We start from the raw sequence: 57671 nt of genomic DNA, 5'->3' as shown, positions 1-57671 counted from the left end.
ACGCACGAAAGCGATGGCATTTTCCCGGCTCAGTGCCTGATCGTTTATTTTGTTGGCACCTGCCAGGCCTGCCTTATTTAGTAACTCTCTAACGAGTAATTGTTCAGATGACACCGGTAGGTCTTCATCCCAATTCATTCCTGAAAAGTCAAAGTGACCACCGAAATGATTTTGGGCCGGGTATTCAGCTAGCACAATCTTTTCTTCAAATTCATCAAAATTTGAATTTAATAAAGGAATAGAGTTTCCAGAGTTGCTAATTGTTTGGCTATTGAGTGAATGGGCCTCCTCTTCAATAATCAAACCAAACTTTTTGAGTTCCTTCAGTTTAGCCGTCAGGTGTGGGTCCTCTTCTTTTTTAGAAAGTTTGTTTTTTATTTTTGTTATCCAGGGATCGTACAAGGATCTAATTTTTAACAGAATCTTCAATTTTTTATTCAGATCACTCTTGGCGTTATATTCATCAATTAAGCTATTGATCTTATCCCGATTCCCCTTCAATAATCCACTACTTTTCCCTGGTAAACGAGCGATCTGTCTTGTGTTACCTGTGCTTGGTTGCCTGTTAGGTTGCTTATGTCCTCTGAGTGGCTGCATGTGATTACTGATTAATCTAGGCGCAAAATTTAATCAGTAATTCATTGTATATCAACTACTATAAGGCAACTAGCCGATAAAATAGCATCAAATGATACGGGTGTACATTCTGAGGGAACCAGTTCTGTGGAGCAGTGGCAAATAGGATTTCAAGAAAGAAGCAGCCTTGAGCGATACTATGTCTCAACCCTATGGTGTCATCTGGATTATGGATGCGGATGGTACGCAGAAACGTCCCTGACCGGCAGTAGCTGGAAGGATATTGTGCCCCGCTAAGTGCCCCAAGCCAGTCAACCCCAGCCCCGGTCGGTACGGCTTGCGAACAGCATCAGCTGGAATAAGAATTTCCGTCTATACAACCAGGCATACGTTCTGGTAAGCTGTTACCGAACACGTACCACCATTAATTAAACAGGGGCACGGTGAATTGACTATCGCCATCCGTTTCTTCTTCCTTAAAATAAGGCGAAAACGTTTTTATTTTAAGCTCATTCTTGCTGACGGAAAACCTGTACAGGCGCATTAAACCATGCCCTCCATTGGGGCGGCTCTGGTAATCGTTGAGAAATGTCTTGATGGTATGGCCATTATAAACGTCAGTCCGATAGCCTTCTCCATTGTCGCCCACGTGCCCGCAAAGCATCATAAATACGTTCGGATTGGCCTTTAGACTTTCGTAGACGGCTTTGCCTTCAGCGTTGAAGGGTGCCTGTGGCGTATTGGTCCCTTTTATCGGATTAAAGTGAATCAGTGAGTGGCTCACAACAATTGCTTTGCGCGATGCATGTTTTTTCAATACATCATTGGCCCAGGCATACAGGTTCGTTTGGTCTTCATTATGCGCGTCGAATTCCAGGTATAGCACGATAAACTCAAGACCACCCGCCGAGAACAGGTCGTAATGGCTGTCGTTATTCGTTCCATAATGTCCTCCGTAATAGGGTCTTCCCGCAAAATGGTCGATTCCGAAATAGCGGTTATAGAAATTGGTTGTCCCTGTAACGGCGTGTTGGGCGGGAAACTGATCATGGTTGCCGATGGCCAGACCGTAGGGAATGCTAACCGGATTTTCAAGCCCATACAGCGCCGTTTTGGCCAGATACCACTCGGAGCGGGCGGTTACCGGGTTATCGCCATGCTCTGTTATGTCGCCCATGTGCGCTACGTAAGCGATGTTTTCTTTCACCTGATTTTTCTGAATCCACTCAATCTGCGCTTTAAACATGTCGAAGGTGCCACCGAGTTGCGCCTGCGCCAGGTAGTACTGGGTGTCGGGAATAATGGCCAGGGAAAAGTCGCCGGATTTGACGGTTGCCGGAGGGCCAGGCGTGTTCAGAACAGGTCCCTCAGCGGTTGCAGTTTGACCGGCGCTCTGGGTAGCTGTTGCCAGCAGCGCCCCGCCCAGCAGGGAAGTAATCACATAGTGAGATAAAGAACAGCGCATAGCAAACGATTGAGTGAAACTGGCTGCAAAAGTAGTCGCCTAATATTAACTCATTGTTAAAAGTAAATTCTTACCAAGTCGTGCGTAGTTCGACGAAAGAGGCCTTGAGTCAAACGCTGCCGTCCGCCTGATAAACCATCCAACGGCATCTTCACAGTAAGGTAATAATAGCTTCATACTGACGAAATATTGATTTTCGAAGTTTGCGGATTCAAAGCAGTCCATCGTTGGGCTTGCCCTTGATTTACTCAACTCAGTTTATGCGAAAACTTTTCTCTTTTCTACTCATTAAACTCGGAATTCTCAGTTGTAGCTTAATTGGTCTATCTTATCCAGTATATGCCCAGTCAGCCACCGGTGTCATTCGGGGCATAGTGTCTGATAATACCGGACCATTACCCGGCGCTACGGTGCAAATTGTCGGCACGCAAATCGGATCGGTGGCGGATGCCAATGGACAGTACCGCCTGACGATCGCCCCCGGCACGTATACGGTAGCGGCTACTTTTGTGGGATACGCCCGGAAAGAAGTGAAATCCGTGAACGTAAATGCCGCTACGGAACGGGTGGTGGATATACAACTTGGGGCGGGCGAAGGCAATCAGCTGCAGGAGGTAACCGTGAGCTACGGTCGTCAGCGCCGTCGGGAAATCACCGGTTCGGTGGCTACGCTGGACGCGTCGTTGCTCCAGGACATGCCGGTGCAACAGTTTGCGCAGCAACTTCAGGGAAAAAGTGCGGGCGTATCCGTGCAGCAAAGCAGCGGCCAGCCCGGCCGGGGCGTCGACTTTCGGATTCGGGGGGCGGCTTCCTTTTACTCCGATAATCAGCCCCTGTTTGTCGTGGATGGGTTGCCTATCACTGGCAGCATCAATAACATTAATCCGAATGAGATCGAAAGTTATAGTGTGCTAAAGGATGCCTCGGCGACGGCCCTCTACGGTTCCCGGGCGGCTAATGGCGTGGTGCTCATTACGACCAGACACGCAAAGGCGGGCGACGCAAAAATTGTGTTTAATGCCAGCTACGGGGTACAAAAACTACCCGACAATCGGGCACCAAAGGTGATGAATGCCCGTCAGTATGCCACGTTTATGAACGAGCGCTACCAGGACATCCGGCGGTACGAGAATCCATCCACCGTAACCCCAGCCGAATATGAAGATCCGACACAATACGGGGAGGGAACGAACTGGTACAAACTATTGACCCGAACGGCCCCGATTCAAAACTATGACCTAACGATACAATCGGCTACCGAAAAGTCGTCATCTACCGCGCTCTTTGGCTATCAGGAACAGCAAGGGGTATTGGTCAATACGGGTACGCGTTTGTTCAGCGGTCGGTTGAACAAAGACCTGACCATTGCGGAAGGGCGGATCAAAATGGGGTTCAGTCTGGCACCCAGCTACCGCATCGACCACAATAACCGGCTGTCGACGGACGGGGTAGGCGGTTTATTTGAGCGCATCTTCGAAGCCAGTCCCCTAAAATCGCCCTACAATCCCGATGGCAGCTACAACCGCGACACATATTCGCCGGGCATGGTCGCTTATATCAATCCACTGGCTCAGTTCAACCTAACCAACGACGATTATAAAACGACCCGCATCTTAGGCAATGCGTTCCTGACCTACGATGTGTTGAAAGGCCTGCAAGTCAAAATCAACACGGGCATTGACAAGGGTAACGAAATACGGCATTACTACCAGTCGGGTATTGTGAGTTCGACGGTAAACAACCCCAACGGCACGAGCAGCGCTGTCGATAACGGTTCCTATACGGCCGAGGGGTATCTGGATTATACCCACGATTTTAAGGTCGATCATCATCTGAACTTGCTGGCAGGCTATTCTGCCCAGAAGTTCACCCAGGAAAGCAACTCACTCTCCGGGCTGGGTTTTCCCAATGACGACATCACGTACCTGACGGCGGCCACCAGCGTAACGGGTAGTAGCACCTACACGGCGTACTCCCTGTTATCAACGCTGTTACGGCTTAATTACAGCTACAAAGGGCGTTATCTGCTCCAGGGAGCGTTTCGGCGGGATGGTTCATCGCGGTTCGGTACCAGCCGTCAGTATGGCGACTTTCCCTCCGTATCGGCGGGCTGGATCGTGAGCGATGAGTCTTTTATGAAACGCTTTAAGCAGATAAACCTGCTGAAACTGAGAGCGAGCTACGGCATTACGGGTAACAACTTTTTTGGCAATTACGTAGCCCAGTCAACCACGTCTAACTATTACTACAACTTCAACAACGTCGTTACGCAGGGCACAACCATTGGTAATCTGGGCAATCCAAACCTACGTTGGGAGCGGAGTCGTCAGGTCGATCTGGGGTTCGACCTGACATTACTCAACAACCGGCTGAACCTAACGTATGATTACTATTTTAAGAACACGGATGGCCTTATTCAGAGTCGGCCGCTGCCTACCTCATCGGGCTTCACGTCTATTTTGGACAACGTGGGGGCACTCGCCTTCTGGGGACACGAAATAACCCTGAATACGGTCAATATCAATCGGCCGGATTTCCGCTGGAACAGCAGTTTTAACGTGTCATTTGACCGCAACCTGATCAAAGCGTTAGTAGATCCCGGCTATATTCGTCGGAACAATACGGTGTCTTCGGACTATTTTCGTAATCAGGTTGGTCATCACCTGGGCGAGTTCTACGGATTCGAATTTCTTGGGCTCTACAAGGATGCCGCCGACCTGGACCAGTCGGCTAAATACCAGGCAACGGCCACCGCTCCCAACGGCCTGTCGGATATTGGCACCATTAAAGTAAAGGATATCAATGGCGACGGGGTGATTGACGACGTCAATGATCGGACGTTCATTGGCAATCCGACGCCTACCTTCACGGGTGGATTCAGCAATAACCTGTCGTATAAAAAGTTTGACCTGAGCATCAGCACCGCCTTCTCGGTTGGGGGCCAACTGTTAAATGCAGCTAAATGGGCGTACCAGACTAACCTGGACGGGTCGCGGGTGCCTCTGGCTGCTGCTTCCGACCGCTGGCGCTCGATTGACAATCCCGGCTCGGGCATCTACCCCCGCACAAAAACCGGCACCACCGCTCTGGGCCGGAGTGTGAATTCGCAGTGGTTAGAGAACGCCACCTATTTTACCATCAAGAACATCTCACTGGGGTATACGGTTGGCCTCAGCGATCGTTCGGCGCTGAAAGGATTGCGCGTCTATGCGTCCGTCCAGCAAGTGCTGGTGTTAACCGGCTACACGGGCATGAATCCCGAAATCAACTTTGCGGGTCAGGATGCAACGCTGGGCCTGAAGGTCGACGAGAATGCGTATCCCATTCCCCGAACCTTCGCGATCGGTCTCTCCGCAACCTTTAATTAATGCCCTATTATCCTCTGCTCAACATGAAAAAAATTGCCATATATGCCCTTGTGGCGGGTTTTACGGTTTCTGCCTGTCAGCAAAACTATCTGGAGTTGTCTCCCAAAGCTGCTTATACCGATAATACATACTTCCAATCGGATGCGCAGTTCAAGCAGGCCGTAACAGCCGCCTATGCTCCGCTGCTCGATCTGATGAACAATGATTTTTACGTGTCCGAAATGCGCTCGGATAACACGTTCTATCAGTCGGTGCTGTCTAACCGGGGTACGGCCTTTGTGTTCCGGGAAAACATTTCGGATTTTAAAGACGGAGCCACCAATTCGTATACGGCGGCCGAATGGCAGTCTCTCTACCAAATCATTTCACGGGCCAATATTGTTATTTCCCGGCTGAAAACTGCCTCCGGACTGTCAGCCGCTTCTGTAAACAATTACGATGGGCAAAGCAAATTCCTGCGTGCCTTTGCCTATTTCAAACTTGTCCGGTTGTTTGGCGGAGTGCCGCTGTTTGTGAACGAAGTAAAGGATGCCAACAGTGCGTTTCTGCCCCGCGCGACAACCGAGCAGGTGTATCAACAGATTATTGCGGATGCCAATGATGCCATCAAAGAACTGAATCCACCGGCTAAGTTTCCCCAAACGGGCGAGGCTACCAAAGGGGCGGCAACGGTATTGCTGGCGGATGTATTCGTGACGTTACAACGCTGGTCCGAAGCCGAAACGTTGCTGGCTACCTTACCCGCCATGGGCTACGGCCTGAATCCAGACTACGCAAGTGCGTTTTTGCCGACCAATAAAAACAGCAAGGAGTCGCTCTTCGAGGTGCAGTATCTGGATGGTACCACAACGGGCACCACGCCGAATACGTTGTCGTTTAATTTTCTGCCCCGCAGTACCAATACCGCTCTGCTGACGGGCATCGCCATTAACAATAGCGGGGCGGGCGGAATTAATACTCCTACGCCTGATTTAATCAGTGCATACGAACCGTCGGACAAACGGTTGGATGCGTCTATCGGTATTACTGAAGGCACGTATAACGCCAGTAATTTATTTGCTTACTCCGCCCTCAAAAGCGTAGTGGGCTATACAACTCCGCCCACTGGCAAGGTGGCCGTGCCATACATTAAAAAATATTTACACGCTCCGTTGACGTCCCTCACCGGTTCGGCCGATAATTTTCCCATTTACCGGTATGCAGAGGCCCTGTTGCTGCTGGCCGAAGCGCAAAACGAGCAGGGTAGATCGCCATTAGCTGCGTTGAATGCCGTGCGGAACCGGGTGGGTTTGCCCAGTGCCCAGGCCGCTGATCAAGCGACCCTGCGCCAGGTTATTTTGCACGAACGACGGGTGGAACTAGCGTTTGAAAATAAGCGCTGGTACGATCTGGTGCGCAGCGGAACCGCCGTGGCGACTCTGAATGCGTTCGGAGAAAAAATCAAAGCGCAGGCGAATTATTTGCCGTCGGATGGCCGGATTGTTACCCCGTTCAGGCTGCTGTTCCCCATCCCGGCCGCCGAAGTGGGCCTTAACCCACTATTGACGCAAAATCCAGGCTATTAATCCCAAGCGCAGTGCCAATCGTGTTTCCTATACTATTGGTGGTGAGTAAAAATGCCGAAGGTGCAGACGTTGGCGAGTTGATAAAGTAGTGTTACACCGACTTCCCTATTTTTAATGATTGACCTCGGACTGTGAACCAAACCAGCGAGCGGCCGCTTTCTGGAGTTCGCTGTAATCTGGGACATCCGTAGAAGCCCAGGCCACAATCCCATCAGGGCGTATGAGTACAGCACTTGCTTCTATTTGGTCTTTTGCTGGGCCCGATACATACTTGAGTTGGCCGCCATATTCACTCGCTAACGCTTCAAGTGCCGCATTTCTATCAAAATCGAGCAGTATTCCCTGGCTATCGTGCATGAATTCGCCGATTTTCGAGCCGTCTTCGAACGCAACATTAGGCACGCTGTAGCCTACCAGCGGGTGGTCGCCACCCAGAGGGTAGTGCGTGAAAATACCCCACACTCTTCCGGCAAAATAGGTGGCCCCGTCGCGGGTGTTCATCAGGTCCTGAATAATTGCCCGCAACGCGCGGCCCTGCGAGTCTGGTTGCATGAGAGCAACCTGAGCACGTGACCAGTCTAGCACTTGTGCCCCAATTGGGTGCCGTTCGGTATGGTAACTGTCCAGTAAGCCTTCCGGCGCTTTCTTCTGAATGGTTGCCGCGAGTTTCCAGCCCAGGTTCATGGCATCGCCCAGGCCTAGGTTAAGTCCCTGGCCGCCCAATGGCGAATGAATGTGGGCGGCATCACCGGCTAACAGTATCCGTCCGTTGCGATAGGTTGTGGCCTGCCGGGCCCGGTCGGTCCATGTGGTTGCCATATGCAGAGCGCTGATCGTAACGTCGGTGTTCGAGATACGGCGCAGCACCTCCTGCACGTGTTCGAGCGTGACGGGCTTTCCTGATTCATGAAAGGCCCCACCATCAAAATCCTGTATAATCACGTAGCCTGGCTGAGACTGCAGGTACATGCCGGTTGGTGTCACGTTTCGGCCCAGACTGAGTTTCTCCGGGTCAAAAAGGTCAACCTGAGCAGAGTAGCCGGTAAATTCAGGCTCCGTACCGGCGAAGTCAAAACCGCCCGCCTTGCGCACGACACTACGACTTCCATCGCAACCCACGAGCCATTTACCGTCGAACGAATGGTCGCCTGACAGGACAGTTACCCCGCCCGAAGTTTGTTCAAAGCCCGTTATGGTCCGCCCGCGCCTGATGGTTACACCCAGGGCTTCTGCCCGGCGGGACAGTATGGTTTCAAGCTCTTCTAATTCAGAAAGTAAACTGGTGTCGGTAGAGCCTGGCAGGCGATACGGCCATTGAGACGTGTCGATATCACCGTCATGAAATGGAATACCAGCAAAGTGGCCAACCTGGCGACGTGGCCCTTGGGCGGCATGTTGGTGGGGATTTTTAAGGCGTTTATGTACTTCAAGTTCACTCAGTAACCCACGTCGGTAAAGCGCTTCAATAGTAGGCGTCGAGAGCCCCCGAATTCCAAAAGGAAGTCGTTTCAAAGGCGAATGTGGATTCTCCGCCTTTTCCAGCAGTAGAACTGAACAGTTGGCCAGGGCCAGCTCACAGGCTAGAAATAACCCTACCGGCCCTGCACCGGAAATGATGACATCGTGAATAGATGGATTTTGTATTGCTTTCATAGTAACCTGATTGACACACAAAAGTCTGAAATGCGCCTGCGTTAGGCTTGTATAAACGCGACAAAATCATTCGCGTCCAGCTTTTTATGTAGGTGAAGGCTACCATGGACTTCCCTGTGTGTTTCTTCTACGAATTGCTTCTTCGGTTCTTAGAATAAAGTTTTCTCTTACGTTTAATTCGGCTTCGGCTTGGACTTCGTCAATAAACGAACGGAAGTTTTTGTTGTAATCCTGAAACGCTAATTCGAAATTCCCGTTGTGTTTTTCTAGCGAATCGGCCAGCGTTGCAGCCCCTTCCATCGCCAGCGAGCCGCCCATTCCGGCAGCAGGCGAAGCACAATAGGCGGCATCACCTACCAACGCTACCCGGCCTTTTGTCCATGAGGGCATTTTTATTTGACAGAATTTGTCGAAGTAAAAATTTTTAGAATTTGCTATTTCTTCCAATAATTCAGCGGTTCGCCATCCTTGTTCAGCAAATTGTTCCAAAATGATTTTCCTTTGTTGCTCGGTATCCCGATAATCGTAGGGAATTTCTTTTTCTGAGGAAAAGCAAAAAACTATATCCGTTTTATTCTTATACGCATTAAGCATATAAGCCTTGCCCGGCACATTGTAGAACTGCATTATGTTCGGTTTTATCAATAATTTGTTTACGATGGATATAGAGAAATAGGCTTCCAGAAAATGGGTGTATTCCGCTTTATCGCCAAACCAGATTTTCCGTACAGCCGAATGCGTACCATCGCAGCCAATTACTAAGTCAAATGCACGTTGTGTACCCGTTTTAAACGTAACGTTTATCTCGTCTTCTGTTTCATTCAACGCTGTAATGCTGTTGTTGAAAATGAATTCAACATCATTTTTTGTCCGCTCAAATAATATACTAATTAACTTGTCGCGTTCAATTTCTATCTCGTCAGGAAGTTTTCCACCTTCGTCTTTCAGCGAAATTGATCCTTCTGTGCCATCGTCAGCATTTTTAAATTCGATCGACTCCAACGTCAATCTGTTTGCGTTTAATTGGTCAAAAATACCCATACGCTTTACGATGTCTATGGTATTTCCACGCAGATCAACCGCCGTACCACCACGTCGAAGTTCGCTTGCCTGTTCAACAACCGTTACTTTATACCCTACTTTGTTCATCCAGTAAGCGGTTGACAGTCCGGCTATGCTGGCGCCCGAAACGAGCACTTTTTTTAATGATTTCATGTATATACGAGTTTATTTGACGGTGCAAAGGAACATCGTATAGCAGGGGTATGAAATGGCAATGCAGGGTAGGTATTGGACTAATCGAGGTTTTTGCTTCGGAAAGCCAGAGCAGTCATTCCTGTAACTTTGGTAAACAGCCGCGAGAAATAAGGGTAATCATCATAGCCTAATTCTGTAGCAATTTCTTTCACCGATTTGTCAGAATGAAAAAGCAAACGTTTTGCTTCTAAGATTACACGTTGCTGGATATGATGCGAAACAGAATAGCCTGTTGTGTTTTTGACACACTCGTTCAGGTAAGGTGTCGATATGTTTAGCATTTGCGCGTACTCTGCCGGGCGTTTGGCGTTGGTGTAATCGCGTTCTAGTAGTTTCCTGAAAGCTTTAGTGATCGTTTCGAATCGTGAAAGTTTGTCTATGGATGTCGATTGTTCTAAATATTGTGAAGCAACCAAAGCGACCAGTGCGTTGCAGCTATCTCTACATAATGAATGATATAATTTATCGTTTTTTCGTTCAGAAAATTTTAGGCAAAGTGATACAGCTTCAGAAATAACGGAAAACGTTTCATTCGTTAACGCCAGTGGTTTTGCGGGCGTGAGGTCTTCTAATAGGTTTAGATAGTCAGGATTTAGGTTTTCATTATTGATCGACCAACTGCTAACCGTTACATTTTCAAATGCCAATATACGATGCACTTGATTCGGGTGCATGTAGATGACAGATGAGGAATGAATGGTATATCTTTTAAAATCAATCTCAATATCAACTGTTCCGTTCTCAAGCAGGAAGAACGAATGCCCGTCATCCCGATGTGATTGTTTTGCGTCGTCAATGGGTAAATCGGTAAACGAAATTTTTTCGATGGAAATACCTATACCGAACTCGTTCGCCATAGTATTTACAGGAATGGATCTGTTTTTTTTACGCTCGCTTGTATTCACCAGGCAAAGACAGGGTTTTGTTATCTAATAAACCTACTATTCAGGGCGCGGTTTTATTCCCTTCGGCTGAGTTATACTCCGCGCAAATGCGGCTGGCGTTGTACCACTGTAGCGCTTGAATTCCCGGCTTAGATGGGCTTGATCCGTATAGCCCAGTTCATGTGCCAGACCGGCAAGATTGGCATCTGGATAAAGCCACAAGTGGTTTCGTACCTGCTCAAAGCGCATCAGGCCGGACACGTCTTTAACTGTATACCCCGCCGATTTTCTGAACCTCCGTTCCAGCGTACGCACCGTTGCGTGAGCCGCTGCTGCCACCTGGCTCACTGGCATGGTGCCGTTTGCTGCCCGCATAGCAACGCCCGCTTTGGCTAGCATACTGTCAGTAGCCACCCCCAATCGGGCATCCAGGAAATACTGTTTTATCTGGGCCAGGGCTTCGTCTAGTTTACCCGCCTGAATCCACTCAGCCAACGTGGTTTGAAGCTGGGTGATCGGATGGTCAATTATATGCACGCTGTCTTTACCGGACGGTAGCCCGAGCAAATCGAACACGGTCCAGGGGAAGCACCGGATACCAATGATTTCAAACCGGTTTTTGGTGTAGAAAATAACAGGCTGATTGAGCAGCCCCATCATAAATGGTGATGGTAAGGGTTGCAAGACTCCATTGTGCAATAGGCTACAGGGGTTTCCAAAATGAAAAATAATTTCAGCATAGCCATCCGGTAGTACCGCAAAACTTGATTGTCGTTCCCCGAAGTCTCGTCTATCGTACCAAAAGCACTTTATGGTATCTCGTAGCGCTGAAGGTGGTTCAAATTCCTGATGCTGCATGTCGAAAGATAGCCCATTTGGGGAGTATTGGCTATATGTATTCTCGGATATGTTCAGGCCAAGAGAACTGGGCCGCTTTTGCCATTTTGGTTGTGGTCGCCTGGAAACAACCGGTTCGAGGGGTATTTACTACAAATTGGTATATTTGCCGGGTGAACCAGCGTATACGCCCTGCCGATCTTAACGATACTCCCTACAAAGAAGTAATTCACAAGTTGACCTTGCAGTGGGTTCATGCTGAGTTGCCCGCTGAGGGGTTGACTTATGAGGATGTCAAAGCCGATATTAAGATACTTCTCTTAACGACCCAAAGCGCAGATCGGACATCCGCTACCGTTGAGGCCGTTCTTACCCAGGCCACTGCGCTTGGCAAAACGTCAGGTTGGGTAAGGCAGGAACTCAAGTTTGAGGGAATGATTGAGGGAGCCGACCGAGCTGATTTTTTACTGTTTGATCTTCAGCAAGCGGACACCATTGATGATGCAATGCTCGATAGCTACAATGAACGCATGAACCGTTTTCCCGTCAGTGAAGGGTAATACGCATGGGAGAACTAAAATCGGCTACGCTAAGCACTAAGCCCCACTTTGCCATTCTGGATGGATTGCGCGGGGTGGCGGCCCTAGCCATCGTCATCTTTCATTTCATGGAATGGGTGTATCCCGATCCCAGCCGGAACTTCATCGCCCACGGTTTTTTAGCCGTCGATTTTTTCTTTTGCTTATCGGGCTTTGTCATGGGCTACGCCTATGACGACCGAATTCGTCGGCTCGGACTTGCCGCGTTTTTCAGACTACGACTGATCCGACTGCATCCCCTGGTCATTTTAGGGTCCGTACTTGGTTTGCTGGGCTTTCTGTTCGATCCCTTTGCTGCTCATCCCGATTTATCGGATCGGGCAAACCTGTTGCTGACCTTTGTTTGTTCGCTATGCCTCATTCCGCTGCCCATCATGAAAGAGCGGGCTTTCAACCTGTTTAGCTTTAATGCGCCCGCGTGGTCGTTATTCTGGGAATATGTGGCCAATATCATTTATGCCCTGGTACTCTACCGGATCAGCCGTCGCTATCTGTCCGTATTTATCGTACTGGCGGCAACAGTACTCTGCCTGGTTAGCTATCGGGCAGGTAATCTGTTGGGCGGTTGGTCCGGGCCTACCTTCTGGGATGGGGGTGCCCGAATCGCGTACTCATTTCTAGCCGGGTTGTTCATTTACCGGGCCAACTGGATTCTGAAGAATGGCCTTGGCTTCGTGGGGGTGGCGGGGTTACTTATACTGGCTTTCCTCATGCCCTTCACCCAGTGGAACGGATTGACCGAGCCGATCATTGTGCTACTCTATTTTCCGGCCCTGCTTGTGGCTGGAGCAGGAGCTACCCTGTCGCCGGGACTTGAAAAACTGTGTGTGTTCCTGGGTAAACTTTCTTATCCAATCTATATGACCCACTACGGAGCTATGTGGATCTTCGGCAGCTATCTCGCCACTTATAAACCGGATACCCTGCATCTGTCATTGATTGTGGTTACCGGGGTGGTTTTTCTTGCTGGGTTCGCCTATCTGGTACAGGTCTTTTATGATGAACCCATTCGACGTTATTTAGCTGGCCGTCGATAGCCGAAATTGGTGGCCATAATGCTATCTGGGAGTAGGCCGCCTACCATCCATAAAGCAGTTTACAAATAACGAGTACCAGCGTTTAATTGAACGATGTTGAGTAGGGCAGGAGGGGTATCGTTTATGGCTGCCATTAAGCGATCCTATATAAAGCTGGATGGTATTGCCTTGTACCAACTGCCGTTGTGTGAAAATAAACGTTCTTTGCAACAGGAGCCGGTATTGAAATATAGCCGGTATAGTTGACCCATGTTTGACGTTTTTACGCACTATCTTCTTCAACGAATTTCCTTGTCCGAATCCGAAATAGAATGGATACGGACGTTGAGTATTCTTAAAAAGCTGCGTAAAAAGCAGTATTTGCTTCAGGAAGGAGACGTCTGGCTCTACAATGCCTTTGTTACCAGGGGGTGTATGCGCTCGTATGCCGTCGATGAGAAAGGCCAGGAACACGTCATTGGCTTTGCCATTGAAAACTGGTGGATCGGCGACCGCGAAAGTTTGTTGTCGGGCAAGCCTTCCCGGCTGAACATCGACGCCATCGAAGACAGTGAAGTTGTGTTGATTACCCAGGAGAACTTCCAGCGGATTTCGCAGCAGATTCCGGCTTTCAATGAGATGGTCAATGCAATCCTACAGAAGAGCTTCGTAGTCTCTCAAAACCGGATACAGGCAGCTATCAGCTATACCGCGGAGGAAAAATACTTGTTTTTTATCCAGGCTTACCCAGCCTTAGCCCAGCGCATTCCGCAAAGTATGATTGCTTCGTTCCTGGGCATGACCCCTGAAACGCTGAGTCGGGTCAGAGGCCAGGTGGCCAAAAAATGATCACCAGACCAATGCCCGGACCAGGATCAAGTGCTTTCTTTCAGCCGTAGAACAGTCAGCATCAATGTATTCGGTTAAAGTCACATGCTGCAACTAGTAACGCTCTTTCCATAAAATTCACCGGCCGCTAATCGTAGGATTAGCGGCCTTTTTTGTGTGGATCCTGGTTCATGAATCCTTGCTTACGGTTGATCTAGATCAAGTTCTTTCTTACGAAATATCAATGGTCAGCTAAGGCAGGCGCTGCACTTTTGCATCGTTCAAACAGCACGAACAAGAACCAATACATACCATGTCAAAAGTCGTATTCATTACCGGTACCAGTACCGGATTTGGTAAATTAACCGCCCTCACCTTAGCGAATGCCGGACACTCGGTCATCGCCGGTATGCGTGGTACAACCGGCAAAAACCAGGCTGTAGCCAATGAACTGGCCGCCATTGCTAACATCGACGTTGTCGAAATCGACGTCACTGATAATGCTTCTGTACAAAACGCCTTCGCGCAAACGCTGGAAAAATACGGCCGTATCGATGTACTGGTTAACAATGCCGCCGTCGCAGGTTTTGGTTTATTGGAAGCCTATTCGCTTGATCAGATTCGGACGATGTTCGAAGTGAATTTTTATGGAGTTGTACGGACTTATCAGGCCGTTCTGCCCAGCATGCGGAAAGCCCAAAGCGGGCTCATCATTAACATTACCACCGGAGCCAGCGGGCATACCTTACCATTCATGGTTCCCTACATGGCGTCGAAATTTGGTGTAGAAACCATTACAGAAGGACTTCAGGATGAACTGAGCGAGTATGGCATTGAAAACGTTAGTATTCAGTCCGGTGTTTATCCGACGGAAATGAATACGGGCGTCAAGGTGGGCGTTAACGCTGATAAAGCCGACATCATTGCCGAATATGGCGAAGCGGCCCAGCAAAAATTCAATGCCATTGGCCAATCTTTATTCGGTAAAATGGTTGAGTTTAAGATGAATCCGCAGACGATTGCTGACGGCGTTCTGGAACTGATCACGATGGAAAAAGGAACCCGGCCGCTGCGCTTTCCTCTGGATGCCATTGCGCAGGGTACCGATAAAGAATTTATTGCCGCCCGCGCAGCAACTAAAGCTAAATGGCTGGCGGCTTATAACTAATACCGGATGTCAATCGCTACCAATAGCACCATGTGCTGCTGATAGCGATTGACACATGTTAAAAAGTAAGCGTTCATTTATTGAAGGGGTTTGTTGGGCGATTAATTATAGTTGCATTGTAAAGTCACCACTTTGGTTAAAACAAAAGGCAATCCAGTTAAATGGACCATCACGTTGTTGCAGACTTTTGCATGACAAAACAGCGTAACGATGAAAGCAATCCGAATTTATGAGTTTGGTGAACCAGAAGTGATGAGAATTGTCCAGGTGGAACGCCCCGTTCCCGCTCCAGATGAGATCTTGGTAAAAGTTTATGCTGCCAGTGTAAACCCGGCCGATTACATCATACGCCGGGGCGGAAATGAGGCCTTGAAACCACTGTTGAAATTACCGATGGGCTTAGGCATTGATGGGGCCGGGATTGTGGAAGAGGTGGGAAGCGAAGTAACGGAATTCAAAAAGGGGGACCGTGTATATGGTGTACCCAACTATTTGGATGGCAGCTATACGGAATACCTTGCCGCCAAAGCGACCCAGTTTGCGCTTATGCCGCGTAGTCTCAGCTTTAACGAAGCCGGTTCGTTACCAGCCTGTGCGCGTATGGCCTATAATGGTATGGTCGAGAAGGCAAAGGTGCAGCCAGGCCACCGCGTTTTGGTACACGGGGCGGCAGGAGGTATTGGCAGCCTGGCGGTACAATTTGCCAAGGCCTATGGTGCCTATGTTATTGGCACCGCATCGGCCCATAACGCTGATTTTTTAAAACAACTGGGCGCCGACGAAGTGATTGACTACAACACACAAAAATTTGAGCATGTTGTGAGCGATATAGACGTGGTGTTCAATGCCACCCCTACCACTACGGTAGATGAAGCACTGCGTCTGAGGTCTGTCCCCGTGTTAAACGAAGGCGGTATCTTCGTATGCACGCATGGGGTGTGGCCCAGCGAGCTATTTAAGGGCTTACTGGCTAAGAAAAAGGCGACCGTTTCCATGGCGGGTGTTGATGTAAATCATCATAAAATTTTTACTGAAGTAGCCAAACTTATTGACCTGGGCAAAGTGAAAGCGGTTGTCAATAAGGTTTATCCATGGGAGCGGGCAGCCCAGGCACACCACGATAGCGAAACGAAACACGTACGCGGGAAAATTGTGCTCCAGATTTATCAGGAAGATTAAGATATGGTGCATTACAAAACAATCAGCCAATGGTTCCAGGCCTGGCAGTTGCCCAAGCCAGCGCATCCGCTCATCAGTGCATTTCAGATAGATGCTACCAGAATGATACGCAGTGGCGAAACGGTAACCTCTTTTTGCGACTTCTATTGCGTAGCGTTAAAACGAGTTACGGGCACCGAAGAGCTTAAACTGAAATACGGGCAGCATCCCTACGACTTTAATGAAGGGATGCTGACGTTTGTATCGCCTGGTCAGGTAACAAGCCTTACCGTCGAAAAGGACGTTGAAGTAAAGCAATCGGGATGGTATCTAATTGTCCATCCCGATTTCCTGTGGAATACGCCGTTGGCAAGTACCATCAAACGATATGAGTTTTGGAGTTATGCTGTAAACGAGGCCTTATTTCTTTCTGAAAAGGAAGAGGAAACCATCATCAACATTGTTCAGAATATCCACCGCGAAACGCACGCTGGTATTGACAAATTCAGCAAGCAGATCATTATAGCACAGCTGGAAAGCTTGCTAGGTTATGCCGAGCGGTTCTATAACCGCCAGTTCATTACACGCGAAAAGGCGAACCACCAGCTACTGGATCGATTGGAAAAAGTAGTGAATGAGTATTTAAACAGTGGGCAGCCGACAACCAAAGGATTGCCGACTGTAAACGACATGGCCGCCCTGCTGCACATCTCACCAAAATATTTAAGCAGCCTGTTGCGGATGCATACAGGCCAAAACACCCAGCACTACATCCATGAAAAGCTAATCGAAAGAGCTAAAGAACGAATATCCACCACTGAGCTTTCCATGAGCGAGATCGCTTACGAATTGGGATTTGAACATTTACAATCGTTTAGCCGGTTGTTTAAAGCAAAGACCCGGCTTTCGCCCCTGGCGTTCAGGCAGTCGTTCAAACAGTAGCCATTGGACTCACTGCGAGTAACAAACCCGACGCAATCGCGTCGGTGGTTATTGTGTTTGCTGAAAGCGTTCACCTGTAAAACAATTGTTAGAGGTGAACACTTCTTTATGAAGTCATGACGATTTTTACGGTGCGCCGTTGCGACCGTCTGCGGCTGCGGTCCTTTTTTGTCGATAATCATGATGCGTAAAAACCTATTCATAATGGTTGGCATGCTTATAGCGCGGAGCGTATTTTAGTTAACTTTGAGTTATGAAAGCAATTTTGATACTACTCACATTCAGCCTTTTAGCCTGCGAGAGCAAGCCTAAAGAAAAGCCCACCGGTATACGGGTAAAAAGGGAAGCAGACGGTAGAATTATCTCCGTACCGGATAGCTCAAGACAGGATAGTTTTTAACATCATGAGTGACTGGCAGTACACCGACTGCCAGTTTTTTTACCGTGCTGGATAAAAGTAAGCACAAAAAATCAGTGATCGGTGTCATGCGTCAGTCTCTGCCCACCCTGGAAGGGGCTTTTAAGGAAACAGACATGCGTCCCTCCTACAACCCGACGCGTATGGGAGTGATTGGCGAACTGACAACGTTGCTGGCAAAGCGTCTTTCCTGTTTATGCCCCGCCTGTCATACACCGGGTTGGGGAAAAGTTAGTGCAAAAGGTTTGCGATGGCCTGTTCGTTATTCCACTCGTCAATGAGCGCCATAATAACCGCTTTCTCCTGGGTAGTAGGATTGCTAAGTTGCCTGGCCAATAGCGACGCATCGTCTAAGTTGGTAGCACCGAGAAATTGCTCAAGGGTGGTCATAGATTTTCCCAAGGGCCTGGATTCGTTCCTTAAAGATACTAAGCGGAGGCACCTTTCAAAATGGACGTCTGTTCACTCGTATCTTCTCACCCCCTTTGTAAACTTAGTTTGGTAAATAAACACTAAACGTCGCCCCCTGACCGGGTCGACTGGTAGCCGTGATAGCACCTCCATGATTGGCCGCCACCTTCTCACAAATGGCTAACCCAATGCCCGTGCCTGCATACTCGCTTCGCCCATGCAGGCGTTGGAACACATGAAAGATGCGGTCGACATACTTATCATCAAACCCGATTCCATTATCGGCCACATCAATGCAATGGTAGGTGTTCGCCACCCGCGTGGGGCGAACCGTCGGGGGCAGTTCAGACGCCAGTACCTGGTGGGCCCGAACTGTAATTTGGGGAACCACCCCGGTCCGACGAAACTTAACGGCATTACCCAGTAAATTCAGAAACAGCTGACCCAATTGAGACGCGTCACCCTGCACCGTTGGCAGAACATCAATCTGGATTGAAGCATCAGTTTCCCCAATGAGCAGGTCTAAATCCAGGACGGTCTGCCGGACAACCTGCGTGAGCGGCACAACGGATGTCACCTCCTGCTGGGTTGAAATCCGCGAATAGGCCAGCAGGTCCCGAATCAGCGTAGACATTCGGCTGGCCGCTGCCTGCATTCGCTCTAAATAAGCGATGCCCTCGCCCAAATCAGTTGCGTATTGAGCCTTTAGAATGTCGCCGAAGGATTGAATCTTGCGCAGGGGTTCCTGAAGATCATGACTGGCGACATAGGCAAACTGCTGCAGGTTCTCGTTCGACCGCTGTAAGTCGTGAATCGAGGCTTCCAACTGCTGGGTGCGCGCCTGAACCAACTGGTCTAACTGGGCCGATAAGTTGCGAAACCGGGCTTCGCTCTCCTCAATCTCTTGGCGGGCGAGCACCTGTTCATGCACATCGACCACCGTCCCGATCATACCTTCATACACGCCGGTTTCACTGAATCGGGGGCTGCCTAAGTCAATCGCCCAGCGGTAAGAACCATCCGTTTGGCGCATTCGGTAAAGGGCCTGGAAGGGTGCCTGGCTTTGATTGGCCTCCATAAAAAGGTGACTCACTTCAGGCTTGTCGTCGGGGTGCGTAGCCGAAAGCCAGCCAAGGCCTTCGGCCTCAGCCCTGGTTTGACTGGTAGCCGCATACCATTGCTGGTTAAGATAAGTACAGTTGCCATCGGGTGCCGTTTCCCAGATGATAGTGGGCACGGTATCGGTTAACCGACGAAAGTACGTTTCACTTTCTTCCAGTTTTTTCCGGTTCATAACCTCGGCTGTTACGTCGATGGCGGTTTCCAAAATGGCATAGACCTGACCAGCCTCATCGCGCAGGGGTTTTAGGCTTAAATCGAAGTAATAGGTGCCCTCTATACCATCAATGGTCAAATTGGCCGGGGTTGATGGGGCTGAAAAGGAGTTACCTGTCCTAAAGACCTGCTCCAGGAGAGCAATGGCTGATGCATCTGCGCTGGCGCCTGTCAGCACCGCTCGGATGGGCCGGCCCACAACGGATGGCCCGCGTCCAAAGAAGCGGATCATGGGTTGATTCGCCAGTTCAATGACCAGGTCGGGGCCTACAAACAGGCAGGTGGCTATAGGGGTTTCCTCAATGATCGAGCGGAGCTTGGCTTCACTGGCTTCCGCCATTTTTCGGGTAACCACTTGTTGCGTAACTTCATGCGCCACGACGATAAAGCCATCGATGCGGCCATCACTCAGGCGGAAAGGCTCCCAAATCGAATTAAAAAAACAGGTCTCGTGCCGGCCATGCCGGTTAATGACAATTTCAAACTCGCTGGCCGGAAACGGAATGCCTGTGCGAACCAGTTCCCGCGCCAGTGGTTCTAAGGTAGATCGGGTTTCGGGGAGTACCTCAAACAGCGGTTTGCCTTCTACGTCGGGTCTTGTTTTACCGATAAGCGGCAGGTAAGCCTCGTTAACGGTCTCAAACACAAACTGATCCCCACGGAATACCGCAATCGCTACCGGCGCCTGCATGATCAGGCTACGGAAGCGGGCTTCGCTGGTTTGTAAGGCTTGCTGAGCCAGCAGTTCGGGCCGCCTATCGCGCATGACAGCACCCACCGCTATGGGCTGTCCACTGAGAGGGTCGTCAATGCGAATCGTATTGTTAAAAACGGGGAATACCTCACCCGTCTTGAGGTGGCGAACCAACATCTCCCCCGACCAGCGGCCGGTACGCATCACAGACGGCAGCACGTCCTGTTCAACCAGGGCAAAATGTTCGGGTGCGTGAAGCTGCGATATGGGTGTTTCCTGAACCTGTTGTGCGTTGTCAAAGCCCAACATGGCGATGCCTGCCTTGTTGATATACGAATTTTTGCCATCCAGTTCTAAAATAGACATCGACTCGATGCTATTATCGACTAGCGTCAGCAGTCTTTGTTGTGTTTCCTGGGCCGCCAGCTCGGGCCGTAAATCCCGCAGGGTGAACCCTCTCCCGATCGGCTTTCCGGTATCTGGATCATCGATTCGAATACCGCTTGCCTGACAGGGAATACTTTCGCCGGTTTTGAAATGGATGAGGGTAACCCGGCCTGACCAATGCCCCTGGCGGAGGAGTGTTGGAACGGCTACGTCGCGAATCAGGGCGTACTGCTCAGGCGAATAGAAATCCGCAACGACAATTGCTTCCGGCCCGTCTGCCTTGGCCAGACCAACCAGTGCTCGGCCAGCATCATTGATGTAGGTTACCCGGCCTTCCAGGTCAGCAATGGCCATAAAACTAAGGCTATTGTCGACCAGCGCCAGTAATTTGTGCTGGTCGTCGCGCACAATCACCTCTTTGGTAACCTCTTCAATAATCGAAAACAGGCGATCAGTCTGGCCCGCATCGTCTACAAGTAAGGTTGTGTGGAGCTTGACCCAGACTAGCCGGCCTTCTTGATGAATACAGCGTAGCTGCGTTGTCAGCGAACCTACGCCACCCGTTGCTAAGCCCTTGATTTCATGCGCATAGTGATCCTGGTCGTCCGGATGAATGACCAGGGCATACGGTTTGTTGATCAGTTCGCTGAGCGGGTAACCCGTTAGTACCCCTAGTGCCTTATTGACGTAAAGAACTGTCCCGTTTGTCTGGATAATGGCAAAGCCCACCTGTGCGTTCGTGAAGGCAACGGCCAGGCATTCTTCCTGGGGCCGGAGCCGTTGATGGCTGCCTGTTGTCGGGATAGTTTCTTTATCAAAGCGGTTGTTATCGTCGATCACTCCTCCTTAATTTTGTCCGAAAGCGTTTATGCGGCTAATCTAATGGATTGTCTGTATTGGCACTAAATCCAATCCGCCTAATTTGCAGGCTTGTTTGTAATAGTCAAACTCACAAACAATAGCTCGTCGATACGGGCGGTCGTTTGTAAGTTGGCTGGCCGAACAGAAGTAAAAAAGTGGCCATTCTACGTTTGGATGATTCAGTCGTAATTGTGAGCCTATTGATGAAATGGGCTGACAATCGGGCAGAAAGGTAATTAGCGAAACCGAATTAATAACCCTTACGGATGAGTCATCCGCCTTAAGTGCTATCCGCGAGTTAGCTGACTTTTTTGAGCAACTACCCTATGAGAGCCGATGCACTGCTTTGTACCTGCTACTTTTCTCGTCTATACACCCGCCTGATCGCTGCCCTGATGAGTGACGGTCAACCGGACGTTGGTCAACGATGGTGTCTGTACGCGCCAAGTCCGATGACTGACCCCGTCTTCGCTTGGCGCTATGTGAGAAAAGTGTCGAGGTTCATGCTAGTATGATTACTGCAGAGAGTCAGGTAGGAGAGAGGATCACCTTTCTTGCCTATCTGCCAATGGATGAGACAGATAGCCAAAAGAATCTGGTTCATTGAGGTTAGTCAATAGAAAAGGAATGGGCTTAACTACCAGGCAAAATTAGCAATGAGTTGACAAAATTCATGTAACAAAGTACATTTGTGTAGCCTGTGTTAAACAAAACTTACAGCTACTTCTCTATCCATGTGAGGGCGGATAAGCAAGTAAGTAAGGGCGAATCAGATGGATACTTATCGGATAGTACTGAGTGACGATGATGAAGATGATTGTTATTTCCTGACGACCATCTTTAAGGATTTATATGGGGATCGAGTGGAGATCAGCTGTTCTAAAAATTTGCAGGAATGCCAACGCTTGCTCGCCGAGTCGGAGCAACCCCATTTGGTAGTGCTGGATTATTTTCTGCCACCAGCTAACGCGCTGGACCTATTGGGCTGGATGTCTACTCAGCCTCACCTGCAGTCGGTGCCAACCGTACTATGGTCGTCCCTAATCACTGCTGAAGAACTATCGGCCAGTTTTCAGGCTGGTATGGTCGATTTTATTCCAAAGCAATCTGATTATAAGGCCATGAAGGAAGTTATCCGATCGTTAATGGATAAGTGGGTAGTAGCCGTCTAAGCCCAAAAGCATCTTCCCGATCCAGTAGCAACAGGCCCGTCCTGACACGCATCTAAGCCGCCGGTAGATAGACCCGAAACGTAGCGCCCTGGCCCAGTTGGCTGTCAGCGGTAATCCAGCCGCCGTGGTTCTCCACGACCCGCTTGCAGATGGCCAGTCCGATGCCTGATCCGGAAAACTGCTGTTTGGTGTGCAACCGCTGGAACACCTCAAAGATTTGGTCGAGGTACTGCTCATCGAAGCCAATGCCGTTATCGGACACTCGAATCTCCCAATAGACGCTCTCGGTGCTCAATGGAACTAAAGCAGGTATATCGGCTCCCGCAACATGCCGACTGTTGATGGCTACCTGCGCCATTCCTGCTGGCTTCTGACTAAACTTGATAGCGTTGCTGACTAGGTTTTGCATTAACTGCCGCAACTGGGTCGCATCACCCGGCAGGATCGGTAACTCACCAACGGTGATCTGGGCTCCAGATCGGCTAATGGTTGTCTCCAGATCGTCCAGAATCTCTTCTACCAGCAAGGACATCGAGACAGGCGCAAACACCGTTGGAGCGCTGCTTAGCCGCGAGTAGTTGAGCAGGTCTCGAATCAAGTGGGACATTCGCCTGGCAGCCGCCTGCATGCGTCGCAGGTAGTCGGCCGCCTTCTCATCCAATTCATTAGCGTACTGCCCCACCAGCAAATTGCCAAAAGACTCAATTTTACGCAGCGGTTCCTGTAAATCATGACTGGCAATAAAGGCAAACGATTGCAGGCTGGCATTGGAGCGCTGTAGTTCCTCATTGGCGCTTTGGAGAGCCTGGGCCTGCTGCTGCTGGGTTAACTCGGCTTCTTTAAGCGCCGTTACATCCAGGAAGCTTACCAGCACCCCATCCCCCTGTTTGACATAACGGCTATCAAACCAACCCTGAACCCGATCCGATTGAAAGCGCCGGATGCGGGACAGGGGCTGACCGCTGTCTACTACTTGAACCAGATCGTCAAATACCCCATTGGTACGGGTGACTGGTGAATGGGTCAACAGCGAAACCTGTAGTAATTCTCCCGCCTGGCGGCCCGCCACCTGATCATTGACCGGGTTCGATAACGCATAGATGAAGTCGATAACCTCGCCGGCTGGGTCCCGGACGGCCTCATAAAGGACTAGGCCGGTCGGCACGTTATGGATGATAGTCTGGAGTAACTCGGCGCTCTGACGGGCTGCTACCTGAGCCTGTAACCGACCGGTAAGCTCCTTCCGAATGATGCCATAGGCTTGTCGGAAAGCGAGCAAAGCCAGTAGCAGAAGCAGGCCGATTAACACCATCGTGTATTGGTTGACGGCTTGAACCCGCTGCTGGCGAGTCTTGAGTAATGCCTGCTCAACAGCAATCATGGCTGTCACGTGACGGCGCACGGCATCCATGCGCTGTTTCCCCTGCTTCAATAGGGAGTTCGATTCGGGAGAGGGGGTATTTCGGATAAGCTGATCCACGATGGCAACTTTGGCCTTCGCCAGCTTATTTAATTGCCTGGCCCGCCGTTGCTGAGCCGGGTTGTCAGCCACTAGTTTGGGCAGGGCCTCTAAGTTACTATCGATACGGGGCCGCGCTTGTCGGTAGGGTTCAAGAAACACGCTATCCTGGGTAGCCGCGTAGCCCCGGGCGCCCGTCTCGGCATCGACCAGCAAAGCTTCAACGGCTTTTAAGCGGTCAATAACTTGATAGGTATGAACTACCCATTGGTTATCTTCTTCTTGTCGAACTTGTTGATAAACAAGAAGAAATAAGCCAATAAGGAGTAAAAAACCAGCGATAATCACGCTGATGTCAATCCGAATTCTAGCCTTCAATATTTCTGACGAATGTGGCATATATGACAATCGAAAGAAGGTTATAACTAGTAATAAACTAAATCGACATGGATAAGGTCTATCAAGTTACTAACTGGTGTCACGCAGCCTTATTTAATAAAATAGGTTGTATTTGGTTGTTGGGTGAATTCAACGAGTACACTTGCTGTAAGGTTTTTAATGAGTAAATGAGCTTTCAGCCGAGAAATAACCCAGTATGGACCATCTACAAGCAGCCGTGGCCCGACGATGTCAGTACGTTAAACCAAATTTCCCGAACCAGCACTCGTTCCGAACCTCACACCCGTTACCAGAAATAAGTCAGGCTCAGTCGGGCGAAGAAAGGCGTGCCGGGTGTAAAGTGAATTTCATCGACTGGAGCCGCTTCGCCTTTCAGGCGACTCTCGGTGGCAAACTGCGTTTCTTTCCAGCGGGTATTCAGTAGGTTCTGAACCGATAAGCCAATCGTGTAGGCTCGTTTGGCATAGTTGACCTGCATGTCGGTAACAAAATAGCCCTTGGCTACAATCGTATTGTCCTCATTTGCCGGGCGGTCAGCCATATACCGATAACGCAGTGAACCGCTCAGGCCATACCGCGTTTGCAGCGATAGCCCGCCCGTCGACGTAAAGGTTGGTGCCAGCGGCAGGTAATTCTGTCCCTCACTAGCGTCCAGCGACCGGGGATTTGCGGTGTTTAGATCAACATCGGCGTACAGGCTTTTTGTCAACTGGTACCGAACCGACAGGTCGAGCCCCTGCCGACGTGACCGACCGCTGGGTTCGACCACGCCCTCGTCGCCCACATAGACAAACTCCTGCTGCATCCATAAATACCAGGCTGCGGCATTGATCAGCAGTTTAGGAAAGGGTTTGAATATGATGCCCAGATCGGAGCCGTAAGCACCCGGCAAAATCTCGCCGGTACGCCGGAGCGTGCCATTCTGAGCCGTTACCACACGGGCGTCATTCGAGTGAAACCCTTTGCCGGTGTTCAGGTAAACCTGAACCCTCGGATTAAGCGTGTAATAGAGGTTTAGTTTAGGTGACACGATGGCCTGCGTGGCTCGTTTTGTGGTTGAGGTCGGTATAGCCAGCAAATCTTCGTACTGGCTTCGAAAATAATCAACCCGCAGCCCGGCATTCATTGTGAAACGGCTCGTTAGTTGAACCAGCTCATCGGCATAGAGCGCTGCGTTGATTTCATTGACATTGCCAAGCTGAATCCGATTCAGGGTTTCAACGCGGTTTTTCGTGTGAGATAACTCCGTTCCGTGAGTTATATCCTGGCGATACTGCGCACCCAGCGTTGTTGTCCAACTGGTTTTACCGATATTCGTCTGGGTTGAGTAACTTCCATTGTAGCCAAACAGATTTCGATGTTCTTTCTGGCGAATCTGGTCGCCATTTACCGTGTCTTTCAGAAAGAACGTGAAGTTGGAGTAAAGCTCAAAATTGTAGTTGCTATAAAAAAACTGATGCTTGATGACGTGGTTTTTCGGCGTTACCGTGACGAGTTGGGCGTTACCATTGGTCCGGCTTGTTTCACCACCTTCGGTTGGGTCGATGGAGCCAAACCAGTCCGTTACGCCTGAGGCAACCGCCCGATCCGGAATCTGCCCCGAATGGTTCCATTGGCTCCAGAACGTAGACGCCGTTAGCGTCAGGTTTGTATTGGCTCCCAGGTGGCCATGGTATTTACCCAGCACGTTGAGCCGCTTGAAGTGCTGCGGATTGTCGAAGTACGAATTGGTAGCCGAATATTCCGAGGCCATATAGGCCGATTGGTTTTTAGTTCTTCCCGCCTGTCCCAGTAAATTGATCCCGGCAACGGCTCGGTAGGAAGCATATTGACCAGCTTCCAGTTTGGCAAAACTTTTGTCCAGTGCCGTACGCGTTCGAAAATCGACCCAGCCCGCCGTCGCCAGGTTGCCTTTATCGGTTGTGTAGGGCCCTTTTTTGAAATCCACCCCTTCGACCAGTTCGGGAATGACGAAGTGTAGATCCGCGTAACCTTGTCCATGCGCATGAGAAACCATATTGACCGGCATACCATCGACTGTCAGACGAATATCAGTGCCATGATCCAGGTCGAACCCACGCAGGAAAATCTGTTCAGCCTTGCCCCCTCCGGCGTGCTGGCCGATGAACAAGCCGGGTACAGAACGGAGAATCTCCTGCGAATTGGTGATGGGGCGTAGTTTAATGTCCAGGCTGCTAATGAGTTGCTGATCGTGAGCGCGGGTAGCCGACACCTGTACCTGACTCAGTTCAATCGGCGCACTGATCAGATGGACCTTCACAAACGTGGTCTGATCTTCCCCGACGGTTGCCGTGACTAGCTGGTTTTGAAAGCCTACGTGCGAGAACTCCAGTTTATAGGGAGCCGTTACCAGGTTCGTAAAGCGGAACTGCCCCCGCTCATCCGTGAGTGCCAGTTTGCCAACGCCTGTCAACTGAACCGATACGTTACGCAACGGCAAATGAGTCGATTGATCGTAAACAATTCCGGCGATATTGCCCAAGTGAGCAAACGCGACCTGAACCGCTACGAGTCCCAATGCCAGGGTAGCAAGTAGTTTTCTTAGTTTCATGAAAAGCTAGCGTACAGGCAGTTGTTCCGTTCGCTTCATACGCCAGGTTAGCAGTAGAGCCAGCCCTTTTCAACAACTGTTTGCCGCGAATTATAAACCAGGCCACCTGTCTGAAATGAGGTACAAAAGTAGGGTAACGCCGGGCCAGGAAGGAATAAATGGGGTCGATAAGGTAAATTTTAGGGTAAATGTGCTGGCTTTGAGCTAATCAACCGGCACTACTTCACGTTTAGCTGGCCCGGCTTTTACCCTGTGGTTTAATCACAAACCGGCCGATCACAACCAGGGGGACGGCTAGGCAAAGCCAGGAAAGACCATCCCAGACATCATCGCCGATCAGGGCCGCCAACAGCCCAATGACGCTAATAAATCCTACTGCGATAGGTAAGGTCCAGACGTGCCAGTAATCATAGCTTCTGGGGCGCACTCGTCTGCGAACAAAACGTCTGTGTTTCACGGTCTCTTATCGGCTAAATGATGGCTGGACAGTTGCTTGTAAACGGGATAGCTGAGCCTTGGTGGCTTTATTGCGGGCAAACCATAAGTAAAGTCCGCTACCTAAGACGATGATCGTAATCAGGTCGAACAGGGCCCAGATGATTTTCAGGGGGAGTCCACCATAATCCCCAAAGTGCAGCGGTTGCGAAATGAAAACGGCGTTCACATACCAGGGCATGCTTCGCATATCTGTCAGTTTGCCTGTTTTGGCATCAATCAGAGCGGGTTTTGCCAACCGCGACGTTAAGGGCGTGGTGCCTTTCATGAAAACGGCGTAGTGATGCTGGCTGGAGTACAACGTACCCGGATAGGCCACGAACGACGGCTCCATGCCGGGGGCAGCCTCTCGGGCTACCTTCATGGCCTGGTCGAGTGGCGCAAGGGTACCCCGCAATGGAGCCGCCCCTTTGTAGGGAGCCACCATCTCGGCCAGTTGTCCCTGTTGCCAAAGTCCCTGTACGACTTCGGCTAATGTATTCAGCACACCTGTAAAGCCGACCACCGTCGCCCAGACGACCGTTACCACGCCGAGCAGATTATGTAAGTCAAGCCACTTCAGTCGGGTTGATCGTTCGGTACGAATCATGCCAAAATTGAACCGACGCATAATTGGGCTGTAAAGCATCAGGCCCGAGCCAATCGCCACGATGAACAACAAGCCCATCAGCCCCAAAAATAACTTGCCACGTATGCCCATAAACATGTCGATGTGCAGTTGCAGCATCACATACATGAAACCTTCCTGTAGCTTAGGCTCTTCCAGCACATGGGCGGTGCGGTTGTCATAAATAACCAGCTTATAGTTATCCGCCGGAGCCGTCATGGAGTCAGACAGGGTGAAGGTCGTTGTGTTGGGTTCGTGTTCATCCCAATAAACGAAGCGAATCACTTTCGTCGGAAACTGCTGACGAGCCGTCTGAGCCAGCCGTTCCAGCGGCACCGTTGGCGTTCCGGCCGGTAAGGAAGGCGCTAACGGGGGCTTGCCTTCAAGAGCCTCAATCTCTTCGTGAAAGATAAGCGGTAAACCCGTCAGACAGAGCATCAGCAGGAAAGCCGTGCAAATCAGACTCGTCCATTTATGAACCTGAAACCAGGTTTTAGCTTGGTTGGCGGTGCTCATGAGACCACTGGATTAGATAACTTGACTAATACGATAAAACGGCATAGCCCCGGTAATAGCCGGGGCTGTGTCGTCCAGAATAAATTAAAACTTATAGGCAACACTTCCGGCGAAGCTTCTCAATTTTTGTGGATTCATGGTGGTGTAGCCAATCCAGTAATGCTGGTTGGTCAGGTTATCTACTTTAGCCGATATCCGGAACTTCCGACGGTCGTAGAAGGCCGATGCATTGAGAACCGTATAGGCCGGTAAAATGAATTCACCCAGACTGACGCTGTTCTGGATTTTGTTATCGCTGGCATAATTACCGCCGAAGCCAAAGCCCAGTCCACGAAGCCCGTATGAGTTGAAGCGGTAGCTAAGCCATAGGTTGGCCAGCACAGGTGAGGAAGCCGTCGAGGGTCGGCGACCGTTTACATCGGCATCGGCTTTCGTTAGTTTGGAATCATTGTAAGAGAAGCCGGCTACTACGTTGAAACCTGTAAATGGATTCGCAATCACGTCGATTTCGACCCCCCGGCTTACCTGCGTACCATCCTGCGTTTGGGCAAATTTGGCGGCTGCCAGCGGGTTCGGATCGGTGCGGAGCAGATCTTTCACCTGAATGTCGTAGTAGCTGATGGTTGTAGTCAATCGCCCGCTAAAGGCGTTCAGTTTCACCCCGGCTTCAACTTGGTTGGCCCGTTCCAGCTTGGCAAACCGCTGTGTCAGGCTATCGGAATCCGTCACATCGTAAGCGTTATAAATTCCCTGATTATTGAAGCTGTTCTGGTAGTTGGCAAACACCGATACTCTGTCTTTGATCGGCTGGTAGACGAGCCCAAGCTTGGGCGAAAACGCCGTTTGGTTAAAGCCCGCTACGGCTGAACCGACAAGGCCACCCTTGTTATGGAAGTCATCGACCCGGAGAGCGGCCAGCACGCTGAACCGATCGGTCAGGTTTAAGACATCGGAAACAAAGGCACTATAGGTGTCCTTTATACCGGAGAGCGGATACGTGAAATCAGGCGCTTTTGTGGCGTACAGTGCGGTCAGGGCGGCTCCATTGAATTGGCTATAATCATAGTCTCTGGCCACCGGGACGGTATCATACGTGCTGCCGAAGAACAACTGATTGGCGTTTACATGCAGGTAATCCAAACCCACCACAATCCGATTTCGTAAGCTGCCTAACCGGAAATCGCCATTGAACAGTTGTTGCACTTCAAAAACATCATTGGTGCTGTTGCGCGTCGACTGATCGGCCCGAACCAGGCTATTCGTGCCCAGTGTCCCACCAACTGATGGAACGAGGTAGAAGTACGGCCCGAACCCATCCGAGAAGCTATGGCTGGTGCTGATGTTGGTCGAGGATGTAAACGAGGGCGAAATCCGGTAATTTACCTGGCCGAACAGGTTCGTACTGCGCGACTGCTGCGTCAGGCCGGAGCCCATATACGAGTTTCGGTAATCGACATTCAACTGATCGGCGCGGGTGGCACCGAGTGTGTAGCCCGGCACGTAGAAAAAGAGAATTTGTTTGCCAACGTTCTCATTCCGGTAAATTTCAGCGTCGAGTTGAATCGACAGACGATCGGTAGGTTTGAACAAGAGGCTGGGAGCCAGCGCAAATCGGCGGCTAAAGCCCTGGGTCTGAAACGTGCCTTCGTGGTTGAACGCTGTATTGACGCGCAGCATCAGATTCCGGCTTTTGTTGAGGGGCGTATTTACATCAAGGCTGGCCCGCTGAAAGTCATAACTACCTCCCGACAGGGTAACTTCTCCGCCAAACGTTTCATACGGTTTCTTGGTAACCCGGTTCACCAACCCACCATAGGAAGTCAAGGCACTGCCAAACAGGGTTGCCGACGGCCCTTTTATCGTTTCCAGCTTTTCCAGATTTACCGCGTCGATATCGCTGGTCACGTTGCCCGCCAGGCCATTCCGTAGCTGGCTCTGTACAATGAAACCACGGGTGTTATAATAGCTTCCCCCATCGCCAGCCCGGCCGGTCGCTTCCCACATTTTCTGAACACCCGGCGCGTTACGCATGGCATCATCGACCGAAAAAACAAGCTGCTCGGTCAATAATTCTTTCCCGATGGTGTTGTACACCTGCGGATTTTCCAGATTTTTCAGGGGCATCTTCGACACGTATTCGCTGGACGAGCGGGAAAACCGGTTCATACGACTGCCATTTACAGTCACTTCTGTTAACTGAGATGCACTTTCGGATAAGGTGAAATCGACCGTAACCGATTCAGTACCCGTGGTAGTAACTGTTTGCTCTACGGTTTTCAGGCCAATGGCCGATACCTGAAGCAGGTAGGTGCCTGCTTTTACGTGATTGATCGAAAAGTCGCCTTTGGCGTTTGTCAAGGCGCCTTGTCCTTTGCCTTTCAAACTGACGGTTACGGCTTCGACTGGATTCCCGTCAGCGGTTTGTATATGGCCTCGGATAACTGCTGTAGGCTGGGCCTGAGTCGTAAGAGCAATTACCGAGAATACGAGAGAAAAGAGTAATTTAATAGCATTCATTTGCACGTGTTATGTAGATTCATTCTAAAGAGTTGCAAATGAACGACAGATTTCAATGAGATAAAATTTATTTTTACTAATTCTAAATAAAAGAGTTTAGTATGGGATTGATAGAGGATACTATTGGATTTTAACGGCCGAATCAAACCTTAGCAGCCCGCAGCTGAAGCTGCGGGTTTCCAACCGACAAAACGCCAATTCATCAACCGTTTCTGCACGCACTGAACCGTTGAAACGGTTAACGAGATGATACCATTTTACCAAACCCACCGCTAAAGTGGTGGGCTGATAAAGAATCAATTCAGCGCTAATTACCTCAAGTCAATATAAAGGAGGAATGGTTTAGCCAAAACCGTCAAAACCTCCGATTGCCTTTACGTAAGAAGTAGCCCTTTTTTAAAGAAGTAGCTTTTTTTAAACCTATACGCTCCTGGGTAATCGTCCGATGAAGGTGATTAATTTCGTAAATACGTTCAGGCTTGTCGTATTGAGAATTGAATAAGAAAACTCCTCAAAACTTAAGGGCAATGAGGGCAGGGGCAAAGGCGGCCAGAGTAGTGAAGGCTGCTACCGGCTGGTAAGGTCTGAAGGCAGAGTCGTGGGTTGCTTTTTGGGCGAGAATATTGGTGGCTACGAACCCAGTCAGGTGAATGAGGGACAAATAGCCATGCAACTTAAGACCACCTGAGGTTGCTTTGCGGTCGGTTCGTATTTTCGGGGGAGCCGTTAGCGAAAGTAGGGCCGTAGTGCCGTAAGCAATGTTGGTCATTGTCAGCGTTGTTTGCTGTAAACTGAGCAGGCGATTGTATTCTACACCTGTCGCATGGGATAATTTAGCACCCAGAATACCCTGCATAACAAATCCCGCTAGGGTGGCATAGCCGGTAACCTGGTGAGCGACCAGCATGAAGCCACGTACTTTTTGTTCTTTCTGTCGCCCTTCGGACGTAAGGGGAGCGGCATGAATGACCCGAAGGAGTCCATTTGGACCCCAGAATACCCGTTGTGTAAAGAGCATCTTTTCGGGCAAAAGCGGCTGTTCAGACAGCGTATTACCCGTAATAGCTACCTGAGAGGTGGATGGTTGAGCCACATAGGACGAATCCTGGGCTTGACTTAGTGAGGCTGAACACAGCAGGAAAATAAATAAGGTTGTTCGCAGAAGGGTACAATAGCCTGACATACCAGAAGGAGTTAATGGTCAGTGATGAATTTTCGGGACTGATTATATGGGCCCGTACGGTCATGCGCCCCATCCGGTTGCGTCTTGAGTAAGAATTTACTTGACTTTGTGAGTTACCATGCCTACTTACTTAAGTACTTACATACTATGGATTTTATGGTCGAAATGGCTGAGTTGGCGCTTGCCAGCCGACTTAGGCGATAAAGTGATGTCTACTGGCAGGCCGTAACGGCAACCTACCGGCAGTCGGGGTGGATTTCGACGGGCGCTGGGCAACCATTTTTGTGCTCATTGCCCGACAGGGGCCGGTTGCTGTAATGGAGATTGACGAATGGCTGGGCATCACGCACCCGGCCGTGGTTCAGGTGATCAATGAGCTTGAGAAACAGGGGCTCATTGTGTCTGCCAAGTCTGAGCGGGACGGTCGCAAGCGTCTGCTGACGCTGAGTGAAACCGGGCATCATCCCATACAACGAGGCCTATCAGCCAGGTTTCAAACGGCTGAACATTGCCTGAATCTCCCATTTTTTCGTAGTTGAACCGCACGATCTGGAACAACTGGGTCAGCCCGAATCGCATATTCTACCGAACAGCGGACAGGTATTTTTTGCCAGAATAGGGGATGTAATTGTAGGCTGTGTAGCTATCAGCAGCAACAGGTTTTCGGAAGCCGTAAGTTCTGCCTGGTTTTCCGGTGAGTGCATGGCGGCCACTACGTTTCAGTCTTCTTCTAAAAACAAACGGGTGGCTTCTTTGCCAAATCCCGACCTCAGTCTCTCAGATTTGATGGTCCATCTTTCTCCTTTTAAATTTTAGTATAATAGTGGAACTATCATTCCAGAATGTATGTAAATACGGAACAATCATTCCAGATAGAAGAGTGAGCGTATGAAATCATGAAAAAATTAGAACGTAAAGTAGCCGTCGTTACTGGAGCCTCCAAGGGGATTGGTGCCGGTATTGCTAAAAGTCTGGCCGCCGAAGGGGCCGCCGTCGTCATCAATTATGCGTCCGCCAGGGCGGGAGCGGAACAAACAGTCGCCGAAATCGTCCGTAATGGCGGCCAGGCCATCGCTATACAGGGTGATGTGGCTAACGCGGCCGATGTTGACCGGCTCTTCAGGGAAACGGAACAAGCCTTTGGGAAAGCCGACATCCTGGTCAACAATGCTGGCGTTTACCAATTCGGCAGCATCGAAGATATTACCGAAGCGGATTTCCATCGGCAATTTAACATCAATGTTCTTGGGCTGCTTTTAGCGACTCAGGGGGCGGTTCATCATTTTGGCCAAAAAGGCGGCAGCATCATTAATATCGGCTCTGCTGTAACGGCAATCACCCCGCCTGGTAGCGCCATATATACGGCAACGAAAGCCTCGGTCGATTCCATTACGAAGGTATTATCCAAAGAACTGGGCGCAAAAAAAATCCGGGTCAACTCGATTAATCCCGGCATGGTTGAAACTGAAGGTGCTCATGCTGCTGGTCTCATCGGTAGTGATTTCCAAGCGAATGCCGAAAAAACCGCTCCGCTCGGTCGTATCGGGCAGCCGACCGATATTGCTCCTATTGCTGTATTCTTAGCCTCCGACGAATCGGGTTGGCTGACTGGCGAAACCCTAATCGCCAGCGGGGGTATGCGTTAATCGGTCTAGAAATCCTTAAATTGCCCGCTCTCAGCGGGCTTTTATCGTTTATGGCCAGGACAAAAGATTTTGATCAACAAGACGTGCTACAGAAAGCGGTATGCCTTTTCTGGGAAAAGGGCTATAACGGCACGTCTATGCAAGATCTGGTGGACGGCCTTGGCATCAGTCGGTCCAGCCTGTACGATACTTTTGGAGACAAGTATCAGCTTTATCTAAAAGCGCTTAATCTGTACAAACAGCAGTACGAAAGTCAGGTAAATAAGCTCACCGGACAGGCTACTTCAGCCAAAGCGGCCATTCAAAAGTTACTGGAAATGGTCGTGGACGAACTGCTCACTGACCAGCAACGCAAAGGATGTTTTACGGTCAATGCCGGCATCGAACTCGCTAATCAGGATTCTCAGGTTAGTCAGTTGGTCCGTGAGACCGAACAGCAATTAGAACAGGCCTTCATCGGGATCATTCGGCAGGGTCAGGAAAATGGGGAAATCGGCAAAGAGAAAGATGCCCAGGCGCTTGCCCGTTTCCTTAACAACACTATCAAAGGCATACAGGTCTCTGTCAAGTCGACCAGTGATCGTCGTTTTTTTGATGACATCATTACGACTACGCTCCTGGTCATTGTCTGAGCCCTTCAGTCTATTCTCCGGTGCAAAGCGATGGGGCGCCATCTATAGAAACAGCGTTCATCACTATTCCATCAGGCTCATTCTTTGTTTTTCGTCTATCTTGCACGATGCATTATTGGCCAAGTCCAGTTGCAGCATCCTTTCGAACAGTACGCCATCAATTGTCGGGACCGGTATCCACACAAACAACGGCCCGCCATCTCTCATTCGGGAGCGTTTAACGAGATTAGGCAACGGGTGGTTGCTATAAATTCTCGTTAAACGATCCAAACGGAGCATATAGCAGCCAGTAAGTGACGCTAGCCGCTAAACGATGCGGAACTTACCGGCTATTTATATTCGCTGTCAACGATTTATGGATTGGCGATGCTAGGGTATTTGAAACTGTCTGCTAACGAATGTACTACTACCGATTTAACTACTAATTCAGGTTTCATATCTTTCCTACGCGCCAAGCCGATGATAACGGCACTACATTCCTTTACTGTTGTTTTGATAAAGTGGCCAATAACTCTTCCAAGTTTTTCAGGTTCATAGCCGTTCCTTCCTTGAAGCCCATATCAAGCATCTTCTCTAAGCGGGCAAGCGATTCATTATAAATACTAATCCGTACAGTTGTCTTCCCGTTACGCTCACTGAAAGTTAAATCCCACTCAGAACCGGGCAACTCTGGGTTTTCATCTTTGTCGGCAAAAGCATTCAACAATTTGAAATTGGTTTTGGGACTGATGGAGGTGTATGTTTGAAGGGACCAATGCTCATCGCCTTCAGGGCTTACCATCGCATAAAACCGTCGACCGCCAACTGTAAAATCCATAAATTTCGTTTTTGAAGTCCACGGTTTGGGTGCCCACCATTGGTCCAGAAGTTCCTGCTTCGTATAAGCATCCCATACCAACGAAAGCTCGGCATCAAATTCTCTGGAGAAGCTTACCGTTTTGGTTGTTTTGTCAACGAGGAAATCGTTCATTTTTATTATTTTTTGAGAGTTGATAATACATCGTCGAGTTGACTAAAACGGGTTTCCCAAATTTTCCTGAATTGGTTTACCCACAGATCAATCTCTTTTAGTTTTTCAACTTCCAGAGAGTAGTAGATTTCCCGTCCTTGCTGTTGAGCTCTAACCAGTTCGCATTCGGTGAGTATGCGAAGGTGTTTGGAAACCGCCTGTCGGGTTGTGTTGAAGTTGTCAGCAATGGCGTTGGGTGTCATGGCCTGCAAGGCAATCAGGGTGATGATGGCCCGCCTGGAGGGGTCTGCTATAGCCTGAAAGATATCTCGTCTCATCTTGTTTTTGGGTTAACTTGCGAAACCGAATGGTTGCAAATATATCTGCAACCATTCGGTTTCGCAAGTTTTTTCGAAAAGAAAATTAGCTGGCTTGTCGGTTTGGAGGTACCTTAAGTATGAGACTGACTCGCTGAGTACCTCCCCTATAGCCTGAAAGCCTTGGCGTCTAAGAAGGAGCGTTTTAAGCGACCGCTTTTTTAATCGCTGTCCAATCTGATCAGTAGCTTACGCTTTAGTTGCGCTGGTTTCGTGGATTAACCAGCTTAGTTTGCAGGTAATGCCTGCCTTAGCATCTTTTTAGAGCGAATTAAGCCGCCTGCTTTGAAATACGTTCGGGCCTGATCTGGTTCGCCACGCATTGATGAGCGCCACCGTGTTTTGCTCAACCGGTTGGCTCGAATCAATTTCAAAGTCGTACCGGCTAAAGGAGTGAACCCTCGCCCAATCGCGTTGGGCATCCCCAACCCGCCGGTCACCTCGTGCTTGCTCGCGTCGCTCCAATTCGGGTAAAGGACAATGAACGCCCACAAAGAAAACCTCAAAAGGCGCAAGCAACGCCGTGAGTTGGTCGAGCTCCTGCTGGGTTTCAAGGATATAATCAATTACTAGATTATTGCCGGCGAAAGCCAGAGCAGGTAAACAGTTGAAGTATCCTTCCAGCCATTGAACCCGTAATGGAGCCCAGGTATGTGATTGTCTCCGGATAAAGTGTTTAGGTAGAATATCAGATTCAAACAAAAACAAGTCGAAAGAGAAGCGCAGAAAAGGTTCATCGAGCTGTTGCTGTAGGGCTTTGGCGAGGGTAGATTTTCCGGCGCTGGAGGCACCATTAAGCAATATAATCTTTCCATAGTGGGGTTGCTTTATCATATACAGGCGGTAGTTAATGTCAAACGTCCAGGTAGTGTTTATGCCCCAAAATGCTCTAAATAAGGAATAAATCTATAAAATTCCTGTCATCTGGTTTTGGCAAGCGTATTTTGAAAATAGATTAAAAGAGTCAAATTTTACTTTTCTTAATGTAGTCGCATTAGTACTCTTATGGTAAGCGATTATTCCAAGCTCAGCCACTATATACAAGCAATGAAAACGGGCCGGATTGTCTTTTGGAAGGGGGAGAAAAAAGAACAATATCATATTAATGGAATATCCATACATTGAATCTCCAAGAACGAGTAAAGGACTGTCAAGCAGTTTTAAGGTTAGCATACCGTTTGGTTATACATTGGGATTCGGCCTTTACAACTGAATCATTTGTTTAGAGGTCTTCTTATTAAACATATATACCAATGAAGTACTTTGTCATCTTTTTGATCCTTTTCATAGGTAAAAAATTACCTACTTCATACGGGCAAGTACTTCTTGAAACCAACAATAAAAATCACTACGATGATTTAAGCGCTAAGAAGGAGATCACGCGCTTATACCGAAAACTAAAAGCTGGCTACGCCTTTGATAAACTCGCTCAAGCCTACTCTCAAGATTACGGTTCCTATACAGTTGGGGGAAACTTAGGCTGGCAAAAGCCCAATCAGTTTGTGGCTAATTTTGGCCTGATGATTAATCGATTGCATAAGTCGGAATTGTCAAAGCCCTTCAAAACGGAGTTTGGCTATCACATTGTCCAACTATTAGATCAGAAAGACGGAGAGGTCTTGACCAGACACATTCTATTAAAAATAAAGAGCTAATCATGTTCAGGTCAGTATAAGCTAGGTGGCTGTTGCAAAAGTCTCAGTACTGCCTGCTCCGGCAACTACTGGGCCAAAATACGAGTAATTTTTGGCCATAGAATAGCAGCCAGGACGGTTCAATTAAGCGACTGACCGACTTCTACAACAGCTACCTACTATATGTTAAGTACTACAATATGTAAGACAAAAACAAGCGCTGTCTTACAGCGGTAAGACAGAAGGCGGGGTCAATAAATGGACGTTATTATAGGCAATCCAGATAAGTCATGTTTTAGAAAAAGCCCTTATTAATAAGCAGTTATATAAAGCGTCTATCTATTGCGGGCTGAGAGCCAACAGGCTAAGGCGCGGCTTGTCGAACGTAGCCTGTTACTCTTCGTCGGTCAACGATTTACCAGTAATCATGTAGTACAAGTCCGACTCGGATAGTTTAGAGAAAGATCCTGTTGTGCCCTGATGCACCGGTGCGACCTGATAGAAGGGATTTTCGGTCGACACGGTCGGCTGCTTCTGGATGGCGTACGTCCGCACCCGGTCAGGGCCGATGGTTAAATCAACCTCGAACAACAGGGGATCTTCCGCGATAATGGTCAAGCGGCTCACGTACGCATCGGTGTTAGACATGACAGGCGTCTGCTCTCGATAAGCCGTTGACAGGTAGCGAAGGATTGGGCTTTGATTTTCCATGGTGGGACCAATATACACAGTAAAGTCTTGGGTGGCTAGCAAACAAAGGATCTGAATCTAAAACCTAGTGGGTTTATAACGAAGTCAAATGAGAGCCTGGTGGATGGCTCCTTATGAAAACCTGGTTACCTTAAGAACCCATAAAACTTATTTCTACATGGGTACACGCTAGTTTTTAGGGGGAGTTCCAATAACTTAGCCGATAAGAATACGATCCGCTTTTCTACTAAGCCAACTTGTTGACTACTCATGACGGAAACACAGATGTTGATTAACCAAACCGCTGATGCCTACCAATGGATTAATAAGCTGGTTGAGACCGTGCCCTTTGAGAAGTGGAAAATTATTCCTCCAACAGTCGAGTCCAGTATTGACTGGCAACTTGGGCATTTGATTATCAGTCAGTATTTTCATTCTATTCTGGTCATTCGGGGCCACCAAATGGATATACTTCAGCAGCTTCCCATCCGCGAGTACAGTGACTTGTTTACCCAATCCGAGCCTTCCCAGTCAGTAGGTAAAGTAGCTTCAGCTAAGTTATTGGCGGATTTACGGGTCATGCAGCAAAAGTCGTTGGCTGTTCTGACGACGCTGCAAGTTTGGGAGCTGGATCATAGGCTAGAACCTACTCCTACTGCTCATCCAATCGCCACTACAAAACGGGAGGCTATTGACTGGAATATTAAGCACACCATGTACCACTGCGGACAAATTGGACTCATCAAGCGCGTAGTAGATAAGCGCCATGATTTCGGCCTTAGAGTAGCGAAATGACCTGCTGTGGCCTTGTATTCTTACTTTTAGTCTCTTTCAGGAACTTAATGGCGCTAAGGTCATACAGACCAGCTTCAATGAATTTGAGCGTCACTTGGCCGAAACGTTGAAAAAGGCAGGATACGACCAGGCGGACATCGATGAAAAGCCTAAGTCTGAACTCATTGCTTTCGCCAGAGACTGGGTCCAAGGCGCACAGGAAACCAAATAAATCAGTTGATCTGCGCTCTAAGAATTTACCACAGGCTAAGTTGGCAATTCCTAAGCAAGCTTCACCATGCGTTGAACAGGTACGATGGTTCATCTCAGTAGTGCAGCCTTCAGGCAGAAAATAAAAGCAGGATGTTTAGAGGGACGAATGGACATAAAGCGGTAGAATCAATGTAAGCATCATGTTCAAAAAACCTGATCTACTAATATGGCAGCTTTTAAATAGCTTTGTTAAAAAGCCGTTACAATGTTGCCAACATTTATAGACTATCTTCATCAAAAAGGGAAGCTGACGCCGGAAGAACTGGAATTGATTGCAAATGCCGCGGTACAGAAAAGGGTTCGGAAAAATCAATACCTGCTAGAAGAAGGGGAGGTAAGTAATTTTGTCGGGTTTGTCGTTAAAGCGGCTATAATGGCTATCCCTGAGATCAGCATTATTTTTTTCATAGTATGATTTTTTAATGATATCAAAGGTAAGCTGACCGTTTAGGGGCGGGGAGGACATTTGATAAAATATCAATGTGACAATTATCAATAATTTTAAAGCTGTATTCAGGGCCCAAAATATTAATGCGTGATAACCTCTCTAGAAAAGAAATAAAAGAAAAGATTAAAGCTAAAAATCAAGATGTGCTCAAAGATTATGGATGGCTTCAATATTCATCTAAGGGGCGTCATAAACCAATGTAACCGTTTCCGCTCAGCTCATCTCAATGCGTCAATCCGTTTCGTATCACTGTACAGAATCATACGGCACGGTCCGCCTTCTCACTTCACTTTATTCCTTTAATGTCTCACAAAAATGCTCCTTTATAAGACGCATAATCATTCATGCACCTGAACCATAATAGGAGCATTTTTTGAAACACTGCTTATCTGGATTGTCTAGAAAAACGTCTAACTACACATCAATTCTAGCTACTCTCAATCTAAAATTATTAGCTTACTAATTAACATCTATGTGTTAGCCGTGCACCTGAGTTTACGATAGCGGACGAACCATATCCCTTTACGTGTAACTACTCACTCATCTGTTGATGTAGAAGTAAATCATTCACTATTTGTAAGTATTGATGGGCAATGCTTGGAACTACCGCTCGCGAGTTCATGGCTTAAGTTCTTTAGTTTATTGCCTTCCCTGCTTTTGAGCATTCACTAGTAATGCCTAGGGCATCAAGTCGATACCAGATCTCACTCGTTCCTTCAGATAGTCCAACGAACAAATTCTGCCTTGAGAAAAACCCATCAAACTAGCCTGGGCGTCATTGTTAATCAAATTCTAGGCTTGCATGTAGGGCACCGGGTCGCTGGCTATTCTTACGTCTAACTCGTACCACCGACAATGCCCGGCCCACTGTGCTGGGCATTTTTGTTTTGTAACGGCCGATCTATCGATGCGCAACCCCTCTATTATCTAGTTGTTGAGTATGAATAGTATGATTAGTCATACATTGCTTCAAACTTGCTCAAACTTCCTAATCTGCCTTTTTATGAATTTTATCCGCAGAGCAGGGGAGTGTCAGAAAACACGTCTTGAAAAAAGGGGTATGGGGGCACCGCTGAACCTTAAACATCCAAGTAAAGACGAAAATTAAAAAGTGCCTTTATGCGCTGATCCAAGTTAATTGAGTTAACTAACGTCCCCCGGATAGGGACTGATTCGGGTGGGTTTAAAGCGACCGTAGTACGCATGAAAAAGCCCCTGATGACCAGTGGGGCTTTATTAGTATTTTGAGTCTTTACAACTGATCGCCACTTAGATTTCTAGCAAATATGAAGCCAGAGGTAACTATATTGTCGCAAAGTAAATGCTGCTTGATTGGTTTTCTCGAAGCGTAAAATACATTTCAGCATAGGCATGCTAAACAACTGTCCGCTAGAAGTAACTCCTTAAGGTATCCGTTTTACACACATCCTTCTTCGATTGCAAGACGTCTAATACAGACGTGACAGAGGGGTGTAGGCTTGTCATACTAGCGAATTGCTAAGTTTCGAATGGCATCATAGATGTATACTCCAGAATGGCCAATGGAGCCAGCGCACTTATCTCCAAGATATACGACAAGGTAGGAAGATGTATTGAACGTTAGTTAATAGACTTGGGTGACGACTTGTAACTACTTTCTTAAGTCAAACTCGTTTGAATGGACTATAGTGCTCGTCCATCGACTTGAGCCTCATCGTCTTCGCCATTTGAGAACCCATTACCTGGTGTTGAATCTGGATCACTAATTATGGATGCATTAATTTGAGCTCGATTAAGCCAGAAACCAGGCAATGTGACTCGAACTTGAAAAGACGTACGATAAATGGACGCAGCAGGAATCGACTCTACTGTCGTTACTAAAGAGTGGCCATTCGCTGTCCATTCGCCTAAACTTACTGGTTCGAACCCATCAGGTAACAAGTTCTCTACTTGTATCCCCTCAGCCGTTCGGCCCCCGGCGTTAGCAATGGACAATGTGTACGTGATAACGGTTCCCACTATAGGAGTGCGGCTACTAACTTCTATTTGTAGACTTAAGTCGGCTTGTTTCACATTCATCAATGCCGGATCAGGATTAGTCGCGACGCCTGGTAAAGACCGCTGGTTTGGATTTGGCGACTCGAAAACACGGTCACCAGTTAGCGGGGCATCAACGCGCAGATCGATAGTTCTGGCATCGTCCTCCCCATCCGCCGTTCCCGAATTAGGACGACTGTCGGGATCGGGTGAGGTAGCTGTGGTAACTTGTGCTGACAACCGAAATAATCCAGCACTCGTTGGCTGAACTAAAAAAGTAAAGGTCGTATCGCTCAGAGGAGCTAGTTGGCTTACTGTTCCTGTTAATACATTGTCCCTGTATGGATGGCCAAGACTATCAACAAACTGAATATTAGCGGGTAGTCGACAGGTCCAGCGGGACAGGGCAGCCGAACGATCACTCTGGTTATTGACTCGTAATTGAATACTGGCTAAGTCATTTATTCCCAGCACTCGTTTGTTACTGGTCAGCGAAAGGCTTAAATCAGCGGGTAACTGGGGAAGGGTATCTTTTAAGAGAATGATCGACGTAAAGGGTTTTAGAATAACGTAATTCCGATAGCGCTGCCCCTTTACATCACTGTAGAGACCCGCTAGCGTGACAAGGCTGTCTTTTAGCGTTGGATTATAGATTAGTTTAATAAAATCGTCTGGATTATTCTGAATGGGCACGTCTTCCTGCAAACGGACATTATCCAGCCAAAAAGGTGGCCCTTCTCCATCAATCTGAAACAGAACAACTGCGTTAGAATCACTATCGGAGACCGTAAAGGGCAACTCATAACTCTTCCGGCTAGGGGATAGGGCTACAGAATATCGTCGGTCATACTCTTTAAAGGGAGCTCCATACTGGCGCAGGTAAACTAGTATCGTCACATCAACTGTGGCTACCGCATCAAAACGGAGCACATAAGTTTTACCCTTCGTCAAAGCAACCTGTTTAACAATCTGGGCATAGGAGTTGCCTTGACCAGAAGGGGTAGGGAAAGATACCTTTAAACTACCGCCATCAAGGTTGCCGGTCATATCCTGGCTAACTTCAGCATTTCCGTAACGACTGTAAATCAGAAACCAATCATCAATAATTGAATCGAAGGTGCTATTAATGCGATTTGTACCACCAGCTCCTTCATTCTTATAGGGTTTGAAAGTAAGGGGGCTACCTAAGGAATGCAGGTCGAGTCCTCGGGAAAAATGCTTCCATCCATCTAATGAATATTTAGCTCCCTGCGTACTATTGATTATACCCAATATAATGGCTTCTTGATCAAATGGGCGGGCGTAATAATTAGAATCAATCTGGCCGAACTGATTTATATCATCTATAGTTGATAGAAACTGACCGACCGATTGTGAAGCTAGTTTACTAAAAAAAATGTTGCGCTTGATGACATCATTTCGAACCGGGCATGTGTTGTTCCAGATTACTAACTGACAGTTTCCGTTATTAAATACTGTATTATCAATACAAGTAATCTTACTAGAGTTATGTAGAAAAATACCCCACTGCAAATTATTAAAGACCGTATTATTGCGAAGCTCCACATTCTCCACGCAGCCATCTAAAAAGATACCGTTCGCTCCTAGATAGTCCTCTCGTACGTTACCCTCTTGAGCTCCAATCCCGTTGTAGATCATATTGGAAACAATATGAATGTTTGTCATGGGCTTTTTTTCGTTTTCATTGAATACGTATATGCCTCCCCCATCACTCTTTGTCATGCAGTAATTGGCAATGATATTTCGCTGAATCGTCGTATTATTCCAAAAAGAAATGCCACTATATCCCACGCTGTCGATACGATTGTTCTCTATCAGAACATCTAGATTCGCATTTGATTGCAATGCGTTGTAATTGCCGTCCCCCCCTTTGCCACGGCCTGGAATGATACCAATTCGCTGCAACCGATTATTTCGAATTGTAACATTTTGTAAAGCATCCAGCCAGACCCCATTGTTGTTAATGTCGACAATTGTATTGTTCTCAATGAGAATATTACTGCCCGACCCTGTCAGTATGAGGCCATCTTCACCAGCATTGGTAATATCTGAATCAGTCAGAGTAAAATTTGATACGTTTGTCGTGTATATTGCTTGCTTCCCGGACTGTGTAATATGAAGGTGGCGCAAGGCAATGTTTGAACAGTTAGCCAGATCAATGTTCCGGTTCTGAACGGCTGCGTTTATGGTCTGCGTATTAGGATTAATTTGGTTACTAAATAAGTAAATAGTTTTCATCGAAGGAGTATAAGCCCATTCGCCCGGCCTGTTCAGTGTTGCCGGGTGATTCTGAATAAAGTAGCCAGATCCATCGGCTGGAGGATAATTTGAATTGTAGATCAAATTAAGGGCATCTCCATTCTGGTGGTCGATAAGGGCTCGGTCAAGTATCCATTGCCTGCTTCGCATAACCACTTCGCCACCTTTCCAGTCAATGGTATCTGGCAGGTGCTCCTGACTAAATATTTGATATTTCTCGGTATGAGCGCGGATGGTTAGATATCCTTTATTGGGGGAGTCAATATCTGGGTAACGACCTAAAGGTAAAGGAATACCATTCTGATAAAGACCTGTTACGGCGCTACCACAAGCTGAACAGAACGCTTTGTAGATGCCACCTCCTACATCTGTCCATCCGCTTAGTGGTACTGATCCGGTTAACACGGGTTTAGGTCCGCTACCATAGGCATCAACGGTAATGGGTAAGCTGGAAGAGCCTGATTGACGAATAGTCAACGTTCCCAGGAAAGTATCCCCTCGGCGAAATAATAGCTGGTCTCCAGGCTTTAAAGGGAGACTATTAATTTTATTCAGCGTCTGAAAAGGGGAGGTGATGGATCGCCCCGTATTATTATCACTACCATTACTGGCTACATAATAAGTAGTCTGAGCAAGACTGGCTGATACCGTTACACCTAGAAGGAAAGTTAGCAATATAGGAGTTACGCATCTCCTACGGATGTACTGATATATTAGCACGATTATTTAGTAAATAGGCACAAGAACACACGCCACTTACGAAAGCGATTTGTCTTTCTGCCAAGTCATTAACGTTGAGTGATTGAGGTCGTTGATATCAAATAGTTAACCTGATTACCAGGCTAAATCAAGAGACTTAAACGAGAAGACAAAAGTATTCATTTATCTACTTATTAGCATATATATAAATTTTTATAGTATCTAAACGCTAACTGTATAATGAGAGCCTTAGGTCTCCTTATAAACTTATAATATCAATTATTACTTCAATTGCTCGTTGAACGACTTGTGATAAATTCGATAGTAAATCATACCCCGTCTGCCTCTCTACCTCATCAACACTGACTCGGTAACCTCATCACGGCTGTTCTCCTACAGTATTGGTGTTCGGCATCCAGACTGTAATAACCCGCTTCTGAGCGCTTATTCGGTTTAAATCATCCGATCCTACCGGCAATACTACAATCACCTTCCAGAGAGCAGCAGGAGCGGCCAGTTTGCCATTGACAAGGATGCTAGTTTTGCCATTATCACCCTCACCACCTTTGCCAGATGTTCCTGCAATGATGTATAACTCATTGCCCTCAGCAACTAATGTTCTGCAGTATTCTTACAACCTTAGCCACGACTGCCGGTTAAGCTGTGGTGCCTGAGGCACAATGTTGGTCAGAATAAAAGTAGTCATGTTCTCCTCGGCCGTACTGTCCCGATCATCCGACGGGCAGAGGTATCCACGACGGTCGGCCGTTGCCGTCAAAGCCAGTGTTGGTATGATCAGCATGCCGGGCCTGATACCAGGTAGCTGGTAACGATTGATCAGGAATAAAGTTGCCAGTATAGCGCTTAGCTGATCCCTTCCAAGCGGCACTGAGGTGCCAGCTGCACCAATTGGCAATGCCAGTGGATTGATTGAGGAAAGCGAATAGGTGGGGCGGGTAATAAGGTAAGCATTCGGACTGGACTCTGATGCCTTGGCTCCATCAGGGTTGCCCATCGCCATGTTGTCATCACGAGTTGGGGCTGAATTGGCTGGTACAGGTACACTGGGCTGCTTACATTGATCGAGTGAGAGGATTAAAAGAACGCTGATGAAGAGTCAAAGGAAATGCCTCGGATTACCTAGTGGATTTAACATTGGGTGAAAGCAGTGGTGAAAGTGATAAAAGTGGAATGCCCAATAATTACTTTTTTTAATAGCAAGATGGTAGAGCTATATATGGACCCTACAATTACCAATCAGAAAATAGAAATTGCTACGGTCCTAGAATCGATTATTTGCCGATAGAATAATTTTTAAAGCGTACAGCCAATTCCTGGATTCTACTATCTACCATAAAATAGTCTGTAAACAGCTTAGAGCAATCTAACAAATGTTGTACCTAGGGTTGTACCTAAGCCTCGCTATACAAGAAAAAAGCCGACCAGCATTTACGCTAATCGGCTAATCTTCATGGGCTTATGGGTGAGCGGGAAATGGGGTTCGAACCCACGGCCTGCAGCTTGGGAAGCTGCCGCTCTACCAACTGAGCTACTCCCGCGTCGATTGGTAAAACAAAGGTGTGGGATTAAATTTAAAATGTCAAGTTCTAGATAGTCAGATAGTTGTTAACAGGGCTTCGATCTGCGTATGAGCAAAAGCTAGTTGCTCGTTTGTGGTACAATACGGGGGCATTAGGTATAATACATTGCCTAATGGACGCATTAGAACACCCCGATCGAGCAGGAAATTATAGGCGGTATCGCGAATGTTGTTGAAATAGGAGGTCTGTTCACCAACGTTCAAATCGAAGGCAAGCAACGTGCCATGCTGGCGGATGTTGTCGACAGAGGCATACGTCGCTAGCCGTCCAGCAAAATCGGTATGGCTTTGGGTTATACGCTGGATGTTGGCCTGAGTTTCGGGTAGGAGAAGCAGGTCCATGCTGGCGAGTGCGGCTGTGCAGGCTAGCGGGTTCGCTGTAAACGAGTGCCCATGAAAGAGCGTCTTGTGCTTGTCTGTAGACAAAAAAGCGTCGTAAATATGAGCTGCACAGGCCGTAATGCCCAATGCCATGGTTCCACCAGTCAGTCCTTTCGATAAACACATCAGATCTGGCTTTTCGTCCAAATGGTTTGATGCGAATAGCCTGCCCGTCCGGCCGAAACCGGTCATTACTTCGTCGGCAATGATGAGTGCGCCTTTGTTCCGGGCCAGCTTTATCAATTTATCCAGCACGCCAGGCTCATACATGACCATGCCGCCCGCACCCTGAACGAGTGGTTCGGCAATAAACGCAGCTACTTCGTTAGTAAACAGGGCTTCAGCTTGTTGCAAAACAACCGCTTCCTGCCCCGGTACCGGCACGGGTAAATAATCGACATCGAACAGGAAGGGAACAAAGGGCGCGGTGAAAGCACTGCGTCCGCCAACCGCCATGGCGCCGAAGGTATCACCGTGATAGGCATTTTCGAAGGCCACGATCTTTTTACGAGGCATGCCTAAATTATGCCAGTACTGGAATGCCATTTTTAACGCCACTTCTACCGCCGTAGACCCATTGTCTGAATAAAATACCTTCGACTGGTTTGGAGGAAGAATAGCCAGAAGTCGCTCGGCTAACTCAACGGCGGGCTGGTGAGTGAAACCGGCGAAAATTACATGTTCGAGAATCTGGAGTTGTTCAGCTACACGTTTGGCAATGTGCGGATGGGCGTGTCCATGAATATTCACCCACCAGGAGGAAATCATATCCAGGTATTCACGGCCATCAGCACCGTAGAGTAGGGAGCCGCTGCCCCGAACAATCGGAATCGGCAACGGGGCGGTTTGCATTTGTGTGAACGGATGCCAGATTACAGCCTGATCACGTTCGGATAGGTCATTCATTAACGGCTAATTCTTGTGAAAAATAGATGAGTAGGTTTTACCACAGAGGCACGGAGAGCACAGAGGACAAAGTTAGGAGTTTACCCCTCGGTGCTCTCCGTGCCTCTGTGGTAAAGATTTAGCGCAGTTGACTTATTTGTTTTAGTTGGAAAGAAACGTTTCACAGGCCCCATTTTCCCTGCGCTTTCATTACTTGTTCGATTACATCCCGCACCGCCCCCCGGCCCCCGGCATTGGGCGATACATATTGACAAACCGCCTGAACTTCAGTAACGGCGTCGGCGGGGCAGGTACTTAAAACGGCGGGCCGGTTCAGGATTGGGTAGTCGGGCAGGTCGTCGCCCATGTAGAGGATTTCCGATTCGTTCAGGCCATCGCGGGCAATGTAACCCAGGTAAGCATTCATTTTCTGATCGGAAGGGCCGCCCATAAAAATGTCTTTAACATTCATAGAGGTCAACCAGCTACGGAGCCCATCGGCATTGGCCGCCGAGATGATGCCCACCCGAAAACCGGCTTTCAGCGCTTGTTCAATGGCGTATGTGTCGCGGATGAAAACAGTCCGGAACCGCTCACCGGACGCTAGCAGTGAAACACCACCATCGGTCAGTACGCCATCGATGTCAAAAATAAAGGTCTTGATTTGGCTGAATTGGTCTTGGTGTCGAGTCATGCTGCAAGTTTAGTGAAAACCGCCCGACAGTTGTGTATTTTTGTCAGATGACAACACACAAGCCCGTTCTAAACGAGGGTGCTCCGGCTGGATGGCCCCCGGCTGGATGGCCCCCGGCGTTTTTGGCCCAAATGCAGGCACAGTTGGGCGCGGAATTCACCGAGTTTGCCGCAGCCTTGGGCCAGCCGACGCCTGTAAGTATTCGCATGAATCCACGGAAGGCGGCTGATCCGGGCTACGACACAACGAATCTGGTACCGGTACCCTGGTGTCCGCAAGGCTTTTACCTGCCTGAGCGGCCAAGTTTTACGCTCGATCCGTTGTTTCAGGCAGGCGCTTATTATGTCCAGGAAGCGTCTTCGATGCTGTTATATGAGGCATTGCGGCAAACCGTTAACCTCGACCGCCCCCTGCGTGTGCTGGATTTATGCGCGGCTCCCGGCGGAAAAAGTACGTTGCTGGCGTCGGCGCTGCACCCCGATAGTTTGCTGATTTGTAACGAAGTGATCCGCAGTCGGGTGTCGGTGCTGCGCGAAAATATGGATAAATGGGGCTACCCAAATGTGGTGATCAGTAACCATGATCCGGAAGATATGCCCAATCTGGCTGGCTTTTTCGACGTCGTGCTGGTCGATGCGCCCTGTTCTGGAGAGGGACTTTTCCGGAAAGATCCCGATGCCATGCAGGAGTGGTCGGAAGCGAGTGTCGACTTATGCTCGGCCCGGCAAAAACGGATTCTGGCTGCGGCTGCACCCTTGCTGGATACCAACGGTGTGTTGATTTACAGCACCTGTACCTATAATGAGACCGAAAATGCCGAGAACGTTCGCTACCTGACCGAACATGGTTTTCGGAACCGGCCACTGGTACTTCCTGCCGAGTGGAACGTAGTCGAGAAACAAGCGGGCGATCCCGAAACGGGCGATGCCGTTGGTTACCAGTGCTATCCGCACCGGGTTCGGGGCGAAGGATTCTTTATTAGTGTTTTCAAGAAAACATCATTCACGGCGGTAGTCAAACTGGATGCCCGTACCTTCCGCACCATCCGGGCACTGCGTCCGCGCGAAACGGCATCGGCCGCGAAATGGCTCGAGAATCCAGCCGATTTTTCGTTCTGGGAGAAACCCAATGGTGATGTGATGGCGTTGCCGAAAGCGCTTGAAAAAACGTTTCTGTTTCTGGATAGCGCCTTAAAAAGTAAAGGATTCGGGCTGGAGATGGGCCAGTTTAAGGGACAGGATTTTATTCCGTCGCATGCGCTGGCGCTTAGTACGGCGGTCAATCAACATCTGCCTGGTCTGGAACTGAGTAAGGAAGATGCGCTGCGGTACTTTAAGAAAGAAAATCTGGTCTTTAATGAGCCCGTTAAAGGCTGGCTGTTAGCCCGTTATCAGGGTATGAATCTGGGTTGGGTAAAAGGCGTTGGCACGCGCGTTAATAATTACCTGCCCAAAGACTGGCGGATCAGAATGGATATAAAAGAATATGTATGAAACGGTTTTTCCTGATTTCGGGTCTGTTAGTGGCTGTTCTTGTTGTCGGGTATCTGCTTGGCCCAACGGCCCATTTGGACAGTATAAAAGAAGAAAACGTGACGCTCGATCCTAGTCTGGTAAAACTGGAGCAGAGTATTGCTGAGTCAGAGCGAAAGGCCAATTTACGCCCGGATAACGAAGCTCGCATCGTGTGGGCCGATAGCCTGCATAAAGTCAAAACGCCGTATAGCATCGTATATATACCGGGTTTTTCGGCAAGCTGGGCCGAGGGCGACCCCATTCATAAGCAGATCGCGGCTCATTTTGGCTGTAATATGTACCTTGCTCGTACGGCCGAACACGGCGTGAACTCACCCGACGCTTTACAGAAATTAACCCCATCAACGTATGCCGCTTCGGCTGAGCGTGCCCTGGCGATAGGAAAATCATTAGGCGATAACGTCATTGTGATGGGCACTTCGGCCGGGGGGATGCTTGCGCTTTACCTGGCCGCTCATCATCCCGAAATCGATGGGTTGATCTTGTATTCGCCCTGCATTGCAACAGCGAATCCGGCGCTCAAACTTGTCACTGGCCCCTGGGGAAAACAAATTCTGGATCAGGTTTTTCAGGGCGAACACGTTGTCAATACGCATTATAACGGTGGGCGTGCCCGGTATTGGCTGCCGCAGTATCATACCAACGGGCTAATTACGCTGCAAACGATGCTCGATCAGTTCATGACGCCCGAGCAGTTTCAAAAAGTGAAACAGCCAGTTTTTATGGCGTACTATTATAAGGATGAAGATCATCAGGACAAAGTCGTATCGGTGCCTGCTATGCTGGCGATGTATGACGAACTGGGAACATTGGCTGATAAAAAACAAAAAATGGCCTTTCCAAACGCGGGTGAACACGTGATTGCCTCGCACTTTACATCCCATGATGTGAAGGGTGTTTATGACGCCACGGAAAAATTCATGGCGACTGTTTTAAAATTACCAACGGCACCAGTATCGACACCGACGCTTGCCCTTGGCGAAAAAAAATAACCTAACTTTGACACAATTAAGGAATGGTAAGTTTTGGCTGGCGAAGGCGCCAGCCCGGCGAAACGCTAGCTAAGTCATTATTTATCATTCATCATTCATCATTAAAGACACATGGCTTACGGATTACTAAAGGGAAAGCGTGGCATCATATCCGGTGCCTTAGATGAAAAATCAATCGCCTGGAAAGTCGCGTTGAAAGCGAAAGAAGAAGGCGCTACGTTTACGCTGACCAACGCACCAATTGCGATGCGTATGGGAGCTATCAAACAACTAGCTGAACAGTGTGACGCCGAAATCATTCCGGCGGACGCAACTTCAGTGGAGGATCTTGAAAATCTGTTCACAAAGTCAACCGAGGTATTAGGGGGTAAAGTCGATTTTGTGTTGCACAGCATCGGCATGAGCCCAAACATCCGTAAAGGAAAAGCCTATACCGATCTTAACTACGACTGGTTCAAGCAGAGCATTGATATTTCGGCGTTGTCATTCCATAAAATGATGCAGACGGCCTATAAACTGGATGCGATCAATGAGTGGGGTTCCGTGGTTGCGCTGACCTATATGGCGGCCCAACGGACGTTTCCTTTCTACACGGATATGGCCGATGCGAAGGCCGTTCTGGAATCCATTGCCCGTAGCTTTGGCTATCGGTATGGCAAGTCGCACAAAGTTCGGGTGAATACCATTTCGCAATCGCCAACGCCAACCACGGCTGGCGGAGGCATTGGTGGGTTCGACAAATTTTATGATTTTGCCGATAAAACGGCCCCGCTGGGTAATGCCACGGCCGACCAGTGTGCCGATTATTGCATTACGATGTTTTCTGACCTGACCCGCATGGTTACGATGCAGAACCTGTACCACGATGGTGGTTTCTCTATGACCGGAATTTCGGAGGAGGTTATGGCATTGGTTACGAAAGAATAAATAAGGAGAAACAAAAAGAAAAGCGGGACAAGGACGATGCTCATGCAACTCCTTATTCCCGCTTTTCTTTTTGTTTATATCGTTAAAAGTTAATTTCCTGTGACAGGTATGTTGCCTGCTCATCACCGTTGATGCGAACGGTAGCCTTGAGTGGCGTTGCCTTCCAGTCAATGGTAATCAGACCATAGTTAAGCTCGGAGACAATGGGCCCAACCCGATAGCGGTTCGGTTCTTCGTGCGGAGCAGACACGTGGGTAAGGCCACTGCTGGTTATGTCAAACAGGTCATACGATAGGCCGGGTACACGAATTTTGGAAACCTCTGCCATGTGCCGGTCACCACTGATAAAAAGAGCCCCTTTGGGTTTCGTTTTAGCCAGCAAATTGAGCAGCCGCTGGCGAGCCGTAGGGAAATTGGCCCATTTCTCATAGACGTGTTCTTCGGGGAGAACCTGAATGCCACTGCCAATAATATGCACATCCGCATCCGACTTGGTAAGCTGCTGCTCCAGCCATGTCCACTGGGTTTTCCCCAGTATATCGCCGGATGGGTCCGGAACGTTGGCTTTGCCGTCTTTTTTCAACGGGTCACGAAAGTAACGTCCATCCAGCAAGATCACTTTTACTCGCTGACCTTTCGGTCCGTATGTATGGACGGAATAAGCACCCTCCTGCGTACGGGATGAGTTGGTGGCTGGCACGTCCAGAAAATCCAGCATTAGTTGCTGACTTTCTTTCCGGCGCGGGTATTCTTTGCCACCATCATTAACGCCATAATCATGATCGTCCCACACGCCAATGATGGCTGTTGACTGGCGTAGTTGCTGATAGACCGGATTGGCTTTCTGCCAGGCATATTTCGTACGCAATGTGTCCATGCTTTCCGAATCGCCGTAAATGTTATCGCCGAGCCAAATCCAGACATCCGGCTTTTGCGCGACAATATCATCCCACAGCGGCTGAGGTCGTTTCTGGTCGCTACACGAGCCGAAGGCGATTTTAGTGACTGGCTTTTGTTTTTCTACTAAAGCGGTACTCGACTTTGGGGTGCGGCACCCGGCCAGCGCCACACAGCCGAGCAGCCCAAAGGTGAAAAGTTTTTTCATTCGTATGCGGTTGGTTGGTCGCAAATGTAGACAAGACGGCTTGTTTAGCAGGCTACTTCAAGATTTGTTAACAATAGGAGTGGGGCTAGCTTTCCCAACTTCGGACAATCCGGCTGCCATTCTCGGTCGATTCAGCCCGAATAAAGTTGTCGACCTCCTGCTGTAATTCCTCAACGTGCGAGATAATGCCCACTACCCGGTTTTCGGAACGGAGGGCTTTCAACGTTTTAAAGACCGTTTGCAGCGAATCTTTGTCGAGCGTACCGAAACCTTCATCCAGGAAAAATAGATTCTGCTTGGCTTTTGTCAGATGTTGAATGTTATCCGACAACGCCAGCGCCAGGGATAAAGCCGCCTGAAAGGTCTGGCCACCCGACAGGGTTTTTACGCTTCGCACTTCACCGCTGTTGAGGTAATCACGAACCAGGAAGTTGTTCTTTTCGTCCAGTTCCAGCCTCAATTGATTATTGGTCAGCTTGAAGAAGCGCTCGTTTGCCGATTCACAAAGATTTTTCAGGTAGACCGACGAGACGTAGTTTACAAACCCTTGTGCCCTGAACATTTCATCCATTTTCTTTAAATCGGCTCGACGCAGGTCAAGTTCGTCATGGCGTTTCTGGTATTCGAGCTTTTGTTGCCATTGCTTTTCGAGCGATGCCAGAACGTTGGTGGCGCGGCCATGCTCTTTATTGAGCGCATCTTTTTCGGTCTGCAACGCTCGCAACTGCCCCTGAACCGTGGATAGTGCGACCGGGTCAAACGGATGCTCGGCTAATTCGATCTCCAGGGTGTTGACCTGTTGTTGCAGACCACTCCGTTTCTCCTTGTAGTCGTTCAACTGCTGTCTTTCCTGATTGATATTCAAGCCTGACTGTAAAATCTGCTTCACCTGTTCACGAGCCAGGTCATGGGCGTTTAGGTTCTGGGCGATGGTTGACTCTAATGCCTGCAGCTCTAACCCAATTTCATGTTGCTGATTTTGTAGTTGCTGAATCTGCTCCTCGACCGTGGCTAATTCTTTCTCCGCTTCCCCTTTCTCCCGCGACGTATCATCGAAATGGATTTTTGCCTGATCGTAAACGTTGCTCAACGATTCGCGCAAGTCCGCAATCTGGTCCAGTCGCCAATCCTTCACTTCGTCCAGCCGAAAATGCACCAGCGATTCAGCGGCTGTTTTAAGCTGACCGTTAATACCGGCAATGGCATTGTTCGCATCAACAACCTTTCCGGCTAGTTCGGTCTGCGTAACGGTCATCTCGTCAATGCGCTTCTCGAGATTACGGACGGCTTGCTGCGCATCTTGTATCTGTTTTTGTGCATCACTTTCCTTTCTGATCGCGTCGACAACCTGACCTTCCTGCTCTTTCGAAAACTCCGGCCACACAAAACCATCTTCGTGCTCCGTCAATTGTCGGACGACTTCAGTGCGTTCTTCAACGAGTCGCTTCCCGTTTTCCAGTTCGCTACGGAGTTTTGTAGCGAGTTCTTTTATTGTTAACTGAAGCGTTGAGGTCGCTTCAATCCGTTGCTCTACTTTTTCTAAAGCCGCTTCGCTTCGTTTTACGTCAACCGTATCCGCGTCACCGCGATGCCGGTTTGGGTGGTGTTCTGCGCCACACAAAGGACAAGGCATGCCTTCTGTCAGCGCATCCGCATATTTACGCAACTCATCCTGGACCAGCAATTGGCGGTGTTTCAGTTCTCGCTCAGATCGAATCTCTTTAAACTTCGCTAAAGCTTCTTCAATATAGCTGGGCAATGTTTTAAGGGTCAACGCTGCCCATTCGGGTGGAAAACCAATTAACACATCGTTTTTTTTCTGCTTTAACTGCTCAATGGTCAAATCGTACTTATCGACGGCAACCTGAAGATCGTCGGCTTGTTTTCGTAAAGGCTTGTAGGCCGTAAACCAGTTTTTTACTTTGTATAAACGTTCCAGATCAGACGTTCGCCCGAGTCCGTTGTCCAGCACACGTTGATGGTTGCTGCGCTCTTTTTTATGTTGGTCAATCTGATCTGTTTGCCGATCAAGCTGGCTCGAGAGGGCGTCCCGGTTACGTATTTGCTGACTGATCGATTGTTGTAGCGTGCGGATCTCCTGAACCGTATCTAACTCGTTAATCTTTTGTTGTAATTCGTCCCTGGTCTCGTAGGCCTGTTTGGCTGCGTCATATAAACTACGCAGGCCAATTAGCCGTCTGGTTACTGAATGAAGCTTTTGCTGGGCAACATCCTGGCTCTGCAATAGCTTGAATTGTCTGGCTATTAATTTATCCAGGTTTGAAAAGTCGGATTGAAAAACCAGCAGGCAGGTTTCGTACAAAGACAAATCCCGCTCACGTTGTTGGTACAGGGGCTCTTTAAGCAGAAGTTGGGTCAACTCCTGTTGCGTTGTGATGAGTGTCTGGTTCCGCTTCTGGTCGTCGAGTAAGCGTTTTTCTACAGGAACCAGCTCATTTATTTCGCTTTCTTTCTGAAGAAGAGCGTCAGAAATGGTAGCTATAGTACCGTTGGCCTGCTCAATTGCTTCCGGCGTAACCGCTTCTAGTGGAGAGAGAAGCCCACGAAGTTCGGCTAGCTGATCATCGTTTGCCTTACTTAATTTACTCACTCGAGCCGCCAAGTCGTACTGGTCAAGCTTGAAGAGTTGATTCATCATCTTCGTCCGCTCAACGGGACTAAGCTCCAGAAATTCCCTAAACTGGTTTTGCGGAATAATAATCGTCCGCTTGAAATTGTCATAATCGAGGCCTAATATCTGCTTCGACAACACGGCTACATCTTCTTTCTCGTTGCCAATCGGTTGCCACTCATTGTTCTCCCGAACAAACATTCGTCGCTCACCGGGTCCTATCTCGTGGTGTTTTTTGGGATGACGCTTAGCCTCGTAAACGAATTTGTATACCTGCTGATCGGCACCAGCCTGAAATTCGAAGTCGATCATGAGGTGCTTCGATTTCAGATTCATCATGTTGTACTGTCGGTTGTCCCGGCTATTCAACCGCTCGGTTTCGCCGTATAGTGCAAAACTGATTGCTTCCAGTAAGGACGTTTTGCCACTGCCAACCTTTCCGAAAATGCCAAATACACTCGAACCAATCAGTTGTTGGAAGTCAATCTCCTGTAGTTCCTGATAGGAATAAAGTCCCTGGATAGACAGTTTAATGGGGATCATTCAGGTTCGGTTGCTAAAATCTCTCGGAACAAATGCTGAAGCCGCTCGTTTGGCTCCTGCCCTTTGTTCTTATTCTTAAAATAACTTGTGAACAGCGTTTCCATACTTTGCGTAAGGTCGATGGCTGGAGTTGCTTCTTCCACCGTCTCCTCGATATCTCGTACATCCGGAATAATTGTCACCAGCGACTCATGCGCCTGTTGCAGTTGCCGACGTTCATCACTCGTCAGAAACGTAGGTGTTTGCAGCGTTATTTCAGCATAGCAGTTCGGGTTCTCTTTCAACCAGTCAACGGCTTCGTCAACTCGTTTGAATTTAGGGCGTAACAGCCGTTTTCCGGCTACCAACGGAATTGGCGTCACGGTTACCGCCTGACCCGGTTCAGCATCAACCAGAACAACGTATTTCTGCTGATCAGCTTCGGCAAAACTATAGGCCAATGGGCTACTACTGTAAACGACCGGACAAGGCCCGCCAGCTATTTGCTGAAACCGGTGTAAATGCCCGAGTGCCGTATATTGAATCGGGGGCGGAATCATGTCGGTATAAACAACGGATGCGCCCCCAACCTGCAAAATACTCCGCTCATCGTCCGATTCCTCTGGCTGCTCTCCCCCACGTTTCATAACAAACAAATGCGCCATCAGCAAGTTGACGCCCTGTTCATTCATGTACGTATCTGCCAGAGCCATCCAATGTGCGCCTAAATGGTGTCGGATTTCCTCGTCGAGGCTAATCATGCCGAGGTATGACCGAAGCCGGGTCTCATTGGCATAAGGCGTCATAATGATACGAACAGGCGCATCATGACGAGGAAGTTTCAGTTCAATGAACCCTGGGGCCGAACACAACAGTTTTGCCTCACAGCTCAATTCATAGGAACGTACTTCTGTTTTCGGAAAGCCTACGAAAATAATACCGCACTCCCGCCCAAAATGGTCCTGTGCTTCAATCCGGTCTGGGTTGTCATGATTTCCTGCAATGGCCACTACTGTCCGCCGACCGTTGTCTGTCAACTCTTTCAGCGTACTATATAGTAAGTCTTCCGCTTTGGGATCAGGATTAAATGTATCAAACAGGTCACCTGCTACCAGAACTAAATCTACATCCTCGGAATTGGCTACCTGTATGATCTCCGCCAAAACATCTCGTTGCTCCTGAAGACGCTGAAAATCCTGCAGTCGCTTCCCCAAATGCCAGTCTGCGGTATGTAATATTTTCATTAGATGACAAATTGTACCGGATGAATTGATACAAAAGGAAGATGCAATATAACTGATAGTGCCCGCATAATGGGTAAAAAAGCGGCCTAAACGAGTTTTCACTTCATTTGCGCTGAAGCAACTGAGATGTACGAAAAAAGTTTTCAATTATTTTATACAGTAACTAATTGATTTTTCGAGCCTTACCAAATACTGATTGGCGAGTCGCCTTTTATTTTTGGGATGGGCCTTGACAACGGGGAAAAAGAGGCCTACCTTTGCACTCCCAAACATCGGGAATGAGTCGAAAACAGAAGCGAAAGCTGTTGATAATCAACTCATTACGTGCAACCCGCTGAAAATCAATTGCAAAATTTATTTTCAGATTTACTTGACAAACTGATTTACGTCTCGT

The 57671-nt window shown here is 48.6% G+C and carries 44 protein-coding genes, 1 tRNA gene and 1 pseudogene (1 of these 46 running past the window's edge); 19 read left to right on the top strand and 27 right to left on the bottom strand.

All coding sequences use genetic code 11. From position 1 onward, the window contains the following. Positions 1–597, bottom strand: the 5' portion of a protein-coding gene (locus SD10_RS23665; RefSeq protein WP_046577282.1) for a hypothetical protein. 561 nt of this gene lie to the left of the window's left edge; the window shows 597 of its 1158 coding nt (coding positions 1–597); the start codon lies at positions 595–597; its stop codon lies off the left edge, out of view. A 403-nt stretch (positions 598–1000) separates the two neighbouring features. After that, the gene (locus SD10_RS23660) at positions 1001–2041 is read right to left on the bottom strand and encodes a metallophosphoesterase (protein ID WP_046577281.1); all 1041 of its coding nucleotides are present in this window, start codon (positions 2039–2041) and stop codon (positions 1001–1003) included. 260 nt (positions 2042–2301) lie between these two features. On the opposite strand from SD10_RS23660, the gene SD10_RS23655 reads away from it, so the two are divergent. Next, a complete protein-coding gene (locus tag SD10_RS23655; RefSeq protein ID WP_046577279.1) occupies positions 2302–5409 on the top strand; it encodes a SusC/RagA family TonB-linked outer membrane protein in 3108 nt (1035 codons plus the stop codon). Positions 5410–5432: 23 nt separating this feature from the next. Continuing rightward, positions 5433–6974, top strand: coding sequence for a RagB/SusD family nutrient uptake outer membrane protein (locus SD10_RS23650; RefSeq protein ID WP_046580043.1), 1542 nt, complete (start codon positions 5433–5435; stop codon positions 6972–6974). Positions 6975–7085: 111 nt separating this feature from the next. Here SD10_RS23650 and SD10_RS23645 read toward each other — a convergent pair whose 3' ends face one another. The 4 genes from SD10_RS23645 to SD10_RS23630 all read right to left on the bottom strand — a co-directional run bounded on the left by SD10_RS23645 (position 7086) and on the right by SD10_RS23630 (position 11626). After that, on the bottom strand, positions 7086–8627 hold the full coding sequence (locus SD10_RS23645) for an FAD-dependent monooxygenase (protein WP_046577277.1): 1542 nt from the start codon (positions 8625–8627) through the stop codon (positions 7086–7088). A gap of 99 nt (positions 8628–8726) precedes the next feature. Continuing rightward, positions 8727–9776 (bottom strand): FAD-dependent monooxygenase, encoded by a 1050-nt coding sequence (locus SD10_RS23640; RefSeq protein ID WP_262507329.1) that lies wholly within the window; start codon positions 9774–9776, stop codon positions 8727–8729. Between the two features lie 146 nt (positions 9777–9922). Continuing rightward, positions 9923–10741 (bottom strand): AraC family transcriptional regulator, encoded by an 819-nt coding sequence (locus SD10_RS23635; protein ID WP_046577274.1) that lies wholly within the window; start codon positions 10739–10741, stop codon positions 9923–9925. An 84-nt stretch (positions 10742–10825) separates the two neighbouring features. Next, positions 10826–11626: a helix-turn-helix domain-containing protein gene (locus tag SD10_RS23630; protein WP_046577273.1), complete on the bottom strand. Its 801-nt coding sequence runs from the start codon at positions 11624–11626 to the stop codon at positions 10826–10828. A gap of 152 nt (positions 11627–11778) precedes the next feature. Between SD10_RS23630 and SD10_RS23625 the strand changes: the two genes are divergently transcribed. From SD10_RS23625 to SD10_RS30560, 7 genes are all read left to right on the top strand, one after another. Then, positions 11779–12165 (top strand): hypothetical protein, encoded by a 387-nt coding sequence (locus tag SD10_RS23625; RefSeq protein WP_046580040.1) that lies wholly within the window; start codon positions 11779–11781, stop codon positions 12163–12165. A 5-nt stretch (positions 12166–12170) separates the two neighbouring features. Continuing rightward, complete coding sequence (locus tag SD10_RS23620; protein WP_046577272.1) at positions 12171–13241, top strand: acyltransferase family protein; 1071 nt, start codon at positions 12171–12173, stop codon at positions 13239–13241. A 249-nt stretch (positions 13242–13490) separates the two neighbouring features. Further along, a complete protein-coding gene (locus SD10_RS23615) occupies positions 13491–14069 on the top strand; it encodes a Crp/Fnr family transcriptional regulator (RefSeq protein WP_046577270.1) in 579 nt (192 codons plus the stop codon). A 292-nt stretch (positions 14070–14361) separates the two neighbouring features. Next, positions 14362–15216: an SDR family oxidoreductase gene (locus SD10_RS23610; RefSeq protein WP_046577269.1), complete on the top strand. Its 855-nt coding sequence runs from the start codon at positions 14362–14364 to the stop codon at positions 15214–15216. Positions 15217–15426: 210 nt separating this feature from the next. Beyond that, a complete protein-coding gene (locus tag SD10_RS23605) occupies positions 15427–16395 on the top strand; it encodes an NADP-dependent oxidoreductase (RefSeq protein WP_046577268.1) in 969 nt (322 codons plus the stop codon). A 3-nt stretch (positions 16396–16398) separates the two neighbouring features. Continuing rightward, positions 16399–17316 (top strand): helix-turn-helix domain-containing protein, encoded by a 918-nt coding sequence (locus SD10_RS23600; protein WP_046577267.1) that lies wholly within the window; start codon positions 16399–16401, stop codon positions 17314–17316. 486 nt (positions 17317–17802) lie between these two features. Then, positions 17803–18015, top strand: a complete 213-nt coding sequence (locus SD10_RS30560) for a DUF6671 family protein (protein ID WP_394330454.1) — start codon at positions 17803–17805, stop codon at positions 18013–18015. Here the strand turns inward: SD10_RS30560 and SD10_RS29740 are convergent. After that, entirely contained in the window at positions 17966–18124 is a 159-nt protein-coding gene (locus SD10_RS29740) for a hypothetical protein (RefSeq protein WP_158500593.1), read from the bottom strand. The two genes, SD10_RS30560 and SD10_RS29740, sit on opposite strands and share 50 nt — an antisense overlap. Positions 18125–18227: 103 nt before the next feature. Then, complete coding sequence (locus SD10_RS28920) at positions 18228–21401, bottom strand: PAS domain S-box protein (RefSeq protein ID WP_052731278.1); 3174 nt, start codon at positions 21399–21401, stop codon at positions 18228–18230. A gap of 794 nt (positions 21402–22195) precedes the next feature. Here SD10_RS28920 and SD10_RS23590 point away from each other — a divergent pair. Continuing rightward, on the top strand, positions 22196–22594 hold the full coding sequence (locus tag SD10_RS23590) for a response regulator (protein WP_046577265.1): 399 nt from the start codon (positions 22196–22198) through the stop codon (positions 22592–22594). Between the two features lie 52 nt (positions 22595–22646). Here SD10_RS23590 and SD10_RS28915 read toward each other — a convergent pair whose 3' ends face one another. The 6 genes from SD10_RS28915 to SD10_RS23560 all read right to left on the bottom strand — a co-directional run bounded on the left by SD10_RS28915 (position 22647) and on the right by SD10_RS23560 (position 32342). Further along, the gene (locus SD10_RS28915; protein WP_158500592.1) at positions 22647–24431 is read right to left on the bottom strand and encodes a sensor histidine kinase; all 1785 of its coding nucleotides are present in this window, start codon (positions 24429–24431) and stop codon (positions 22647–22649) included. Between the two features lie 307 nt (positions 24432–24738). Beyond that, on the bottom strand, positions 24739–27024 hold the full coding sequence (locus SD10_RS23580) for a TonB-dependent receptor (RefSeq protein ID WP_046577264.1): 2286 nt from the start codon (positions 27022–27024) through the stop codon (positions 24739–24741). 229 nt (positions 27025–27253) lie between these two features. Continuing rightward, a complete protein-coding gene (locus SD10_RS23575) occupies positions 27254–27481 on the bottom strand; it encodes a hypothetical protein (RefSeq protein WP_227699054.1) in 228 nt (75 codons plus the stop codon). A gap of 6 nt (positions 27482–27487) precedes the next feature. After that, a complete protein-coding gene (locus tag SD10_RS23570) occupies positions 27488–28642 on the bottom strand; it encodes a PepSY-associated TM helix domain-containing protein (protein WP_046577259.1) in 1155 nt (384 codons plus the stop codon). 84 nt (positions 28643–28726) lie between these two features. Next, positions 28727–31159, bottom strand: a complete 2433-nt coding sequence (locus SD10_RS23565; protein ID WP_046577258.1) for a TonB-dependent receptor — start codon at positions 31157–31159, stop codon at positions 28727–28729. A gap of 511 nt (positions 31160–31670) precedes the next feature. Beyond that, positions 31671–32342 carry a hypothetical protein gene (locus SD10_RS23560; protein WP_148562499.1) on the bottom strand — a complete coding sequence of 224 codons (672 nt, stop codon included), beginning with the start codon at positions 32340–32342 and terminating at the stop codon, positions 31671–31673. Positions 32343–32593: 251 nt separating this feature from the next. Here SD10_RS23560 and SD10_RS23555 point away from each other — a divergent pair, with 251 nt between their 5' ends. The 3 genes from SD10_RS23555 to SD10_RS23545 all read left to right on the top strand — a co-directional run bounded on the left by SD10_RS23555 (position 32594) and on the right by SD10_RS23545 (position 34620). Further along, positions 32594–32881 (top strand): MarR family transcriptional regulator, encoded by a 288-nt coding sequence (locus SD10_RS23555; protein WP_046577256.1) that lies wholly within the window; start codon positions 32594–32596, stop codon positions 32879–32881. 357 nt (positions 32882–33238) lie between these two features. Next, complete coding sequence (locus tag SD10_RS23550; protein WP_046577254.1) at positions 33239–33988, top strand: SDR family NAD(P)-dependent oxidoreductase; 750 nt, start codon at positions 33239–33241, stop codon at positions 33986–33988. A 50-nt stretch (positions 33989–34038) separates the two neighbouring features. Next, the gene (locus SD10_RS23545) at positions 34039–34620 is read left to right on the top strand and encodes a TetR/AcrR family transcriptional regulator (RefSeq protein WP_046577253.1); all 582 of its coding nucleotides are present in this window, start codon (positions 34039–34041) and stop codon (positions 34618–34620) included. A gap of 481 nt (positions 34621–35101) precedes the next feature. Here SD10_RS23545 and SD10_RS23540 read toward each other — a convergent pair whose 3' ends face one another. From SD10_RS23540 to SD10_RS23530, 3 genes are all read right to left on the bottom strand, one after another. After that, positions 35102–35590, bottom strand: a complete 489-nt coding sequence (locus tag SD10_RS23540; RefSeq protein ID WP_046577251.1) for an SRPBCC family protein — start codon at positions 35588–35590, stop codon at positions 35102–35104. A gap of 5 nt (positions 35591–35595) precedes the next feature. Next, positions 35596–35907, bottom strand: a complete 312-nt coding sequence (locus SD10_RS23535) for an ArsR/SmtB family transcription factor (protein WP_046577248.1) — start codon at positions 35905–35907, stop codon at positions 35596–35598. Positions 35908–36207: 300 nt separating this feature from the next. Next, a complete protein-coding gene (locus tag SD10_RS23530; protein ID WP_046577246.1) occupies positions 36208–36780 on the bottom strand; it encodes a chloramphenicol phosphotransferase CPT family protein in 573 nt (190 codons plus the stop codon). Between the two features lie 419 nt (positions 36781–37199). Here SD10_RS23530 and SD10_RS23520 point away from each other — a divergent pair, with 419 nt between their 5' ends. Next, positions 37200–37601 (top strand): peptidylprolyl isomerase, encoded by a 402-nt coding sequence (locus SD10_RS23520; protein ID WP_046577243.1) that lies wholly within the window; start codon positions 37200–37202, stop codon positions 37599–37601. Positions 37602–37973: 372 nt separating this feature from the next. On the opposite strand, the gene SD10_RS23515 is transcribed toward SD10_RS23520, so the two are convergent. After that, complete coding sequence (locus tag SD10_RS23515) at positions 37974–38291, bottom strand: hypothetical protein (protein ID WP_046577241.1); 318 nt, start codon at positions 38289–38291, stop codon at positions 37974–37976. A 249-nt stretch (positions 38292–38540) separates the two neighbouring features. On the opposite strand from SD10_RS23515, the gene SD10_RS23510 reads away from it, so the two are divergent. After that, the gene (locus tag SD10_RS23510; protein ID WP_046577239.1) at positions 38541–39065 is read left to right on the top strand and encodes a DinB family protein; all 525 of its coding nucleotides are present in this window, start codon (positions 38541–38543) and stop codon (positions 39063–39065) included. Here SD10_RS23510 and SD10_RS29525 read toward each other — a convergent pair. Continuing rightward, the gene (locus SD10_RS29525; protein WP_148562497.1) at positions 39049–39369 is read right to left on the bottom strand and encodes a hypothetical protein; all 321 of its coding nucleotides are present in this window, start codon (positions 39367–39369) and stop codon (positions 39049–39051) included. The two genes, SD10_RS23510 and SD10_RS29525, sit on opposite strands and share 17 nt — an antisense overlap. A 153-nt stretch (positions 39370–39522) precedes the next feature. Between SD10_RS29525 and SD10_RS23505 the strand changes: the two genes are divergently transcribed. Further along, positions 39523–39732 (top strand): hypothetical protein, encoded by a 210-nt coding sequence (locus tag SD10_RS23505; RefSeq protein ID WP_046577237.1) that lies wholly within the window; start codon positions 39523–39525, stop codon positions 39730–39732. Between the two features lie 1695 nt (positions 39733–41427). On the opposite strand, the gene SD10_RS23500 is transcribed toward SD10_RS23505, so the two are convergent. The 5 genes and pseudogenes from SD10_RS23500 to SD10_RS23480 form a co-directional block, all read right to left on the bottom strand. Beyond that, complete coding sequence (locus SD10_RS23500; protein WP_052731276.1) at positions 41428–44736, bottom strand: right-handed parallel beta-helix repeat-containing protein; 3309 nt, start codon at positions 44734–44736, stop codon at positions 41428–41430. Positions 44737–45139: 403 nt separating this feature from the next. Continuing rightward, a pseudogene (locus tag SD10_RS30555) lies at positions 45140–45775 on the bottom strand (DNA/RNA non-specific endonuclease). A 471-nt stretch (positions 45776–46246) separates the two neighbouring features. After that, positions 46247–46319 (bottom strand) — tRNA-Gly (locus SD10_RS23490). 56 nt (positions 46320–46375) lie between these two features. Further along, on the bottom strand, positions 46376–47647 hold the full coding sequence (gene bioA / locus SD10_RS23485) for an adenosylmethionine--8-amino-7-oxononanoate transaminase (RefSeq protein WP_046577232.1): 1272 nt from the start codon (positions 47645–47647) through the stop codon (positions 46376–46378). Positions 47648–47807: 160 nt separating this feature from the next. Continuing rightward, on the bottom strand, positions 47808–48320 hold the full coding sequence (locus SD10_RS23480; protein ID WP_046577230.1) for a KdsC family phosphatase: 513 nt from the start codon (positions 48318–48320) through the stop codon (positions 47808–47810). A gap of 47 nt (positions 48321–48367) precedes the next feature. On the opposite strand from SD10_RS23480, the gene SD10_RS23475 reads away from it, so the two are divergent. The 3 genes from SD10_RS23475 (at position 48368) to SD10_RS23465 (ending at position 51774) form a co-directional block, all read left to right on the top strand. Beyond that, entirely contained in the window at positions 48368–49813 is a 1446-nt protein-coding gene (locus tag SD10_RS23475; protein WP_046577228.1) for a methyltransferase RsmF C-terminal domain-like protein, read from the top strand. Then, positions 49810–50847 (top strand): alpha/beta hydrolase, encoded by a 1038-nt coding sequence (locus SD10_RS23470; RefSeq protein WP_046577227.1) that lies wholly within the window; start codon positions 49810–49812, stop codon positions 50845–50847. The genes SD10_RS23475 and SD10_RS23470 overlap by 4 nt, the downstream gene beginning before the upstream one ends. Before the next feature lie 111 nt (positions 50848–50958). Further along, on the top strand, positions 50959–51774 hold the full coding sequence (locus SD10_RS23465) for an enoyl-ACP reductase FabI (protein ID WP_046577226.1): 816 nt from the start codon (positions 50959–50961) through the stop codon (positions 51772–51774). 82 nt (positions 51775–51856) lie between these two features. On the opposite strand, the gene SD10_RS23460 is transcribed toward SD10_RS23465, so the two are convergent. The 3 genes from SD10_RS23460 to SD10_RS23450 all read right to left on the bottom strand — a co-directional run bounded on the left by SD10_RS23460 (position 51857) and on the right by SD10_RS23450 (position 57277). Then, positions 51857–52879, bottom strand: a complete 1023-nt coding sequence (locus SD10_RS23460; RefSeq protein ID WP_046577223.1) for an alkaline phosphatase D family protein — start codon at positions 52877–52879, stop codon at positions 51857–51859. Positions 52880–52964: 85 nt separating this feature from the next. Further along, on the bottom strand, positions 52965–56054 hold the full coding sequence (locus tag SD10_RS23455; RefSeq protein WP_046577221.1) for an AAA family ATPase: 3090 nt from the start codon (positions 56052–56054) through the stop codon (positions 52965–52967). Then, the gene (locus tag SD10_RS23450; protein WP_046577219.1) at positions 56051–57277 is read right to left on the bottom strand and encodes a metallophosphoesterase family protein; all 1227 of its coding nucleotides are present in this window, start codon (positions 57275–57277) and stop codon (positions 56051–56053) included. Before SD10_RS23450 ends, SD10_RS23455 begins: the two co-directional genes overlap by 4 nt. Positions 57278–57671: the final 394 nt, after the last annotated feature.

It is taken from the genome of Spirosoma radiotolerans (genome assembly GCF_000974425.1).
GTDB lineage: Bacteria > Bacteroidota > Bacteroidia > Cytophagales > Spirosomataceae > Spirosoma > Spirosoma radiotolerans.
This window is presented reverse-complemented; position numbering and strand designations above follow the sequence as displayed.

Excerpts from the sequence above, each read along its gene's own strand:
- SD10_RS23660 (WP_046577281.1), bottom strand. The coding sequence starts at position 2,041 with ATGCGCTGTTCTTTATCTCACTATGTGATTACTTCCCTGCTGGGCGGG.
- SD10_RS23655 (WP_046577279.1), top strand. The coding sequence starts at position 2,302 with ATGCGAAAACTTTTCTCTTTTCTACTCATTAAACTCGGAATTCTCAGT.
- SD10_RS23650 (WP_046580043.1), top strand. The coding sequence starts at position 5,433 with ATGAAAAAAATTGCCATATATGCCCTTGTGGCGGGTTTTACGGTTTCT.
- SD10_RS23645 (WP_046577277.1), bottom strand. The coding sequence starts at position 8,627 with ATGAAAGCAATACAAAATCCATCTATTCACGATGTCATCATTTCCGGT.
- SD10_RS23640 (WP_262507329.1), bottom strand. The coding sequence starts at position 9,776 with ATGAACAAAGTAGGGTATAAAGTAACGGTTGTTGAACAGGCAAGCGAA.
- SD10_RS23635 (WP_046577274.1), bottom strand. The coding sequence starts at position 10,741 with ATGGCGAACGAGTTCGGTATAGGTATTTCCATCGAAAAAATTTCGTTT.
- SD10_RS23630 (WP_046577273.1), bottom strand. The coding sequence starts at position 11,626 with ATGCAGCATCAGGAATTTGAACCACCTTCAGCGCTACGAGATACCATA.
- SD10_RS23620 (WP_046577272.1), top strand. The coding sequence starts at position 12,171 with ATGGGAGAACTAAAATCGGCTACGCTAAGCACTAAGCCCCACTTTGCC.
- SD10_RS23615 (WP_046577270.1), top strand. The coding sequence starts at position 13,491 with ATGTTTGACGTTTTTACGCACTATCTTCTTCAACGAATTTCCTTGTCC.
- SD10_RS23610 (WP_046577269.1), top strand. The coding sequence starts at position 14,362 with ATGTCAAAAGTCGTATTCATTACCGGTACCAGTACCGGATTTGGTAAA.
- SD10_RS23605 (WP_046577268.1), top strand. The coding sequence starts at position 15,427 with ATGAAAGCAATCCGAATTTATGAGTTTGGTGAACCAGAAGTGATGAGA.
- SD10_RS23600 (WP_046577267.1), top strand. The coding sequence starts at position 16,399 with ATGGTGCATTACAAAACAATCAGCCAATGGTTCCAGGCCTGGCAGTTG.
- SD10_RS30560 (WP_394330454.1), top strand. The coding sequence starts at position 17,803 with ATGCGTCAGTCTCTGCCCACCCTGGAAGGGGCTTTTAAGGAAACAGAC.
- SD10_RS29740 (WP_158500593.1), bottom strand. The coding sequence starts at position 18,124 with ATGACCACCCTTGAGCAATTTCTCGGTGCTACCAACTTAGACGATGCG.
- SD10_RS23590 (WP_046577265.1), top strand. The coding sequence starts at position 22,196 with ATGGATACTTATCGGATAGTACTGAGTGACGATGATGAAGATGATTGT.
- SD10_RS23580 (WP_046577264.1), bottom strand. The coding sequence starts at position 27,024 with ATGAAACTAAGAAAACTACTTGCTACCCTGGCATTGGGACTCGTAGCG.
- SD10_RS23570 (WP_046577259.1), bottom strand. The coding sequence starts at position 28,642 with ATGAGCACCGCCAACCAAGCTAAAACCTGGTTTCAGGTTCATAAATGG.
- SD10_RS23565 (WP_046577258.1), bottom strand. The coding sequence starts at position 31,159 with ATGAATGCTATTAAATTACTCTTTTCTCTCGTATTCTCGGTAATTGCT.
- SD10_RS23560 (WP_148562499.1), bottom strand. The coding sequence starts at position 32,342 with ATGTCAGGCTATTGTACCCTTCTGCGAACAACCTTATTTATTTTCCTG.
- SD10_RS23550 (WP_046577254.1), top strand. The coding sequence starts at position 33,239 with ATGAAAAAATTAGAACGTAAAGTAGCCGTCGTTACTGGAGCCTCCAAG.
- SD10_RS23545 (WP_046577253.1), top strand. The coding sequence starts at position 34,039 with ATGGCCAGGACAAAAGATTTTGATCAACAAGACGTGCTACAGAAAGCG.
- SD10_RS23540 (WP_046577251.1), bottom strand. The coding sequence starts at position 35,590 with ATGAACGATTTCCTCGTTGACAAAACAACCAAAACGGTAAGCTTCTCC.
- SD10_RS23535 (WP_046577248.1), bottom strand. The coding sequence starts at position 35,907 with ATGAGACGAGATATCTTTCAGGCTATAGCAGACCCCTCCAGGCGGGCC.
- SD10_RS23530 (WP_046577246.1), bottom strand. The coding sequence starts at position 36,780 with ATGATAAAGCAACCCCACTATGGAAAGATTATATTGCTTAATGGTGCC.
- SD10_RS23520 (WP_046577243.1), top strand. The coding sequence starts at position 37,200 with ATGAAGTACTTTGTCATCTTTTTGATCCTTTTCATAGGTAAAAAATTA.
- SD10_RS23515 (WP_046577241.1), bottom strand. The coding sequence starts at position 38,291 with ATGGAAAATCAAAGCCCAATCCTTCGCTACCTGTCAACGGCTTATCGA.
- SD10_RS23510 (WP_046577239.1), top strand. The coding sequence starts at position 38,541 with ATGACGGAAACACAGATGTTGATTAACCAAACCGCTGATGCCTACCAA.
- SD10_RS29525 (WP_148562497.1), bottom strand. The coding sequence starts at position 39,369 with ATGAACCATCGTACCTGTTCAACGCATGGTGAAGCTTGCTTAGGAATT.
- SD10_RS23505 (WP_046577237.1), top strand. The coding sequence starts at position 39,523 with ATGTTGCCAACATTTATAGACTATCTTCATCAAAAAGGGAAGCTGACG.
- bioA (WP_046577232.1), bottom strand. The coding sequence starts at position 47,647 with ATGAATGACCTATCCGAACGTGATCAGGCTGTAATCTGGCATCCGTTC.
- SD10_RS23480 (WP_046577230.1), bottom strand. The coding sequence starts at position 48,320 with ATGACTCGACACCAAGACCAATTCAGCCAAATCAAGACCTTTATTTTT.
- SD10_RS23475 (WP_046577228.1), top strand. The coding sequence starts at position 48,368 with ATGACAACACACAAGCCCGTTCTAAACGAGGGTGCTCCGGCTGGATGG.
- SD10_RS23470 (WP_046577227.1), top strand. The coding sequence starts at position 49,810 with ATGAAACGGTTTTTCCTGATTTCGGGTCTGTTAGTGGCTGTTCTTGTT.
- SD10_RS23465 (WP_046577226.1), top strand. The coding sequence starts at position 50,959 with ATGGCTTACGGATTACTAAAGGGAAAGCGTGGCATCATATCCGGTGCC.
- SD10_RS23460 (WP_046577223.1), bottom strand. The coding sequence starts at position 52,879 with ATGAAAAAACTTTTCACCTTTGGGCTGCTCGGCTGTGTGGCGCTGGCC.
- SD10_RS23455 (WP_046577221.1), bottom strand. The coding sequence starts at position 56,054 with ATGATCCCCATTAAACTGTCTATCCAGGGACTTTATTCCTATCAGGAA.
- SD10_RS23450 (WP_046577219.1), bottom strand. The coding sequence starts at position 57,277 with ATGAAAATATTACATACCGCAGACTGGCATTTGGGGAAGCGACTGCAG.